Source organism: Streptomyces sp. NPDC005761 (genome assembly GCF_040630635.1).
Lineage (GTDB): Bacteria > Actinomycetota > Actinomycetes > Streptomycetales > Streptomycetaceae > Streptomyces.
In genome coordinates this window covers 1-53,427 of sequence record NZ_JBEXXX010000028.1, presented here as the reverse complement: position 1 = coordinate 53,427, position 53,427 = coordinate 1, and the positions used below count along the sequence as shown (strand labels likewise).

Genomic DNA, 53,427 nt, shown 5'->3' with positions numbered 1-53,427 from the left:
TTCCACGCTCCGGCGGTCATGCCGGCGGCGCGGCGTTCGGGCACGACGACGCCGTGGCCGCCGAAGGCGGAGACGGAGCGGACGATCGCGCCGAGGTTACGGGGGTCGGTGACGCCGTCGAGGGCGACGATGAGGGGGTCCTCGCCGTTGTCGTAGGCGGCGGCGGTGAGGTCCTGCGGGTCCGCGTACTCGTAGGGCGGGACCTGGAGGACGAGGCCCTGGTGGTTGAGGCCGTTCGTCATGCGGTCGAGCTCGGGGCGCGGGGCTTCCATCAGGTTGATGTTGCCGCGCTCGCCGGCGAGCTGGAGGGCCTCGCGGACGCGCTCGTCGTTGTCGATGTACTGCTGGACGTACAGGGTGGTGGCGGGCACGCCGTCGCGCAGGGCCTCGAAGACGGGGTTGCGGCCGACGACCATCTCGGAGGTGCCCTTGACGCCACCGCGCCGCGGGGCGGGGCGGCGGTTGGCGGCCTGCTTGGCCTTGGCGGTCGCGATGCGGTTCTTCTTGTGCTTCTTGCGCGCCTCGGCGGGCGGCGTCGGTCCCTTGCCTTCGAGAGCACGGCGTCGGTTACCGCCGCTGCCGACCTGCATGCCCTTCTTGTTGGACGTGCGGCGGTTCCTGCGCTGGCTGTTCCCGGCCATGACCTACCTGTTTCGTTGCTTCAGACGTGCGTACGTATAAGTGAAAGTGTGCCGCCCGGCGGGCCGGGCGGCACTCGGGAGGACTACTGGCGCGGGCCGAGTGTCCACCGTGGTCCGGTGGGGCTGTCCTCGATGACGAGCCCGGACTGGTTGAGCTGGTCGCGGATGGCGTCGGCTGAGGCCCAGTCCTTGCGCTCGCGTGCGGACTGGCGCTGGTCGAGTACGAGGCGTACGAGGGTGTCGACGACGCCGTGGAGGTCGTCGCCGCGGTCGCTCTCGCCGGCCCAGTGCTCGTCGAGCGGGTCGAGGCCGAGGACACCGAGCATCGCACGGACCTCGGCGAGGCGTGCGACGGCGGCTTCCTTGTCGTCGGCGGCGAGGGCGGAGTTTCCCTGGCGGACGGTGGTGTGGATGATCGCCAGCGCCTGCGGGACGCCCAGGTCGTCGTCCATCGCCTCGGCGAAGGCGGGCGGCACCTCGGTGGCGGGGGCGACGGTCTCGCCGGCCTTCTCGGTGACGCGCTGGACGAAGCCCTCGATGCGGGCGAACGCGGACTCGGCCTCGCGCAGGGCTTCCTCGCTGTACTCGATCATGGACCGGTAGTGCGGGGTGCCGAGGTAGTAGCGCAGCACGATGGGACGCCAGGCCTTGACCATCTCGCTGACGAGGACGGAGTTGCCGAGCGACTTGGACATCTTCTCGCCGGACATGGTGACCCAGCCGTTGTGCACCCAGTACGTGGCGAACTCGTCGCCGAAGGCCTTGGCCTGGGCGATCTCGTTCTCGTGGTGGGGGAAGATCAGGTCGATGCCGCCGCCGTGGATGTCGAAGGCGGTGCCGAGGTACTTGTGCGCCATGGCGGAGCATTCGAGGTGCCAGCCGGGGCGGCCGCGTCCCCAGGGCGTCTCCCAGCTGGGCTCGCCGGGCTTGGACGCCTTCCACATGGCGAAGTCGCGCTTGTCGCGCTTGCCGGTCTCGTTGTCGCCGGAGGGCTGGCGCAGGTCGTCGAGGTCCTGGTTGGAGAGTTCCAGGTAGCCGGGGAACGAGCGGACGTCGAAGTACACGTTGCCGTCGGCCGCGTAGGCGTGTCCACGCTCGATGAGGCCGCGCATCATCTCGATCATCTCGGTGATGTGGCCGGTGGCGCGGGGCTCGTACGTGGGCGGCAGGCAGCCGAGCGCGTCGTAGCCGTCGTTGAACGCGCGCTCGTTCTCGTAGCCGATGGCCCACCAGGGGCGGCCCTGTTCGGCCGACTTCTTGATGATCTTGTCGTCGATGTCGGTGACGTTCCGGACGAACGTCACGTCGTAGCCGCGGTAGGCGAACCAGCGGCGCATGATGTCGAAGTTCAGTCCGGACCTGATGTGCCCGATGTGCGGGGCGGCCTGGACGGTCGCGCCACAGAGGTAGATCGAGACACAGCCCGCTGTGAGCGGGGCGAAGTCACGGATCTGCCGGGCGCTGGTGTCGTACAGGCGAATAGTCACGCCTCAAGGGTAGTGGGCGCGCACCAGTGCCCCGCGACCCTTGGGGGGATTGCGTGGACAGTTGTTACGGCTCCGGGCGGGACGGAGCCGTGACCGGTGATCGCCGGGGGCCGTTCAGATGCGTCCGACGACCTTGCGGGGGGTGATCCGGACGACGACGCGGGGGTCGTCCTCGCCGGATGCGGGGTTGAAGTCGGCGTACTTCTTGCCGGTGTACTTCTGGGACAGCTCGTCGATGAGTTCCTGGCCGCCCTCGGTGGTGAGGGAGGCGGTGCCTCGGATCTCGGCGTAGGTGTAGGGGGCGTCGAAGGGCTGGACGACCACGGAGACGCGCGGGTCGCGGGCGAGGTTCTGTTCCTTGCGGCGGCCGGTGGTGGTGGAGATGAGGACGTCGTCGCCGTCCCGCTTCACCCAGACCGGGGACACCTGGGGGCTGCCGTCGGGCTGGATGGTGGCGACGGTGACGAAGACCGGGGTGTCGAGCAGCGCCTTGAGTTCTTCGGAGAGTGCGGCGGTCATGGCGGACGTCCTCCTGAGGGGGTGGGTGGTGCCCCTACACCTACCCCGTCCGTGTCCTTCCCTCTCCGCTTCGGGTGCGCGCCCACCGGAAGGGTCAGTGCCGGGTCGGGCTACGGGGGGCGTCCGCCTCGCACCGCCGCTGAGGTGAGGAGGGCGGGGGCGAGGACGGACCAGGGGGCGCGTTCGGCGTAGGGGAGGTTTTCGAAGAGCCTGCGCCCCCGTTCGGGTGAGGGGGGTTCGGCGCCGGGGCTCCGGACGGCTCAGCCGGTGCGGTAGACCAGGGCCGTCGCGATACCGGCGATGCCGTCGCCCCGCCCGGTGAAGCCGAGTCCGTCGGAGGTGGCGGCGGAGAGCGAGACCGGTGCGCCCACGGCGGCGGAGAGGACTTTCTGCGCCTCGTCCCGCCGCTTGCCGATCTTCGGCCGTACGCCGACGACCTGGACGGCCACGTTGCCGATCTCGAAGCCCTCGGACCGGACGATCCTCGCCGCCTCGGTCAGCAGCGTCACGCCCGCGGCGCCGGACCACTCGGGGCGGCCCGTGCCGAAGTGCTGCCCGAGGTCGCCGAGGCCCGCGGCCGAGAAGAGCGCGTTGCACGCGGCGTGCGCGACGACGTCGGCGTCGGAGTGGCCGGCGAGACCCGGGCCCTCGCCCTCCCACAGCAGGCCCGCGCACCACAGCTCGCGGCCCTCCTCGAAGGCGTGGATGTCGGTGCCGATGCCGACGAGCGGGATGACGGGGGCGCTGCGCCCGTCGGGTGTCTCAGAAGCCATCGTTCGCCCTCCTGCGTGCGAGAACCGCCTCGGCCAGGACCAGATCCAGCGGCCGGGTCACCTTGAACGCCTCCTCGTGGCCGGGAACGACCACGACGGGTGCCCCGAGCTGCTCGACCATGCCGGCGTCGTCGGTCGCACCCTCACCGCCGAAAGCGATCTCCTCGTGGGCGCGCACGAGGGTGTCGCGGTCGAAGCCCTGCGGGGTCTGCACCGCGCGCAGCCGGGCCCGTACCGGAGTGGAGAGCACCGGCTCGGGCTCCCCCGGCGCACCGGGCTCGACCTCCTTGACGGTGTCGGCGAGCGGCAGCGCGGGAACGACGGCGGGGGCCCCGTCCCGTACGGCCTCGACGACCGAGTCCACCGTGTCCACGGGGACGAGGGGGCGGGCCGCATCGTGGACGAGGACGGCACGGACATCGGCGGGCAGCGCGTCGAGTCCGAGCTTCACCGACTCCTGCCGGGTTCCGCCGCCGGGCACCACGAGGAAGTCGGTGCGCTCGGGCAGGGCGTGCTCGTCGAGCAGACGCCTCACCTCGGTCGCCCCGTCCGGCGGTGCGACGACCACGACCAGGGACACGTGGCGGGAGGCCGCCATGGCCCGTACGGCGTGGATGAGCATGGGCGTCCCGCCCAGCCCGCGGAGCGCCTTGGGGGCGCCCGGGCCGAGCCGTACGCCGCGGCCGGCCGCGGGAATCACGGCGGCGGTGCGGTAGGGACGCGATTGATCAGACATCGGTTGCACTCCGAAGCATCGGCATGTTTGTCTCCACGGCCGACGTGGGTATGGCCTCAAGCGAGCCGGGCGCTACGCCATGACTCGACCGGGACCCTTTCCGTGACCCCGGGCGAGACGGGCCCCGCCCCGGCCGCTCGGGATCGGCCTCACACGTCGACTTCACAAGATCGCGAGCAAAGTACCGGGGGATCGTCGATGAGGCCAACGCACCGGCGCATCGGGGAGAACATCCGGGTTTGCCGGGACATCCGGGGTCGGGGCATCCGAGTCCGCCGGGACGCCGTCCGCAGGCGTCCGTCGGCCGGTCGCTCGCCACCCGGGCGGTCATCATGTCGCATCCGGACATGCCGCAGCGCCCGACGACACACCGTTCATACGGCTGGTCAGCGGGCACCGCGGCACATTATTTACGACCGGTGCGATCCGGTTCAGGACGCGAGGACCTCGTCGAGGAGAGCCTCGGCCTTGTCCTCGTTCGTGTTCTCCGCGAGAGCGAGCTCACTCACCAGGATCTGGCGAGCCTTGGCGAGCATGCGCTTCTCACCTGCGGAGAGTCCACGCTCGCGCTCACGACGCCACAGGTCGCGAACTACTTCCGCGACCTTGATGACATCGCCGGATGCGAGCTTCTCGAGATTTGCCTTGTAGCGTCGGGACCAGTTCGTCGGCTCCTCGGCATACGGTGCGCGCAGCACCTCGAAGACCCGGTCCAGCCCTTCCTGCCCGACCACGTCACGCACACCTACGAACTCCGCATTGTCCGCCGGTACACGCACCGTCAAGTCGCCCTGGGCGACCTTGAGCACCAAGTAGGTCTTGTCCACGCCTTTGATCTGGCGAGTTTCGATAGCCTCGATCAGCGCGGCCCCGTGATGGGGATAGACCACGGTGTCGCCAACCTTGAACGTCATGTGACAGGTACCCCTTCCGTGGCTATCAAGAGTAACACGAGAACTGCTTCTCCTGAATGGCGTTTTCGCAGGTCAGGGCATATCTCGGGGCTTGACAACTGCAACACGGACGTGCTGCGGAAGGCTCGCGCAAGACGGTATTCGCAGGTCGGAGCGGCTGTGCGGGCGAGGTGAAACGTGGACGTCACACCCACCGGAACCCGCTCGGAAGTGACGAGACGTCCCGTTTTGCCGGGTTCCGGATGATGAACATTCCGTACTCCGTTCGGAGATCGATCACCCGTACGGCGGTTAGTGCCGACGGCAGTACCGGTGGCCAATGAAATTGATCAACGCCGCGTGCCGTGCGGATTATGCGCAATGAATGCGCCACGTCCTCTTGAGCAGCGGCTGAACGGGGACGCGAAGCGCGGGGTGAACGTGCGGCGGAATTGATCAAGCGCGTTTTGTGAACAGCGCGCGAATGATCTCGCCCACGACGGCCCGCGATCCCCGTGGCCGTCAGGGGCGGGTCGGGTGCGGGGCGTGGACGGCGGCTCGGTAACCTGGCCGCTGACAGACCCTTAGGGCGGCTTTACACCACTCGCCCGACCCCGTCCGTACGTCCGCTCGTTCAAGGAGTTGCCGCCGCCGTGAGCCGCAGCCTTCGACACGGCGCCCTCGCCGCCACTGCCATCGCGTTCTCGATCGCCGCGCTCTCCGCATGCGGGGCCGGCAAGAACGCGCAGACGCTCGAAGTCAGGCCTGACAACGCCGCCACGTCAGCCGGCGACATCAAGATCCAGAACGCCAACGTGATCACCCAGCCGGAGCCCGGCGCCGAGGGCCCGGCCGTGATCGCCGCCACGCTGTTCAACAGCGGCACCGAGGCGGAGACACTCGACGCCATCACCCTGCCGGGCGGCAGGGGCTCCGTGGAGCTGCACGCCGCCAAGGGTTCGGGGCCGGTCGTCGTACCGGCCGGCGGACGGGTGATCCTCGGCGGCAGGGGCAATGCCTCCGCCGTGATCGAGAACGGCCGCGAAGCCACGCAGAACGGCAACGTGCAGCCGCTGGTCTTCAAGTTGAGCTCGACCGGCGACATCCCGCTCGGCGCGTCCGTCGTGCCCTCCACCGGCTACTTCAAGGACTTCGGCCCCAGCGCGCTGCCGGAGACCCCGAAGAAGCCGGAGAAGTCGCCCGGGGCGACGCCGACCGGTTCCGCGTCGGAGACCCCGGGCGCCTCGTCCGGCAGCCCCTCCGAGCCGGCCTCGGAAGGCGACACGACCACGCCGAGCGACGCGGCGTCCGACTCCCAGCAGCCGGGCTGACCGCACCCCGCACGACACGCAGGTGTGGCTGAGGCGGCCCCCGGTCCGGGGGCCGCCTCAGCTACACCTGTCGCCCTGTCCGGGCCGGTCTACGGCTCGAACTTGTACCCGAGGCCCCGCACCGTCACGAGGAACCTCGGCGCCCCCGGGTCCGGCTCGATCTTGGCGCGCAGACGCTTCACGTGGACGTCGAGCGTCTTGGTGTCACCCACGTAGTCCGCGCCCCAGACCCGGTCGATCAGCTGCATCCGGGTCAGCACCCGGCCCGCGTTGCGCAGCAGCATCTCCAGCAGGTCGAACTCCTTCAGCGGCAGATCGACCTTGCCGCCGGAAACCGTGACGACGTGACGGTCCACGTCCATCCGCACCGGCCCGGCCTCCAGCGCGGCCGGAGTGACCTCCTCCGGCTCCCCTCGGCGGCGCAGCACCGCGCGGATGCGGGCGACGAGCTCGCGCGAGGAGAAGGGCTTGGTCACGTAGTCGTCAGCCCCTATTTCCAGGCCGACGACCTTGTCGATCTCGCTGTCCTTGGCGGTGACCATGATCACGGGAACGTTGGACCTGCTGCGCAGCTGCCGGCAGACCTCGGTGCCCGGCAGGCCGGGCAGCATCAGGTCGAGGAGCACGAGGTCGGCGCCGTTGCGCTCGAACTCGTCCAGGCCGTCGGGGCCGGTGGCCGCGATGGCGACCTCGAACCCTTCCTTGCGGAGCATGTAGGACAGGACGTCGCTGAAGGATTCCTCATCCTCGACGACAAGCACTCGGGTCACGGAAGAGCCTCCGGGGCAGGGAACGAATCAAAAGTGTCGGGTGCGGCGCCCGGGTAGGGCGCCTCGTCGCCGTTGACGATGAGGGAACCGCCCGGTGCGCGGTCCCGTTCCCGTACGGAGCCCGCTTCGGGCAGCCGCAGGGTGAAGGTGGAGCCCTGTCCCTCCGAGCTCCAGACAGTGACCTCCCCGCCGTGCGAGGCGGCCACGTGCTTGACGATGGCGAGGCCGAGGCCGGTGCCACCGGTGGCGCGGGAGCGGGCCGGGTCGACGCGGTAGAAGCGTTCGAAGACCCGCTCACGGTCCGTCTCCGAGATGCCGATGCCCTGGTCGGTCACGGCGATCTCGATCTCGTCCCCGCCGGGCACCACCACCCGGCGGGCGGCGATGCCCACACGGGTGCGGGCGGGGCTGTAGTTGACGGCGTTCTCGACGAGGTTGCCGAGGGCCGCGGCGAGCTGGCCGCGGTTGCCCCATATGCGGAGCTCGGCGGTGCCTCCCGCGGCCATGGTGATCTGCTTGGAGCCGGCCTGCTGCCGGCAGCGGTCGATGGCCTCGGCGACCAGCTCGTCCACCCGGACCGGCTCGGCGTCCTCCAACGGGTCGTCGTTCTGCACCCGGGAGAGGTCGATGAGCTCCTGTACGAGGTTGGTGAGCCGGGTCGCCTCGATCTGCATCCGGCCGGCGAACCGCTCCACCGCCTCCGGATCGTCGGAGGCGTCCATGACGGCCTCCGAGAGCAGGGACAGCGCGCCGGTCGGGGTCTTGAGCTCATGGCTGACGTTGGCGACGAAGTCGCGCCGGACCGCTTCGATGCGGCGGGCCTCGGTGAGGTCCTCGACCAGCAGCAGCACCAGCCGGGAGCCCAGCGGGGCGACCCGCGCGGAGACCGCGAGGGCCTCGCCCCGGCCCGTGCCGCGCCGGGGCAGGTCCAGCTCGACCTGGCGTATCTCCCCGTCGCGGCGTGTGTCCCTGGCCATGTTCAGCATCGGCTCGACGGCGAGGCGCCCTCCCCTGACCAGTCCCAGCGCGTACGCGGCGGAGCTGGCCTTGACGACGCTGTCGCTCTCGTCGAGCACGACCGCCGAGGAGCTGAGCACGGACAGGACCGTGTCGACCCCGGGGGGCAGGGGGGCACCGCTGTCGGGCCGCAGGGACGTACGCGTGGGCCTCTTCTGGTCGCGTTCGCTCCAGCGGAACGCCAGCATGGCGATCACACCGGTGCACACCCCGGCGATCGCTGCAGCTGCGGCGACCGCCGCGTTCACGTCCATGGCTCCAGGTTATGCGGCTCCGCGGACACTCTCCCAGCCGTACGAGTGCGTATCCGAACACTCGTCGCCCAGAGTTCACCGAGGGGCAAGCGCCGGTTCACTTGGCCGGTCGGAACCCGACGCGTACGGCCGTCACGGTGGCACCGTGGGGTTCGGAGCAGGCCCCCGGCCTCGGTACAGAACTGGAGAGGGACTTCCCATGCGTGACGCGTACCACGAGGAACTCGACTCGATCGGCGAGGGGCTGGTCGAGATGGCCCGGCTCGTCGGATCGGCGATCGGCCGGGCGACGACGTCCATGCTCGACGCCGATCTCAAGCTCGCGGAGACCGTGATCGCCGCGGACCAGAAGGTCGACGACCTCCAGCACGACCTGGAGGCCAGGGCCATCGCGCTGCTGGCCCGCCAGCAGCCGGTGGCGACCGATCTCAGGATCGTCGTCACCTCGCTGCGGATGAGCGCCGACCTGGAGCGCTCGGGTGACCTCGCCCAGCACGTCGCCAAGCTGGCCCGGCTGCGCTTCCCGCAGAAGGCGGTCCCGGAGGACCTGCACGCCACCATCCTGGAGATGGGCCAGCTCGCGCAGCGCCTGATGGCCAAGGCCGCCGAGGTGATCATCACCAAGGACGTCGACCTGGCGCTCCAGCTGGAGCAGGACGACGACGAGATGGACCTGCTGCACCGCACGCTGTTCCAGCACCTGATGGACGACCGCTGGAAGCACGGCATCGAGACGGCCGTCGACGTGACGCTGCTCGGCCGCTACTACGAGCGGTTCGCCGACCACGCCGTGTCGGTCGCCAAGCGTGTCGTCTACCTGGTGACGGGCGAGCACGCGGACGAGATCCAGCAGCCGACGCCGGTGGAGGGCGCGTAGCGGGGCAGGAAGGCGCACATGTGTTCCTGCGCATGTGCGCCGTTGATGCGCCTGCCCGGCTGGGCATGCAATGGGGTGGGGCGGCACGACCTTTCCGTACGCCCCGGTCGTGTGCCCAGGGCGGGTGTACGACCTTGTCGTACACCTTGAGGAGGAACCATGGCCGATTCCCCCACGACCGAACCCCAGCAGGAGACACCCGCCGACGTGGCGCACCAGGGCGTCCTCGGCGCCTGCGGATGCGGCTCGGGCTGCGGGTGCGGCTGCCAGTCCGGCGCGCCGTGCCAGTGCGGCGGCTGCTCCGGCTGACGGGCGCGCGCAGCGACGAGAACGCCCCGCGCGGACGGTTCCGCGCGGGGCTTCCCCGGGCTCCGGTCAGCCCGCCCGCACCACGGCGGGCTCGGGAGCGGTGCCCTGCTCGGCCGCGGCCGGTCCGCCCACGACCGCGGGGACCGTCGTCGTGCCCTCCTGCGGCAGGGTCCGCATCAGCAGCCAGTAGCCGAGCGCCGCCACGGTGCCCAGGACCGCGCACGTTCCCCACAGCCAGCCGGCGCCGAAGTGGTCGATCACCACGCCCGACATCAGCGGGGCGACGAGCGCGGCGGCCGACCACGACAGGGTGTACATGCCCTGGTAGCGGCCCCGGCCGTGGGCCGGTGAGAGCTGGACGACCAGACCGTTCTGCACGGGCGCGTTGACGATCTCGGCGACGGTCCAGACGCAGATGGTGAGTGCGTAGACCGCGACCGAGCCGGCGAAGGCCGTCAGCCCGAATCCGTACCCGGCGAGCACCGACGACACGATGAGCAGCCGGCGCGGGTCGCGGCTCTGGATGAACCGGGTGACCGGGATCTGCAGCACCACGATGAGGACGCCGTTGACGGCGACCGCCGTACCGAAGTCGGAGCTGCTGAATCCGTCGGCCCCCATGGCCACCGGCAGCCCCACGTACCCCTGCTGGAAGATCAGGGCGATCACGAACGACAGTCCGACGACGCCCATGAAGCGCCCGTCGCGCAGTACCGTGCCGAGCCGTACGTCGTCCTCGGCGCCGGCAGCGTCCCGGAGCGGGGACACGCCCTTCTGCGGCCGGGACTCAGGCACCTTCATGAAGACGACGACGGCACAGAACAGGGTCATCACCGCCTCGCCGACGAAACCGGCGAGATAGCTGTACTCGGCGATGAACCCGGCCCCGGCGGACGAGACCGCGAACCCCAGGTTGATCGCCCAGTAGTTGAGCGAGAACGCCCGCACCCGGTCCTTCGCGGGCACGATGTCGGCGATCATCGCCTGGACCGCGGGCCGGGAGGCGTTGCTGGCCATGCCGACGACGAAGGCGACGCCGGCGATCGCCACGGGATGGACCATGAAGCCGAGCACGGCCACCGAGACGGCGGTCGAGAGCTGCGCGACGAGCATCGTGGGACGCCGGCCGAAACGGTCCGTCATCACCCCGGCCCCGAGCGAGGAAACGACCCCGCCGAGCCCGTGCAGGGCGGCGACCAGACCGGCGTACGAGGCGGAGTAGCCCCGGTCCAGGGTCAAGTACAAGGCCATGAAGGTGGCGACGAACGCCCCGAGCCGGTTGACCAAGGTGCTGGTCCACAGCCACCAGAACTCCCTGGGGAGACCGGAGACGGTTTCACGGGTGGCCCGTCTGAGACCGGCGACAGACATACGGGTTCCCCCCGGGACGTACGGATGCGATGACGGGCGGTAAGAGGCCCGCCAACCGTCCGAACATTACAAATCCGGGATTCGGTCCTGCCACCCGATTGACGGCAGCCGTCAATCGGCGCCGCCCTGTCCGCCCTGTGGCCGGGCGCGCGCGGCCCGTACGGGTTCGATTACGCTCGGGCCCATGGCCGACGCACCGTACAAGCTGATCCTCCTCCGCCACGGCGAGAGCGAATGGAACGCGAAGAACCTGTTCACCGGATGGGTGGACGTCAACCTCACCGAGAAGGGCGAGAAGGAGGCGGTCCGCGGCGGTGAGCTGCTCAAGGACGCCGGCCTGCTCCCCGATGTACTGCACACCTCGCTCCAGAAGCGCGCCATCCGCACCGCCCAGCTCTCGCTGGAGGCCGCGGACCGCCACTGGATCCCCGTCCACCGCTCCTGGCGCCTGAACGAGCGCCACTACGGCGCCCTGCAGGGCAAGGACAAGGCGCAGACGCTCGCCGAGTTCGGCGAGGAGCAGTTCATGCTCTGGCGCCGCTCGTACGACACCCCGCCGCCGGCCCTCGAGGACGGCACCGAGTTCTCGCAGAGCGACGACGCGCGCTACGCGACGATCCCGCCGGAGCTGCGCCCGCGCACGGAGTGCCTGAAGGACGTCGTCGTCCGCATGCTGCCGTACTGGTACGACGGCATCGTCCCGGACCTGCTGGCCGGCCGCACGGTCCTGGTCGCCGCGCACGGCAACAGCCTCCGGGCCCTGGTCAAGCACCTCGACGGCGTCTCGGACGCCGACATCGCGGGCCTGAACATCCCCACGGGCATCCCGCTCGCGTACGAACTGGACGAGAACTTCCGCCCGTTGAAGCCGGGCGGCACGTACCTCGACGCGGACGCCGCGAAGGCTGCCATCGAGGCCGTGAAGAACCAGGGCAAGAAGTAGCAGCCCCAGCGATCAGGCCCCCTGCCCCGCGCCCATGGCGCGGGGCAGGGGGCCGTCGTTCGTTCACGGCCGTCCGACGTCGTCATGGCGGGTTCGGCCGTGGCTGCACCCGTGGTCCGTCGGGCGGGCTCAGGGGTGCATGACGATCTTGCCCACGTGTCCCCTGCGGGCGAGTTCTTCCTGTGCCCGAGCGGCCTGGTCCAGCGGGAAGGTCGCGGCGATGACGGGCTGGACCTCCGCCCGGCGAGCCAGGTCCATGAGGAGGTCGAAGTGCCTGGGAGTGTGCATCGCGGACCCGATGACCTGGGCGTTGTGCAGATAGAGACGGCGCACATCGAAGGTCACGCCGTAGCCGCCGAGTGCGCCGGCGACGACCCACCGGCCCCCTTCGCGGAGCAGCGGCAGCCCTTCGCCCACCAGCTCGCCGGCCACCACGTCGAGTGCGACGTCGATGCCCTCGGGGGCGGCGGAGCGGATCTGCTCCGCGATGTCTCCCGCGCGGTCGACGACGGCGTGCGCGCCCGCTTCGCGGACCGCGTCGATCTTGGGTCCGCTGCTGATGGCGACCACCCGTGCGCCGCGTGCGCGGGCGATCTGCACCAGCGCGAGGCCTACGCCGCCGGATGCTCCCGAGACCAGGGCGGTTTCGCCCTTCCGCAGCCGGCCTCGTTCGATCATGCCCAGCGCGGTGCCGTAGGCAGTCGGCAACGTCGCGAGCTGGTCGTCCGAGAGCGCGGACTCCGTCACGTCGTGCACACGCGCTCCCGGTGCTGTCACGTACTCGGCGTATCCGCCGTCGCGTTCGCTCCCCATCAGGCCCACCGGGTTGGCGTCCGGCCCTTCACTGTCGTAGATCGCGGGGTCGACGACCACTCGGCGTCCGAGGAGGCTCCCCTCCACCCCGGCCCCGACGGCCACGACCCGGCCGGCCACGTCGGCGCCCTGGATGCGCGGGAAGTCGATCGGGCCGCGCCAGCCCGACCGCGCCTCCGGATCTCCCGGACGGCCGTAGGCGCCCTCGCGGGTCCACAGGTCGGTGTTGTTCAGCGCTACCGCGGTGACCTGGACCAGCACCTCGCCCGCCTGCGGGGCGGGGACGGCGACCTCTGCCAGCTCGAGGACCTCGGGTCCCCCGTGCCCTGTGATCCGCGCTGCTCGCATGTACGGGGACGCACTCATCGCCGGAACCTCCTGACAGGTATACTGATCGGTGAACATTTCCCACCGTACACCGATCAGTGAAGGAGCCCGCAGTGCAGGAAGCTCGGCCTTTGACGCCGGCCGGCCGGCGCATCGCGGCGGCAGCGGAGGAGCTGTTCTACAACCGGGGGATCACGGCGGTCGGCGTAGACCTGATCGCCGAGCACTCGGGGGTGACCAAGCGGACCCTGTACAACCAGTTCGGTTCGAAGGACCACCTCGTGGCGGCCTACCTCTCGGAACGGGACCGGCGCTGGCGGTCACTCGTCCTCGCCGCCGTCGACGCCGCCGCCACTCCCGCCGAGGCCGTCACCGCACCGTTCGAGGCGCTCAGGACCTGGAGCGGGACCAACAGCCGCGGATGCGCCTTCATCAACGCACTCGCCGAGCTCCCCGACCCCGCGCATCCCGCCCACCGGGTCGCCGCGAACCAGAAGGTCTGGCTGCTGCACCTGTTCGAGGAACTCGCAGGCGCCGCGGGCTGCCCGCACCCGGCCACCCTCGCCACCCAGCTCCTCACGCTGCACGAAGGCGCCCTCGCCACGCAGCCGCTCCCGCTCGACACCCTCGCCGCAAGCACCGACCTGGCACGGACCCTGGTTCGCGTCGGCACACCACCCCGCCGGCAGAGCGATTTCGGCGCGGGGTGACGTCGTCCGGGCGGGGCGCCCGCGACAGCGAGGCGGCGGATCGCCCTCGTCGAGCGTGACCCTCCTCCCAGACGCCGCCCACCTCATGCCGCCGCCGGGCGTCGGCGTCGACCTCGCCATGCTCGACGCCAGTGGACTCGCGCTCCCACTCGTCGGTTCCGCCACCATCGACGACGCCGTGCGCGGCTACGGGAGGACGATGCTCCCGCGCTCGGCCGAGATGGCCCGGACCCTCGAAGGAGGCACCCGGTCCATGCTGGACGCCCCCGGACCCGAACGAGCAGCGGGCCGGTCCTGTCCTCAGCAGCCCTGACCGCATTCTCCCCGCGCTTCGAGCCGTTCGGCCCGGAGCGGCCCTGGCATCTGTGCCCACGTGGCACGCCGCTTGGTTCATGAGCGAGGGCACACGGGCCACTCCGCTCCGCGCTCCGCTACATTCAGCCCTCATGCCCGAACAGACGGCCGGTCAAGGCTCACTCATCGATACCCTCGTCGACCACAACGGCCGTGCCACGCTGCCGTACCAACAGGCCCACCGGGGCGAGGTTTTCGGGACGGCGTTCTGGTTCAACGACCTGCTGGCCGAAGACGCCGAAGGGAGCGAGACGTACCGGCAGTACCTCGTGACCGCGGGAGCCGCGACCCGCTACGACCTGGCCGAGATACGGCTGCGGCCCCAGCTCTCCGACTCCGTCATGAGCAGCAACGGCTTGATGATGCTGCGGTTCCAGGAGGGCTGGATCCCCCTCGGCGACTCCGGTGTCTCGGTGCTCCCCGCCGACGTGCTGCACGCCCTCGCGCGCCGGAAGGGGTGGGCCTGGGCGACCGACGAGGTCACGGACGGGGTGGCCGCGAAGGCCGAGGACGTCGCCCGGCTGGACGGGACTCCGGTGCGGGCCTACGTACTGGGCCACGACGTGGGGCCGGACCGCACCCAGAGGGACCAGGTGGTGGTCGTCGGAGAGGTGGCCCGGAGCGGCGACGGGCGCGGGGTGGTGTGGGCCGGTCCCGTGCCCCGGGGCTGCGTGGGGGCGCCGGTCTTCGTCTGGTTCCCCCTGGACGAGCTCCGGTTCAAACTCGTCTGCCTCGGCGTCCTGTTGCCGGGCGAGGGCGACGGGGAGGCGGCATGGCATCCGGTCGCCACCTTCGACCGCATCCGGTCCGCCGTCCGCGACCTGCCCGAGCAGCCCTCCGCCGCTGCCGCCCCCGCGCCGCCGCGCCGGTGGTGGCACCGGCGCGAGTGACACACCTCACCCGTCGTCTACCCTGTGGCGCAAGCGGGGAGAGCGGGGAGAGCAACCATGAGTGAGCCCCTGAAGACGTTTGTCGGCGGCGCCGAGGTCGAGGTGCCCAACAGCATCCCGGCCATCCGCGACGCCCTGCCCGAGGCGAGACGCGAGGAGTTCGACCGCGCCATCAACGCGGCCGGGGTGCACGAGATCCAGGCCGTGATGCGGCACTGGATGCTGGAGGCCGTACCCGATCCGGAGGCCGAACGGATCCTGGACCGGCTGGCGCGGGACGAGGCCGAGAGGCGGAGCGTCGCTTGAGCCTCCGGATCTCCTACGCGCCGCCCGCCGACGACACCCTGGCCAAGATGCGGGACGGCGACACCTTCCGGGACGAGATGGTGCGCACGCTGGGGCGTGACCCGTACGGGCACGGCTCGTCCGCGGTCAAGGGTGAGCACGATCGCCGCGAGGCAACCGTCGCCGGGGCGATCGTGCTCTACTACGTCTCCGGATCGGTCCTGACCGTCACCGTGGTACGGCTCGTCCCGCTGCCCTGACCCGGACTCAGGCGAGCTTGGCGGCCTGGGCGTCGATGACGGCGGTCGGCAGCTCGAAGTCGCCGCCGGCGCCGGACGCGCCCAGGTTGAGCGAGGTCAGCGAGGCGAGCGTGGCGCCCTGGCGGATCTGGATGAGCTTCATCGCGCTCTTCTCGCCCTCGGCCTCGATCGTCACCGTCCAGGCGACGGCTTCCTCGCCGCCCTTGACCGGGACCTCCGCGATCTTGGTGATCTTCTGCTTCGATCCGGCCGCGGTGAGGGTGAAGCCGGAGGCGCAGTCGGTCGCGGCGGTGCGCAGACCGCCCAGCGCCTCCGCGGCGCCCTTGCCGTCGTACGAGGCGAGCGTGCTGAGCGTCGTCGTGATGTCGAAGGCCGCCTTGAACGCCTCCGCCGGGTCGTCGCTTTCCTTGTCGCCGCCCTTCTTCGGCTCGCTGATGACCTTGCGCTGCGTGGACGCGGCGGGCGTACCGGCCTTGGCGCCCATCAGGGTGTCGGCGAAGACGTCACAGGCGGCCTTGTCGACGGTGACGGCGTCGCCGGTGATGGCGTCGGCGGGACCGGCCTTGGCGACCTTGTGCCCCTTCACGTCGCCCTGGGCCAGCGACACCTTCTCCAGTTCGGCCGCGGTCAGCGCCTTGGCCGCGGAGTCCGCGGGCTTGGCGGAGGCGGAGTCGCCGGCCTTGCCGTTGTCCTTGTCCGCGGTGTCCGAACCGCAGGCCGCGGTGAGCAGGGCCAGGGACATCACGGTGGCGGCAACGGCGGTACGGCGTATGGCAGTGGGTCGCATGGCCCGTCCTTCTGTCTCAAGGTGTTCCGCCCGCACGAGAGCGGCCGGCGCCGGGTTCGGCGCGGCGGTGAGGAATCGTGGGGTTTGCCAACTCTATGAGCAAGCTGTGGTTTGGCAATCCGTCAAAGCGGGCATCGCCCGTGATCGTGACGACGTCGTGATCACCTCGTGAAGGCTCTGAACTGGGCATTTGCCACAGATAGCAGCATCACGTCACGGGGTGGCCGCTCGAAGGGGGCCCACTGATGGCTATCGATTCGGCTCTGTCCACCGTGCTGGGTTCCGTGGGCGTGCCGCCGGAGCTGGTCGCCTCCTGCGACCCGCTGGCCGGAGGCACGTACAACGCCGTGACCCGGATCGGTCTCACCGACGGCCGGCAGTGGGTGGTGAAGACACCGCCACCGGGCGGCACCCATCTCGCGTACGAGCGCGATCTGCTGGTCAACGAGGTCGCCTTCTACACTGCGGCGGCCGGGCTCCCCGAGGAGAACGCCGTCCCAGCCCTCGTGCACAGCGGCCTCGATCCGGCGGCTCCCGGGGGCGCGTACCTGATCATGACGGAGCGTCCCGGCCGCCCCTGGCACGAGGTCGCGGGCGCCCTGGCCGACGCCGAGGGGCGCCTGCTGCGCGCGGAGCTCGGACGGATCGTCGGCCGCCTGCACACAGCGCCCGGACCGGGCGGTTTCGGCTACCCGTCCGCGGCGCTCGGCCCGTTGGCCCCCACCTGGCGCGGCGCCTTCACGGCGATGACCGACGCCGTGCTGAACGATGCGGAGGCGTACGGGGCGCGGCTGCCGCGTACACCGGCGGAGATCCGCCACCGGCTCGCCGCCGCCGCGGACGTCCTGGACGACGTCACCCGGCCCGCCCTGGTCCACTTCGACCTGTGGCAGGGCAACATCCTCGTCGCGGGGGAGCCGGGGGCGCGGCGGATCGGCGGGGTCATCGACGGTGAGCGGATGTTCTGGGGCGATCCGGCCGCCGACTTCGTCTCGCTCGCCCTGTTCGGGGACATCGAGGAGGACGCGGACTTCCTGGCCGGTTACGGGGAGTCGGCGCCGGGCGGGCCGCCGGAGTTCGACGGTTCGCTGCGGACGCGGCTCGCGCTGTACCGCGCGTACCTCTACCTGATCATGCTGGTGGAGACCGTGCCCCGGAAGGTGTCCGGGGAGCAGCTGGAGTGGACGTGGAACGAGGTGGCGCCGCGGCTCGAAGCGGCGCTCGGCGAGCTGGAGGCGGCGCCGCGGGCACGGGGGTGACCGCGGCGCCGGGACCCCCGTGCCGATCGTTCGGATCAGGCCGGATCAGGGACCCCGCGAGCCCGGCGTGATCCGGACGGGGACGCCTGGCTCCGGCGTACGAGGGCCCGTTGGGCGTCGTGCAGGTTGCGCGGGCGGACGGCTTCCGGGGTTCCGTACGCCTCCAGACGGGTGTGCAGGTCACCGGTGAAGTCGGGGACGTCGGTCTGGTCGAACTCCCTGACCTCGCTGACCCCGACCGTCGCGCTGTACGGGGCGAGGGCGTCGATCCGCATCAGGCCGGCCCGGCCGTTGGTGACGCGGATGTTCCAGTGCGTGAAGCGGGCGCCGAACAGCGGTCCGGCGCTCGCATCGCCGCCGTGGCGACCGTTGTTGTTCACGGTGATGTCGGTGCGGACGTTGGCGAACGGCATCCCGCGGTGGGAGTCGAAGGTGCCCATCTCCATCACGCCGCGCGACCAGACGTTGTGGCTGGACAGTCCCTCGACGTTGATGCCGTGCAGCTGGGTCCCGGCGGGCGCCGGCACGGTGCGCTGCTCGATGGTGAAGTCCTCGATCAGGTTGTCGTGGCTGCCCTCGCGGCAGTAGTACGGGTGGTGCGAGCCGCGCCCCGCGACCTTCGTGCGGCGCAGGGTGCAGGCGGAGGCGCCGATGAGGCCGAAGCCGTTGTCGACGTGGCGGACGGTGATGTCGTCGGCCCAGCAGTCGTACGCGCACTGGAAGGCGACACCGTTGTAGCCCTTGTCGAGCAGGTGCGGCGACTGCGGCGTCTCCACCGCTTCGAGGGTGAGTCCTTCGACGCCGGAGCCGGTGAGCGGGGTGGCGAGGGTGGTGAGGCGCGGGTCCCATTCGGGGCGGACGTCGACCGGGAGGGGCCTCTCCAGGGTGACTCGGCTGCCGTGCACGGCGGTGATGCGGACCGGCCATTCGTAGGGGACGTACGAGGTCAGCTTGGTCTTGTCGTCCCAGTAGTACGTCTCCGGGCCGGCGCCGCCGCCGGCCATGTGCTCCAGCAGGGTGTGCGCGGTGTCGTCGGCGAGGCGGAGCAGGACGAGGGCGCCGCGCTTCAGCTCGCGGGCGTCGTCGACCGTGATCGTACGGTCGCCGAGGCGGGCGGGGGCGACGGTGGTGAGGGTCTGCCACTCGTCCCGCTTGTTGCCGGTCCATCCTTCGAAGGGCCAGGCCTTCGCCTTGATGGCGTCGGTGAGCGAGGTCCAACGGGCTTCGGGGCAGAGCCAGATGAGGCCGCCGGCCCAGGACCAGCTGGACTTGTCGCCGCCGTACCGGCTGCCGTACGCGCCGATGAGCTCGGTGAGGTTCTTCGTGGCGCGCAGCGTGGTGCGGCCGCTGCCCGCGCCCCGCACCACGACGTTGCTGTGGCCGATGCGGATGATGTCGTCGATGCGGTACGTGCCCTCGGGGATGAGGACCGTGCCACCGCCGCGCTCTCCGGCAGCGGCGATGGCACGGTTGATCGCGGGGGCGGCGTCGGCGGAGCTGCCGGGCCGGGCGCCGTAGTGCAGGACGTCGGCGGTGAATCCGTGGCCGCCTCGTCGGCGGGGCAGGGGGGATCCGGCGCGGTAGCCGGCCCGGCCGATGAACGGGATCTGCGGGTGCGTGTAGGGCGTCGCGGCGAACTCCCGCCAGAGCGGGGTGGTCCGTCCGGTCGCGGCAAGGGCTGTTCCACTGCCGAGCGTTCCGGTGGCCGCGGCGGCTGCGACGGCCACCGCGCTGCCGAGCACTGCTCGCCTGCTGATGTTCCCGTCGGCCGTCTTCGCCGCCTGGGTCGACTTGGTCGCCATGAGCCCGATCCGCCTTCCACGATTTTCACGGATGTGAACGATGTTCATATCTGCGTCGGCCGTGAGCATGCCACGAGCCCCGGGCGCGGCGAAAGACTCGCGCACCGGGGAAATCTCAGGCAGGCAAACGCCGGGCAGCAGGCGTCAGTTGGCAGGGCGCTGAGTCAGGTGTGTGAACGCTTCCAGGTTCCGCGTGGACTCGCCGCGCGCCACCCGCCACGCGTACTCCTTGCGGATCGCGCTCGCGAAACCGAGTTCGAGCAAGGGGTTGAACGCGCCGTCCGCGGCCTCCAGGACCACACCCAGCAGCCGGTCCAGCTCCTCGGGCGTCACCACGGAGAGCGGCAGCTTGCCGACGAGGTAGACGTCACCGAGCGAGTCGACCGCGTAACTCACGCCGAAGAGACGGAGGTTGCGCTCCAGCAGCCAGCGGTGCACCGCGGCGTCGTTCTCGTCGGGGTGGCGGATGACGAAGGCGTTGAGGGACAGCGCGTGCGCCCCGACGATGAGCGAGCAGGTGGTGGCGAGCTTGCGGGTCCCGGGCAGCTGGACGACGTAGTTGCCGGGCGCGGGGCTCTCCCAGTCGAGTCCGGCGTCCTCCAGCGTCGCCTCGATGACCTGTGCGACCTGTGTGACCTGCGGCATCGCCGCTTTCTCGGGTACGTCAGCCATGGATCGAGCGTACGCCCGTCCGGCAGCGGCGCCCGTACGGCGTCCTCAGCCGTGGTGCGAGCGCACCCGGCGCCGGTGGTCCTGAACCGCCCCGGTGTACACGTCCGCGGTCGCCGCCGCAGCGGTGTCCCACCCGAAGTGCTGCGCGTGCGCGGCGGCCGCGCCGCCCATCCGGTCGACGAGCTCCGGCGCGGCCGCGAAGCGCTCCAGCGCCTCCGCGTACGCCGCCGGGTCGTGCCCGGGGATCAGGAAGCCGCTGACCCCGTCCCGTACCGCCACCGGCAGACCGCCCACGGCCGCCGCGACGACCGGGGTGCCGGCCGCCTGGGCCTCTATGGCGACCAGGCCGAAGGACTCGCTGTACGAGGGCATGACCAGCACGGACGCGGCCCGGAACCAGTCGGCGAGCTGGTCCTGCCCGACCGGCGGGTGGAACCGCACGACATCCGCGATGCCCAGGCGGGCGGCCAGCTTCTGCAGACCCTCCGGCTTGGCCAGCCCGCTGCCGCTGGGACCGCCCACGACCGGCACGAGGATCCGGGACCGCAGCGAGGGGTCCCGGTCCAGCAGCGCGGCCACGGCGCGCAGCAGCACGTCCGGAGCCTTCAGCGGCTGGATGCGGCCGGCGAAGAGCGGGATCAGCGCGTCCTGCGGCAGCCCCAGGCGCGCGCGGGCCGCGGCGCGGCCGTCGGCAGGGCGGAAACGGTCCAGGTTGACGCCGGGGTGGACGACGGCGACGGAGCCCGGATCGGCCGCGTAGAAGCGGACGAGCTCGTCCGCCTCCTCGGCGGTGTTGGCGATCAGCCGGTCGGAGGCGCGCACGATCTGGGTCTCACCGATGACGCGGGCGGCGGGCTCGGGGGTGTCACCCTCGGCGAGCGCCGCGTTCTTGACCTTGGCCATGGTGTGCATGGCGTGGACGAGCGGGACGCCCCAGCGCTGCGCGGCGAGCCAGCCCACCTGGCCGGAGAGCCAGTAGTGGGAGTGCACCAGGTCGTAGTAGCCGGGTCGCTGACCGGCCCACGCCTGCATCACGCCGTGCGTGAAGGCGCAGAGCTGGGCGGGCAGCTCCTCCTTGGCCAGACCCTCGTACGGCCCCGCGTCGACATGGCGGACCAGGACGCCGGGCGCCATCTCGACGACCGGCGGCAGCGCACCGGTGGTGGAGCGGGTGAAGATCTCGACCTCTATGTTGATCGCGGCCAGGCGCTTGGCCAGCTCCACGATGTACACGTTCATGCCGCCCGCGTCGCCCGTTCCCGGCTGGTGCAGCGGGGAGGTGTGAACGGAGAGCATCGCGATCCGTCGCGGCCTGCGGTGGCCGCCGGGGAAGGAGCCGGTGAAACCTGCGGGGAACCTGAGACGCGGTGCGACGCGGCTGCTGCCGAGCCGGGAGACGTACTGACTCACGTCGTCCGGTCCTCCTCGCTCAGGGCACTGCTACCGACTCCGCTCACGGCATGGCACCGAAGGGGCACACGGTCCCTTCGAAGGGCTGGAACAGCGGAACTCCTCCTTTCATTTCCGCTTTGCCAAATCATTACGGTGCGGCCCCGGTCCCCGCGCCGCGCCGGCCGCCGGGTCCGGACGAGTCGTTACGCTCTGTGTCATGCGCCCGATCGGCACCGCGACCCGCGGGACCACCAACCCGAACCGGCTGCGCCGCATGGACCGCTGGATCGCCGCCACGCACGGCCCCGCCCTGCGCCGCGCCGACGCCCCCGTGGCGGTCGACCTCGGGTACGGCGCCGCCCCGTGGACCGCCGTCGAACTGCTGGCGCGCCTGCGCACCGCCGAGCCCCGCACATCCGTGGTCGGCATCGAGATCTCACCGGAGCGCGTCGAGGCAGCACGGCCGTACGAGCGCGAGGGCCTCACCTTCCGGCACGGCGGCTTCGAGATCCCGCTGCCGGAGCGGCCCGCGCTCATCCGGGCGGCGAACGTGCTGCGCCAGTACGACGAGGGCGAGGTCGCGGCCGTCTGGAAGCGGCTGTGCGAGCGGCTCGCGCCGGGCGGCCTGCTGGTGGAGGGCACCTGCGACGAGATCGGGCGCCGCCACGTCTGGGTGGCGCTGGGCCCGGAGGGACCCCGCACGGTCACCTTCGCGACCCGGCTCGGCTCCCTCGACCGCCCGTCCGACCTCGCTGAACGGCTGCCCAAGGCACTGATCCACCGCAATGTGCCGGGCGAGCCCGTCCACGCCTTCCTGCGCGACTTCGACCGGGCCTGGGCGGCGGCCGCGCCGTACGCCTCGCTGGGTGCCCGGCAGCGCTGGATCACGGCCGTGCGGGCCCTGTCCGGCGACTGGCCGCTGACGGACGGAGTACGCCGGTGGCGCCAGGGTGAAGTAACGGTGAACTGGGCGGCGCTGAGGCCGGAGCGGTAGCCCGGCACGCGGCGAACAGGGTGAACTCCCCCGGCACCGGGAACGCAGGCGCGGCACCGTTCGTCCCTGAACAGGGAGGCCTGATCCACGGGGCCGGACGCCGGGGGGCCGGGGAGCCACGGGCCTGCGGAGATGTGTCTGCCTCTGTTGCTTTTCGGTAGGGCATGGCACGATCTCGTCGGCGCCATAAGTTACTGACGGTAAATCAGATCCGCAGGGATCAGCTCGGAGGGGGAGCTTCGTGTACCGACGCCACTGTGCCGCTGCCGCGGTCACTCTGGTCTGCGCGATGGCCGTCCTGGCCTCGCCGGCCCAGGCCTTCGCGGCACCCGCACCCCCCTCGCCCGCCGCGGACCGGCCGGAGAAGACCCTCGAAGAGGTGCGCCAGGAGATCGACGGCCTCTACCGGGCCGCCGGATCGGCCACGGACGCGTACAACCTCGCCGAGGAGAAGGCGAAGAAGCAGTCGGGCGAGATCGTGAAGCTGGCCCAGGCCATAGTCGAGGGCCAGGCGAAGATCGCCGAGCTCAAGAGCAGGGCTGGCGCCCAGGCCCGCGACGAGTACCGCAACGCCGGACTGCCACCGGGCGCCCGGCTCATGCTCAGCGGCGACCCCCAGCTCTTCCTGGACGGAGTCAGCCGAGCCCGCCAGGGCCAGAAGGCCACCAAGGGGCTCCTGGGTGAACTGAACAGGACCCAGGAGGACTTGCAGACGTACACGCAGGACGCGAGCACCAACTGGACGAAGCTCGAGGCCAATCGCGTCAAGCAGGCCAAGGCCAAGAAGAAGATCAACGAGCAGATCGAGGCGGCCAGGAAGCTGGAGTCCCAGCTGGAGAAGAAGGAGCGCGCCCGACTTCTCGAACTGGAGCAGGAGGCGGAGTACAAGTCGCAGACCGCATGGCTGAGCTCCGGCGCCCTGAAGGAGATCAACCGCGAGGCGAGCGCGAGCGGCAGGAAGGCGGTGGCCTTCGCGACCGACCGGATCGGCCTGCCGTACGTGTGGGGGGCCGAGGGCCCCAAGTCGTACGACTGCTCCGGACTGACCTCCCAGGCGTGGGCGGCGGCCGGACGGCCGATCCCGCGCACCTCACAGGAGCAGTGGCGGCAACTGCCGCACATCGCGGTCAAGGACATGCGCCCGGGCGACCTGATCATCTACCACAGCGACGCCAGCCACGTCGGGATGTACATCGGCGACGGCGCGATCGTGCACGCCCCGCGCCCGGGCCGCAACGTCACGCTCGCCGGGGCGGGCTCGATGGAAATCCTCGGAGTCGTCCGCCCGGACAAGTAGCCGCTCCCCCACCGCGGTCACCGGCGTGAGCCGGGACACGTGGGCCCCGGCGCCCGGCGTGACCTTTGTCATGCCGCCCAGGGCGCCTGGGAACCGCACATCACGCCGGATCCGTGACCTGACGCGGCTTATGGCGGTGCATATGCCGGAGGCCGAGTGCCGTGCGCCATTCCGTTCCCGCATCCGGTACCGCTATCGTCCCCGTCTGGCGGGTCGTCGATCGTCGTTCCGCCGTGCCCTCGGGGGGAGGGAAGGAAACCCGAACCGATGCCCGTACCCGTACCGCAGCAGCGTGCCGTTCCCGCTGCGGAGACCAGCAACGGCACCGACCTCACCCTGCTGGTGATCGAGGACGACCCGGCGGGCACCTTCAGCGTCCCCGAGCTCTCCGCCGCGGCCGGCGCCCGGGTCCGTATCCGCGCCGCCCGCAACCTGACCGAGGCGGGACGGCTCCTGACCGACGACGTGGACTGCATCCTGCTCGACCTGGCACTGCCTTCCGGGGCCGAGACGCGCGGCGACCGGGACGCGGAGGCCGACGGTCTCGCCACGCTCAAGTACGTACTGCGGATCGCGCCCCGGCACGCCGTGCTCGCCCTCACGGCCGAGGACGACGCGGAGCTGGCCGCCGAGGCCGTACGCGTGGGGGCGCAGGACTACCTGTTCCGGGGCGAGCTCGACGGCAGGCTGCTCAGCCGCGCCATCCGCTACGCCGTCGAACGCAAACGCGCCGACGTCGCCCAGCACCAGCTCACCGAGTCCCGGCTGCGCGCCCAGGAGAACGCCCGTCTGGAGCGCGGTCTCCTGCCCACCCCGCTGCTCGACGGCTCCGATCTGCACTTCGCGGCCCGCTACCGCCCCGGCCGCAGTCGCGCGCTGCTCGGCGGCGACTTCTACGACACGGTCCGCACACCTGACGGCACGGTGCACGCGATGATCGGCGACGTCTGCGGCCACGGCCCGGACGAAGCGGCCCTCGGCGTCGAACTGCGCATTGCCTGGCGTGCGTTGACACTGGCGGGGCTCTGTGGCGACGAACTGCTCTCCACGCTCCAGCAGGTCCTGGAACACGAACGGGAGAGCGAGGAGATCTTCGCGACGCTCTGCACCGTCGACATCGCCCCCGACGGCCGCCGCGCGGGCCTGTGCCTGGCGGGCCACCCCGCACCGCTGATCGCCCGCCAGGGGCGGGCCGCACACCTGCTTCCGTACGAGGACGGCGGCCCGGCACTCGGCCTGCTGCCGCGCGCCCGCTGGCCGCGCCGGCAGGTGGAACTGGGCGGCTCCTGGAGCCTGATGATGTACACGGACGGGCTGATCGAGGGCCGCGTCGGCAACGGCACGCAGCGCCTCGGCCAGGACGGCATGGTCGCGATGATCAATCGCCAGCTGTCCGAGGGACTGGCCGGCGAGGACCTCCTGGAGGCGGCGGTCACGCACGTCCGCGAACTGAACGGCGGCGAGCTGACCGACGACGTCGCGGTCCTGCTGCTCGACCGCGACCAGGAAACCGCCCGCGACGCCTCCCGTCACCGGGCGCAGAACGGCGACCGGGGCCGGAGCATCCCGCGCCCCCGCCCCGGACAGGTGTCACCCTCAGGCGTTCAACGCCCGCCGTTGTAGGGCCCGTACGGCCCGTCGCTGCTGGATCCGCCCCGCCGGCGCCCACCGCCCGAAACGGCCTTGAGCGCGGGCCGTACGTCCACGAAGAACACGATGGTCGCGATCAGCCCGGCAATCTGCACGAAGATCATCAGTCCCCAGACGTTCACCACCACCGCGATGCCGAGAATGATCAGCCAGAAGGACTTCTTCTGCTTGTCCGCGGCACGGTAGGCGTCCTCGCGGGCGATCGCGGCCATGGCGAAGGCCACCACGGCCAGGACGGTCATGGCCAGGGAGATCAGCCCGAGGAATGAGTTGAAGCCTTCGACCAACATGTCGTGCACCGCCTAGTGAGTGGATGAGCGCTCGCGGCCAAGGTACCGGGACAACGGCCGGGGCACGTGGAAGGTGCCCCGGCCGCCGCCCCGGCACACCCGCCGGGCACCGCGCCGCTACTTGGCGGTGGGCGGCGTGGTCTTCTTCGCGGCGGGCTTGCGCGCGGGCGCCTTCTTGGCGGGCGCGGGCGACGGCTTGGCCTCGGCCTTGACGGTCCTGGGCGCGGGCTTCGCGGCCGGCGCCTGCTTGACGGCGGGCTTCGGCGCGGGCTTGGCCGTCTCCGGCTTCGACTCCTTGCGCGGCTCGACGACGACGGCGATCTCGACGATCTCCTCGGCGGTCTCACCACGCCACGTCCGCACGCTCTGCTCGCCGCGCTCGGCCACCTTCTCGTACGTCTCCCGGGCCCTGACCGCGTACTCCGCGGCCACGCCCACGCCGCGCAGCGCCAGGTCCTGGGCGCTCTCGCCCAGCTTCTTCAGGTCGGTGTCGAACGCCCCGATCACCTCGGTGACCTTGGCCTGAAGGGTGGCCTGCGCCTCCTTGGCCTGCCCGGCCACCTTCTCCTGCACGGCCTTGGGGTCGGCGTTGCGCACCGCCTCGATGCGCTCCGGCGCCTCGGCCCGCAGCTGCTCGATCAGGGCCGGAACCTTCCGGGCCTGCCGCACGGCGAGATCGGCCGTACCGGCGGCGAAGTAGAGGGGGGTCGGGTCGGTGAGGGTCTTGCGCAGGTCATCGGTGATGGCCATGACTGTGGTCCTCCCGGATCATCAGACTCAGAATGAGGGTTTTGAAGGCTTTGAACCTGTATCGGCAGCACTGCCGTCGGCACTGAGGGGCGCATCCGCACCGGCCGCACGCCCCTCACCGTCCGCGGGGTCCACGGGCTCGTCCTCGAACCCGTTCTCCTTGCGGAAGGAGGCGTAGATCTGCAGCAGCACACTCTTCTGCCGCTCGTTGATCGACGGATCGGCCAGAATCACCGCCCGCGTCTCCAACTCCTCCCGCTCCCGCTCGTCCAGGATCCCGGCCCGTACGTACAGGGTCTCGGCAGAGATCCGCAGCGCCTTGGCGACCTGCTGGAGGACCTCGGCACTGGGCTTGCGCAGCCCGCGCTCGATCTGGCTGAGATAGGGATTGGACACCCCGGCGGCATCGGCGAGCTGCCGCAGCGACAGCTGCGCGGTACGGCGCTGCTCGCGGAGGTACTCGCCGAGATTGCCGACGTTGAGTGAGGCCATACCCCGATAGTGGACCCGCGCTGCTAACTTTTGCAAGCAGGTGCTTGCAAAAGTGTTCCGTACCACTCGGACGGGTCATGACGGCCCGCCCCCGGCGGGCCGCCCCCTCCCGTCCCTGGTCGGGGAGAGCACCGGCTGGGCCGGACGGAGCCCGTGGTCGACCTCCACCTTGGGGGAGCCCGCAGCATCGGTCGTGCCGGGCGTCACGCCCGGCACGAGGAGGAGAACGGGGCCGCACGCCCTTGGGGCCGTACCAGGGAAAACCCGTTGCCGGGTGACGGCGGGGCACTGCTAGTCTCCCGGAGGCCGTGCAGCAGAACGAGGAGGTGGTACCCGTGAACACAGCAGCGACATGGGTGCTCCTCTCCGGGGTCATGGTCGGGCGATAGGCCGTCCGGGAGCGCCGTCCAGCACTCCCGAAAGGCACGACCATGCGGTTCACCTCCGAACAGCACCTCGACGACGGCGTCCTCGAACGCGCATGCACCCTCGGCGAGATCCCCGGTTTCCTGTGGACGCCGGCGTCGGCGTCCCCCTCCGCACCCGCGCCGCTGATCCTGCTCGGCCACCCTCCTCTCGGCCTGCGCAGGATGTACCCGCGGCTCGTGGCCCGGGCCCGGAGCAGCGCGGCGGAAGGCTTCGCCACGGCCACCATCGAACTCCCCGGAAGCGGCGACAGGCCCCGTTGGCCCGCCGTCGAGCAGGCCCGCGCCGACCTGCGCCGGGCGATGGAGGCCGGCGGGCCGGTGAGCGACGAGATCGTCGACGCCCTCGTCCTGCCGCTGGTCGACAGGGCGGTCCCGGAATGGCAGGCCGCCCTGGACGCTCTCCTCGCGCTGCCCGGGATCGACGGCCCGGTCGGGTACTCGGGGGGAGTGATCTCCGTCGGTGTCCGGCTGGCGGTGGCCGAGCCGCGCGTCTCGGCCGCCGTTCTGTTCGCCGGGAGCCTCGTGCCCCGCGCCGTCTTCGAGGAGGCCCGTCGGGTCACCATTCCCCTGCACGTCCTGCTGCAGTGGGACGACGAGGGGAACGACCGTCAGGCGGCCCTCGACCTGTTCGACGCCTTCGGCTCCCGGGAGAAGACCCTGAACGCCAACATGGGCGGGCACACGGGCGTGCCGCAGTTCGCGGGGGAAGCCGCGGACCGGTTCTTCACCCGGCACCTGCGCTGAGGCCGGGCCGGCGGGCCGGCGGCTGCGGAAGGTAGGCGCAGCCGGCCAGGACGCGCCGCTCGTCGAGGAGGCCGGGGCCTCCTCGACGAGCGGTGACCGGCAGACCCGTCCGTACGTGGACTGTCCGTGGCGCTCGAGTCGTGCCCGCCGCTCGGGTCCAGGTGACCTCGAGGGCGCGGTCCGCCCGGACTGGACGGCGTCGCCGCCGGACCGGTCAGGCCGGCCGCGTACTGCGGAACGCCCGCCTGTAGCTGTCCGGCGGGACGCCGACGATCTTCTTGAACTGGCGCCGCAGCGTCGTCGCCGTTCCCATGCCGGTGGCGACGGCGACCGCCTCGATGCTCTCGTCCGTGGCCTCCAGCAGCTCCTGGGCGCGGCGCACGCGCTGGATCAGGAGCCACTGGATCGGCGTCTGCCCGATCACCGAACGGAACTGCCGCCCGAGGTGCCGCGGGCTCGTGTTCGCCTTCCGCGCCATGTCGGTCACGGACAGCGGCTGGTCGAGCCGCTGCTGGACCCAGGCGAGCAGTTGGGCGAGCGCGTGATCGCCGGACGCCTGTACCGGAGTGGCCGCGAACTGGGCCTGGCCGCCCGGCCGGTGCGGCTGCATGACGAGGCGGCGGGCGACCGAGTTGGCGACGGACGCGCCGTGGTCGCGGTGGATCAGGTGAAGGCAGAGGTCCACCGCGGCGGCCTTGCCCGCGGACGTGAGCACGCTGCCGTTGTCGGTGTACAGGACGTCCGGATCGACCTCGGCCAGCGGGTGGCGGGCGCTCAGCTCGGCGGCGTGGGCCCAGTGGGTGGTGGCCCGCCGGCCGTCCAGCAGACCCGCGGCGCCGAGCACGAACGCCCCGGTGCACAGCGAGGCGACCCGCGCGCCCGCCTTGTGCGCCGCGCGGACGGCCTCGACCAGCTCCGTCGGCGGCGGGACGTCGATGTCGGCGCACGCCGGAACGATCACGGTGTCGGCGGTCGCCACGCGGTCCAGCCCGTAATCGGGCTCGACCCTGAACGGACCGACCCGCACCGGACCCGGCCCGCAGAGCTGGACGTCGTACCAGCCGTTCGTCGCCTCACGCGGCGGGTTGCCGAAGATCTCGTACGCCACCCCCAGTTCGAAGTGGAGCAGATCACCGGCGGCCAGCAGCGCGACAGTTGGCATGTCCGAAAGTGTACGCATGCTGTCGGTCCGGACCATCACGGTCGGACCTCATCCGCGCCGAGACTGGAGCCCTCACCACATCGAGAGCGGGGAATCATGAACACAGCGTCTGCGGTAGTGGTTTACGGGGCGACGGGGCACACGGGCCGGTTCATCGTCGCCGAGCTGCGGCGGCGCGGGTTCACCCCGGTCGTCTCCGGCCGGAACGCGGAACGGCTGGAGGCAATGGCGGCCGAGTGGGGCGATGTGGAGGTGCGGCCGGCGGGCGTGGACGACGCGGACGCCCTGGACCGGGCCCTCGCCGGCGCGGCAGCGGTCATCAACTGCGCAGGCCCCTTCGCGGTGACGGCCGGCCCGGTCGTCGAGGGGGCCCTGCGGGCGGGGATTCCGTACGTCGACGTCGCGGCGGAGATCGAGGCGAACGCCGCGATGTTCACCGACCACGCGGAGGCGGCCTCGCGGTCGGGCATCCCCGTGGTGCCGGCGATGGCCTTCTACGGCGGGCTGGGCGATCTGCTGGTCACCGCGGCGCTGGGCGACGCGACGGCCGCGGACTCCGTGGACGTGGCGTACGGGCTGAGCAGTTGGCGGCCGACGGCGGGCACCCGGGAGGCGGGCCAGGTCTCCCACGACCGCCGGGCGGGCAGGCGGGTGCGCTTCGCGGACGGCGCGCTGCGGTACCACGAGGACGAGGTGTCGCAGGAGGAGTGGCTCTTCCCCGAACCGCTGGGACGGCGGGCCGTGATCGCGGAGTTCACCATGGCCGACGTCGTCACCGTGCCGAGCCATGTGAAGGTGCCGACCGTCCGCACCCACATGTCCGTCGAGGCAGCCGGAGACCTGGCGGGCAAGGACACGCCGGCGCCGGAGGCGGTCGACGCGCTGGGGCGCTCGGACCAGACGTTCGTCGTCGACGTCCTGGTCCGCGCGGACGGCATCGAGCGCCGCGCCACGGCGCACGGCCAGGACATCTACGCGGTCACCGCGCCCCTCGCGGTGGAGGCCGTCGCACGCATCCTGACCGGCCGCACCCGGACCACGGGCGTGGCCTCCGCCGGGGCGATGTTCGACGCGGCGGACTTCCTGCGCGCGCTGGCCCCGTACGTGACGGTCGAGTTGCCGTCCTGACCCCGCTCCGTACCGCCTCGCCCGGCTCAGACCCTGCGGGCGCGCGCGGCGAGGGCCACCGCCGCTGCCATCATCAGGCCCCGGCCGTGACCAGCCGGGGCGGCCCGGCGAGGTCGAACCCTGCGGACGCCCCCGCAGCCGGATCATCGGCCGCTCACGCCAGGCGGGCCGCAGGCGGGCCCGCCACCGGATTTCGTGCCGGGGCCGCACCCGCGGTCGTACCCTCGACCGCATGGATGTGCTGCTGCCGTTCCTGGTGTCCGCCGGCGCCCTCGCCGCGGTCATGGGCTGCTTCGCCCGGCTGGCGACACGGGTCCGCAGGCGCGGCCTCGCCGGATCGGCGATGCGGGCCGCGATGGCGTCGTACGACGAGGCGTTCCGGGTGACGGCCCACGAGTCGTACTACGAGATCCAGGCGCAGGTGGAGCGGCAGGCGTCCATGGCCTCCCCCGGTGATCCGTGGCGGCCGGAGCGCGACCGGGCCGGCGGACGGCCGGTGGTGAGGGGCACGCGCAGCCGCGCCACCCGCCGCCGACGTCGCTGGTGGGCGCTCGGCCGCTGAACCCCGGCCCGCCCCCTCACCACCCGCCGACCGCCGCACTCGCCGCCCGCAGCGCGTCTCCGCCCCTCCCCATGAGCAGGTCCGTGCTGTCCGCCCATTGGTCGACGGTCCCGGTCAGCGGAAGGCCGCGCAGGCCCGGTTCGGTGACCGAGGCAGCCAGCGGGCGGGCGAAGCGTTCCGCGTGCAGGACGAGGTACGGACGGCCGTGGTAGGGGCGGGGTGTCGGGTCCACCGGATCGACCAGGCCGGTCGCGTTCTGGCGGATCGCCACCGCCTCGTACGCGGCGCACAGGAACCGTTCCCGCTCCGGGTAGTCCGTCGACGCCAGCGCTCCGTTCAGGGCCGGCGCCAACGACTCGGCCGCGTCCAGCCGGGCGAATGCGCTGCCCAGCCATTTGCTGTACGGGGGAAAGCGCCGCTCCAACAGCAGGCTCAGCCGCATGAGGTCCCGGACCAGCCGGGCCGTGACGACGGCCGATCCGAGTGTGTCCCCGGTCTCGGCGCAGCGTCCGACGAAGGCCTCCTCCTGGGAGATCCGCTGCCACTGGCAGGCCAGCACGTGGCGCCACATCTGGTCCGGGTAGCGGGCCAGTCGTGCCCGTGCGGTGGTGAGGAGCCCGGGACCGTCGTGGAACACCGCGCCGCCGGTGATCCCGGCGAGCCTCTGCTGCGGCATGGCGAGCCAGTCCCTCACGCCCGGTTCGGTGGTGGTGGCATCGAGGCCCACCTCCCGGGTCAGCCAGGCACCGGTGTCGTGCGTGAACACGCGGTGATCGACGGGCCCGTCGGTCACCGCCATGTGCCCGACCGGGTCGAGCGGGTCGTCCGCCGGGCGGAAGTGGGTGGGCCAGCCACGGATCTCCTTCGGGAGCCGGTCCGCCAGCAGCCGCCGGATCGTCTCGCCGTGTGCCGCCGCGTCGTCCGGCCCGAGGAAGAGGTCCAGGCGCGGGCCCCAGTCGTGATCGGTGGACCGTGCCGTGTCGAAACCGAGCACCTCCGAACCCGGGCCGATCCGCGCGGCGGCGTACGGCAGGCCGGGGAGGACCTCGTCGAGGACGGGCCGCACCGCCTCCTCGTACAGGATCCGGGAGAGTTCCAGACCGGGCAGGAACGCGGGCTCGGCAGGTGTCATACGGCCACTGTGCGGGCGGTGGCAGCGGTCGGCCACTGATTATCCGGGGGCCCGCTCCCGAACCCGTCTGCTTGCAGACGATCCACCACAGACCGAATTGTTACGCTGGCGGACATGACCGCCATGGCACCCACCCGCACCGCACCGGACCTCTCGTACCTCCTGGACCACACCAGTCACGTCCTGCGGACCCAGATGTCGGCGGCCCTCGCCGAGATCGGACTCACCGCGCGCATGCATTGCGTGCTGGTCCACGCCCTGGAGGAGGAGCGCACCCAGATCCAGCTCGCCGAGATCGGCGACATGGACAAGACCACGATGGTGGTGACCGTCGACGCCCTGGAGAGCGCGGGCCTGGCCGAGCGCCGGCCCTCCAGCCGGGACCGGCGGGCCCGGATCATCGCCGTCACGGAGCAGGGCGCCGCGCTCGCCGCACGGAGCCAGGAGATCGTCGACCGGGTGCACAAGGAGGCACTGAGCAGCCTGCCCCGGACCGACCGGGAGACCCTGCTGCGCGCCCTGAACCAGCTGGCGGGCGAGCATCTGGCCACCCCGGCCGAGAATCCCAGGACTGTCCGCCGGGCGCGCCAGAGCCAGAAGTAGCCCCCCACGCCCGGCTCGCGGGCGGAGTCATCCGCAGAAAATAGAACCGAAAGAAATAGTCCGCAACAAAACCATCTGCTACGTTCTCTCTTGTCGCACCCGACGACGGGAGAACCTGATGTCTGCCACCGCGCCCACCGTTCCCGCCCCCGCATCCCCAGCCACCCGCTCGCGTGGTCTCGCCCTCGGGGTGATCGCCACCGGTCTGCTGATGACCGTTCTCGACGGCTCGATCGTGACGGTGGCGATGCCCGCCATACAGAACGACCTCGGGTTCACGCCCGCCGGCCTCAGCTGGGTCGTCAACGCGTACCTGATCGCCTTCGGCGGTCTGCTGCTGCTCTCCGGGCGGCTCGGCGACCTCCTCGGACGCAGGCGGATGTTCCTGACCGGCACGGCCGTCTTCACCGCCGCCTCCGTCCTGGCGGGGGTGGCGGGCTCCCCCGCCCTCCTCGTCACCGCCCGCTTCCTCCAGGGCGCCGGCAGCGCCATGGCAGCCGCCGTGGGACTGGGCATCCTCGTCACCCTCTTCACCGAGAGCCGCGAACGGGCCCGTGCCATCGCCGTGTTCAGCTTCACCGGCGCGGCGGGGGCCTCGCTGGGACAGGTACTCGGCGGGGTCCTCACGGACGCGCTCGGCTGGCACTGGATCTTCTTCATCAACCTGCCGATCGGCCTCGCGGTACTCCTCGTCGCCGTGCGCGCACTGCCCGCCGACCGCGGGCCCGGCCTCGCAGCGGGGGCCGACGGTGTCGGCGCGCTCCTGGTCACCGCGGGCGTGATGCTGGGCATCTACTCCGTCGTCGAGGTCGAGTCGTACGGATGGCTGTCGGCGCACACGATCGGCCTGGGCTCCCTCGCGCTGGTCCTGCTTTCCCTGTTCGTCGTCCGGCAGGCCACGGCCGCCACCCCGCTCCTGCCCCTGCGCATCCTCCGGTCGCGCAGTGTCGCCGGGGCCAACCTGGTCCAGGTCCTCATGGTCGCCGCGCTGTTCTCGTTCCAGATCCTGGTCGCGCTGTATCTGCAGCGCGTCCTCGGGTACGGCGCCACCGCCACCGGGCTCGCCATGCTGCCGGCGGCCGCGGTCATCGGCGCGGTGTCGCTCGGGATCTCCGCCCGGCTGAGCGCGCGGTTCGGCGACCGCAACGTCCTGCTCCTGGGGCTGGTCCTGCTGATCGGGGTGCTCGGCCTCCTCGCCCGGCTCCCCGTCCACGCGCACTACGCCACCGATCTGCTTCCCGTGATGCTCCTGGCCGCCGGATTCGGCCTCGCGCTCCCGGCGTTGACCACGCTCGGCATGTCGGGGGCGGGCGAGCGCGACGCCGGGCTCGCCTCCGGGCTCTTCAACACCACACAGCAGATCGGCATGGCCATGGGCGTCGCCGTCCTGTCCACGCTGGCCGCCTCCCGCACGGACATGCTGCTCGCCGCGGGCCGCACCAGGGCCGAGGCACTGACCGGCGGCTACCACCTGGCCTTCGCAGTCGGCGCCGGCCTGCTCGTCGCCGCCTTCCTCGTCGCACTCGCGGTGCTCGGGCGGCCGGGCCGTGCGCCCGCGACCGCCACCGCCCCTCCCGCCTGACCGCACCCCCATCCACCCGCACCGCACCCGAAGGACGGACCCATGACCAAGCACCCCACCACCTCCCCCACTCCTGCCGTCCCCGCCGAGAACGAGCCCGCTCCCGGCGCCGGCCCCGCCCCGCGCACGCTCACCGAAGGGGAGCTCTCCCGGCTGCTCGCGGACCAGCAGTTCGGAGTCCTCGCAAGCGTGCGGAGTACCGGTCACCCCCACCTGACGACGGTGCTGTACTCCTGGGACGCCGACGCGCGCGTGGTACGCGTCTCCAGCACCGCCGACCGCCTCAAGCCACGTCAGCTGCGTACCGATCCGCACGCGGCGCTGCACGTACAGGGCCCGGACGCGTTCTCGTTCGCGGTGGCCGAGGGCGAGGCGGAGGTGTCCGCACCGACCGCGGTGCCCGGTGACGCGGTCGGCCGCGAACTCCTGTCCATGACACCCGGCTTCGAGGATCCGGCCGCGGAAGCCGCCTTCCTGGCCCAGCTGGTCGCGGAACGGCGCGTGGTGATCCGGATCCGGGTCTCCCGGCTGTACGGAACGGCGCTGGACATCCCCGCAGCGGACTGAGCGCACGCGGCGGGGGCACACCGGGGCCATGTGCGTGCCGGGCGGAGGCTCTAGGATCCGGCCCATGGCTACCGACCCCGGCTACACCTGCTCCCGCTGCGGCGAACACCACACGGAACTCCCGATGGGGTACTCCACCATGGCGCCCGACGTCTGGGACGCGAGCCTGGAGAGCGACCCCGACAGCATGCTGTCGACGGACCAGTGCATCGTCCGGCACGAGCACTACTTCATCAAGGGCCTGATCGAGATACCCGTGATCGGCAGCCCTGAGCCGTTCTCCTGGGGCGTCTGGGTCTCCTTGAGCCGGGAGAACTTCGGCCGCGCCCTCGATGTGTGGGAGACGCCGGGCCGGGAGTCCGAGAAGCCGTACTTCGGCTGGCTCACCACCGAGTTGGGGCTCTACTCCCCCCGTACGACCAATCTCAAGACCAATGCGCACACCCGCCCGATCGGCCGGCGCCCGCTCATCGAACTGGAGCCCACCGATCACCCGCTGGCCGTGGAACAGCGCACCGGAATCACACTCGGCCGGGTCCGCGAGATAGCCGAGGCGGTGCAACACGCCGAGGACGGCCGCTAACGGCCCTCCCGGTGCGGGGCCCCGTCGCCCCCGCCCCCCAGTCCCGACCGCAGTTGCACGAAACCCTGCTCGGCGGCCTCGACCGCGTCCCCGTAGACCTGGTCCGCGCTCCGGCCCTCGCTGATCCGCCGCCAGTTCTCCAGGGAGAGGATGCGCAGGACCGCGATGATCTGGCCCGCGGCCAGCCGGTCCGTCACCTGGTCGCCCAGGGCACGGGCGAGAGCGGCCTCGGAGCGGCTCTGGTACCCGTAGAGCCTGGCCACCAGGGACGGCGTCCCGTAGAGCAGCCGGTGGAACGCCAGCACCTGCGGCACGTCACAGAGGCCCGTGACCGGGTCGCGCCGCTCCAGGCCGTCCAGGTAGTGGCGCCGCAGGGCGTCGAGCGGGGACTCGCCCTCCGCCCGCCCGGCGACCACCCGCGCGGACTCGTCCACGTGGTCGCCGAAGCGGTGGAGGACCAGGTCCTCCTTGGCCGGGAAGTAGCGGAACAACGTCGGCTTGGAGATGTCCGCGGCGGCCGCGATCTCCGCCACCGAGACCTTGTCGAAGCCTCTCTCCAGGAACAACGAGATCGCGGCGTCGGAGACCGCCTGGTAGGTCAGCTGCTTCTTCCGCTCCCGCAGGCTCATCGCCGGGCGGGAGGAAGCCGACGACGCCGCGTCCCCATCCTCTGCCGCGTCCGTCGCGTCGGCTGCCGTCCGGGGGCCGGGCTTCTCTCCGCTCATGACCATGAGCGTAACGCCTCCGACCTCAAGCGGACTTGACGTCAGACGGCGTCCGGGCCCGTTCCGGAGGGTTCGGTTCCGCGCTCCCGCGCGCGTGCGGCGATCAGTACGCCGACCCCGTCCAGCACCCGTTCGAGGCCGAACGTGAACTCACGGTCGGGTTCGTCCGGCGCCCACATCCCCTCGATCGCCATCAGCCGGGAGAGCGCGGGGTGGCGCACGGGGTCGACCAGCCGGCCCAGGGTGCGGGCGTAGCCGTCCATGACCTCCTGCGCCGGCACGCCGCGGGCCTCGACCGCGGCGTCGAGATCACCCATCAACAGCGCCTCGTTCCGCACGAAACCACTGACCAGAAGGATGACGGAGATCTCCTCACCCGCGTCCAGACCGGCGCCCGCGAGCGCCTGGAGGCCCTGTTCCCACCAGGCGACCGAGTTCGGGCTCGCGGGCGGCCCCGCGATGGGGATGCGGAGCATCCACAGGTTGGCGTGGAAGACCCGGCTCTGCGCCCGGGCCCACTGCGACAACGCCTCCCGCCAGCCGGCCTTCTCCTCCAGGGCGGGCAGCGGGGGCGGCGGGCCCAGGGCCGCCTCCTGCATCAGCACGTAGAGCTCGTCCTTGGCGGCCACGTACCGGTAGAGCGACATCGTGGAGACCCCGAGGTCCTTGGCGACCCGTCCCATGGACACCCCACCGAGCCCCTCGGACGCCGCCACCGCCACGGCGGCATCCACGATGCGCTCCAGACTCAGCCCGGGCTTGGGCCCTTTCACCGGGCGCGCCCGCAGCCCCCAGGCCGCCTCGATGCTGGCCGGCAGGCCCGTACCGCCGGGTGAACCGTTCTCCTGCGTCACCTGAACCCACCTTCCCTTGACGGCCATCCTAGTTATGCGTAACCCTTACACAGTCACGCGTATCTCATACACAGAACGGGGTGCTCCATGCCGCCACCCGCCATGATCGAGGCCCGTGGCCTCACCAAGTCGTACGGAAGATCCGCGCCGCCCGTCCTGGACGGCATCGACCTGCGGGTCGAGCGCTCCACCGTCTTCGCCCTGCTCGGCCCCAACGGAGCGGGCAAGACCACCGCCGTACGCATCCTGGCCACGCTCACCACCGCCGACAGCGGCACGGCCCGCGTCGCCGGGTACGACGTCGTGGCCGAGCGGAGCCGGGTACGCCGCGCGATCAGCCTCACCGGGCAGTACGCCGCCGTGGACGAGGCCCAGACCGGCGAGGAGAACCTGCGCATGATGGCCAGGCTGTCCGGCCGTTCCCGGCCGCACGCGCGCCGCCGGGCCGCCGAACTCCTCGAACGCTTCGGCCTCGCCGACGCTGCCCGCCGCCCCGTCCGTACCTACTCCGGCGGCATGCGGCGCAGGCTCGACCTGGCGGCCGGGCTCGTCGGCACACAACCGGAGGTGTTCTTCCTGGACGAGCCCACGACCGGCCTCGATCCGCGCAGCCGGCAGGAACTCTGGCAGGTCGTACGCGAACTCGCCGCCGAGGGGGCCACCGTCCTGCTGACCACGCAGTACCTGGAGGAGGCCGACCGGCTGGCCGATCACATCGGCGTCCTCGACCGGGGCCGGATGGTCGCCGAGGGCACCGCGGACTCATTGAAGTCACGCGTCTCGGGGCACCGCCTCGACGTGGTCCTGAGCGACCACGCGAGCTACCTCCGGCTCACCCACCGGGCCGTGCACCACGCGCCCGCCGCCCTCACCCTCGGACTGCCGACGGACGGCTCGGCGGCCCATGTCCGCGCGCTGCTCGACGAGATCGACCCGGACGGTACGGCGGTGGAACGGTTCACCCTGCACAGCGCCACGCTCGACGACGTCTTCATGGCCCTGACCGCGACGGACGGGGCCCGGGCCGCCCATGTCTGAAGCGCTCGACCCCACCGGCCCGGCCCGCTACCTGTCCGAGGCCTTCGCGCCTCTCGCCCGCGCCGGCACCATGGCCGGCCGCTCACTGCGCATCAGCCGGCGCAACACCGACGCGCTCATCACCTCGCTGATGCTGCCGGTCATGCTGATGCTGATCTTCGTCTACTTCTTCGGCGGCGCCATCGACACCCGCGTCCCGCACTCCACGTACGTCACCTATGTGGTCCCCGGCGTCCTGCTCCTGTGCGCGGGCTTCGGCTCCGCGAATACGGCGGTGGCCGTGAGCGAGGACATGAAGAGCGGCATCATCGACCGCTTCCGCTCCCTGGACATCGGCGGCACGTCCATCCTCGCCGGCCATGTCGCCGCCAGCACGGCCCGGAACCTTGTCTCCACCACCGTGGTCCTGGGCGTCGCCCTTCTGATCGGCTTCCGCCCCGGCGCCACCCCCACCGGCTGGCTCACCGCCCTGGCCGTCCTCCTCGCCTACATCATCGCGCTGTCCTGGCTGTCCGCGGCGATCGGCCTGCTCGCCAGGACCCCGGAGGCCGCGGGCGGATTCACCTTCCTGATGTCCTTCCTGCCCTACCCGAGCAGCGCCTTCGTCCCGGTCGACTCCATGCCCACCTGGCTCCACGGCTTCGCCGAGCACCAGCCGATCACCCCGGCCATCGAGTCCCTGCGCGCACTCCTCCTGCACCAGCCGGCCGGCCACACCCCCTGGACCGCCCTCACCTGGGCCACCGGACTGCTGCTGGTCGCGACCGGGCTGTCGGGGGTGCTCTTCAGGGTGCGGACGCGGTGACCGCGGGCGGGCGCGCAGCCACCGGTCGTGGGCGGCGGCCACCACACGGGCCGTCGGCACACCGGCAACGCGGCGGGTGCGTGCCGGACGCCGCGCGGCAGGTGAGGGCTTGGCGACAGGCCTAGAACACATCCGGGCACCAGGCCCGCCGCCCCGCCCGCAGCACCCCGTCCGCCCGGGCCGCCGCACCCGGGGTCAGTTCCTCGATGCGGCCCAGTGCCGCCAGCCGCAGGGGCGACTCGTCGCCGAGGTAGAGCGTCCCCAACTCGCGTACGTCCATGGCCAGATCGGCCGACCGCGTGGTCGGGGTGCACGTCGCACCGTCCGGCGAGGCGTCCAGGTGGAAGCGGCCCGCCGAGAGGCCCGCCGGGTCGTGGATGTCCAGTACCAGCGAGCCGGGCACCGCGTAGGTACGGGCCTCCAGTGCGCGGACGATGTCCAGGACCCGCACCCACATGAAGTCCGCGTGCGTCACCACGCGGGCCGCGCGCGGGTCCGGGAGGAGGAGGGGGAGCAGGTCGTCGGGGGCACGGTGGCCGGTGCGGATCGTGGCGATCCAGTCGACCGAGCAGAGGAAGTGCCACAGCGCCCGCTCCGCCGCCGGGGTCACCGCGATCATGCTGCGTACCGTCGCCCGGTTCAGCGGCTGCTTGGCGTCGCCCCAGTGGTCGTCGGCGCGGTAGACCAGCAGGCCGTCGACGGTGCCGTCGGGCCCGCGGTGGACGGCGTGGAAGGGCTCGGTCCAGGAGTCGTGCGGGAAGAGCACCTCACCGGTGTTCAGGTCCCACCAGCGTGCGCCGCGGCTCACCGCCCCGTGCTGCCGGGCCCGTAGCCGGTCGTGCAGGGCGGGACCCAGCTTGCGTACCTCCGAGGCGTCCACCAGGTCGATCCGGCCGCCGTCCACGGCCGACGGGACCCGACCGTGCGGGTCGAGGCCCGTCCGGGGGACGTCGACCTCCCATTCGGTGGTCCAGGCCGCCGGGCCGAATCCGTAACGTCCGTAGATCGGATACTCGGCGGCGATCAGCGTGGCCGCCACGTCGCCGCGCTCCTTCGCCGCCGCGAGGTCCGTGGCCATCATCCGCGAGAGCAGTCCGCGGCGCCGGTGGGTGGGCGACACCGTGACGTTGGTGACGGCGTCCGTCGGCACCGTCGCGCCGCCGACGACCGTCAGTTCCTGCGCGAACGAACGGAACGTCGCCACGCACCGCCCGTCGTCGAACACACCCTGCGTACGGGCCAGGTCCAGGTACGGCAGCCTGCCCGCCACCTCCTCGTCCGACGGTGTCGGCGCGCGGAGGAAGCCGGTGTTCAGGGCGCGCAGCCAGTCATGGAGATCGGATTCGGCGACGGGGCGGACATCGAGGCTGGTCATGCACCCCACGCTAGACACGGGGTCCGGGGATGTCGCCGGCTTTTCGTGCGACGGTCAGAAGGCCGCCCGGATCTCCCCCACCTCCGCGCTGCCGCCCATCAGCGGCGCCCGGCCGATCCGCGACACCACCGGGGCGTCGACGCCGAGCAGGTCCAGCGCACGGGCCAGCACCGGGCCGAGCGCCCTGGTCGAACCGTCGTCGATCTTGAAGGCCAGCGCCCGGCCGTCCGCCAGCGCCACCGCCTGGACCGCCTCCGCACCCATCTTGGACAGCGTGCCCGGCACCTCCCGCATCAGCCAGGTGTCGGGCCGCCGGGTGCCGGCCACGTACTCGGGGTGGGCGCGCATCGCGTCCGCCACCCGGCGCTCGGCCGTTCCCTGCTCCGCCGTGACGAACGTGCGGAACGCCCGCGCGAGGCCCACCAGGGAGAGCGCCATCAGCGGCGCCCCGCAACCGTCCGTGCCGACCGCGGCGACCGGCTCGCCCGCCGCCTCCTCGACCACCCGGTGGACCAGCTGCTGGAGCGGGTGAGCCGGGTCGAGGTACGTGGCCGTGTCCCAGCCGTTGTGCAGGCACACCGCGAGCATCGCCGCGTGCTTGCCCGAGCAGTTCATCGTGATCCGCTCCCGGACGTGGCCGGCGGCGAGATACGTCTCCGCCTCCACCGGGTCCAGCGGAAGGTCGGGCGGGGTCTGCAGATCGTCGGGCGACAGCCCGTGCTCGGTGAGCATCTTGCGTACGAGATCGAGGTGGAAGCCCTCGCCGGAATGACTCGCGGCGGCCAGCGCCAGCCGCTCCCCCGAAAGGTCGAGACCGGCCCGGAGCACCGCAGCGGCCTGCATCGGCTTGTTGGAGGAACGGGGGAAGACCGGGGCCGACGGATCGCCCAGGGAGCGTTCCACGCTGCCGTCCGCGGCCAGCACGACCAAGGAGCCCCGATGGTGCCCCTCGACGAAGCCGGACCGGACGACCTCGGCCAGCACGGGCAGGCCGGGGACAGGGTCGGATATGGCGGACGGGGCTGCGCTGGAGGTCATGGTGGCCTTCCGGGGACGGGCGAGACCCGCCCTCGGAAGGATCGCTTCAGGCGAGCAGGTCGTCTACTTGTGCTTCCCCGTCACGGTACCTGCGGGCGATCTCCGCGCTGCAATCGTCCGCGGTGCGCTGGAGCCGGGAGCGGCGCCGGGAGACCTGCTGCTCGTAGCGGACCAGGCGTCCCATCGCGGCGTGCAGCTCTTCGTCCGTCCGGGCGTCGAGGTCGGAGAGTTCGACCTCGGCGAGCGTCTCCGCCGCCAGCTGCCGGTACTCGTCGCTGCGCGGCGTGCTCAGCGTGACGTGGCGTGCTGAGGAGCGGTGCAGCGACGGGCTGTCCGCGAGGATCTCCGGGAGCCGGTCCACCACCGGGGACTCGGGGTCCCGCCGCCGGGCCAGCTCGGCCCGCAGGATGTCGATCCGCCCCTGGACGAGCCGCCGCACATAGCTGAGATCGGCCTCGTCCCGCTGGGAATCCCGCCGCAGCCCGCGCAGTTCCGGAAGCCGCAGAGCACCGAGGTCGAGCGGGGCCGAGCCCCCGGCCCCGTCCTCCGAGCCGTGCCCGGTCCGCTGCACGGGTGGGCGCATGGTGCTCGTACTCGTACTGGTCTTGCTGTCGACACCGGGGCGCGCGACCGGCACCGCACCCGGGGACTGCCCGGTTCCATGCATGCTCATGCTTGTGTCCATCCCCTCGACCGGTGCGTCGGCACACCGCCTCCGTGCATGGTGCCACTCCGAAGGGCCCCGTGGAGTTGCTCTGTACCCGTTCAGCCCAAGATAGGTTGGTCTGTATGCGTGCAGTGGTACAGAGGGTGGATGGTGCGAGCGTCACGGTGGCCGATGCCGGGGACGCGGGCGGCGGATCGGCGGTCGTCGGCGAAATAGTCGGCGAGGGCCTGTGTGTGCTGGTGGGAGTCACCCACGGCGACACCCCGGAGAAGGCGGCCCAGCTCGCCCGGAAGCTGTGGTCGGTCCGCATCCTCGAGGGTGAGAAGTCCTGCTCCGACGTGTATGCACCACTTCTGGTGATTTCACAGTTCACTCTCTACGGGGATGCCCGGAAGGGCCGCCGGCCCACGTGGAACGCGGCGGCACCCGGCGAGATCGCCGAGCCGCTGGTCGACGAGGTCGTGGCGCAGTTGCGGGCCCTGGGTGCACAGGTGGAGACGGGCCGGTTCGGGGCGGACATGCGGGTCTCGCTCACGAACCACGGCCCGTTCACCCTCGTTGTCGAGGTCTGAGCGGCGGGCGGACTTCAGGCCCTACGGTTCGACGACCGTCTCCTGGGCCGCCGCCGTGTCGCCCGCCAGCAGCTCCGCGTCCACCGCCACGTTCCGCTTCACCAGGGCCAGGGCGATCGGCCCCAGCTCGTGATGGCGGGCGGAAGTGGTGATGAAGCCGAGCTGACGGCCCTCGGCCCCGTCCGAGGCGAGCCGCACCGGCGTGCCGTGAGCGGGCAGCAGCACCTCGCTGCCGTCCAGGTGCAGGAAGACCAGCCGCCGCGGCGGCTTGCCGAGGTTCTGTACCCGGGCCACGGTCTCCTGGCCCCGGTAGCACCCCTTCTGGAGGTGGACGGCGCCGGGAATCCAGCCCAGCTCGTGCGGGATGGTGCGGTGGTCGGTCTCGAACCCGAGCCGCGGACGGTGGCCCTCGACGCGCAGCGCCTCGTACGCCAGCACACCCGCCGCAGGGCCGTGCGCCGCCGCGAACGCCTCAAGGCCCTCGCGGGGCAGGAACAGGTCGCGGCCGTAGGGCGTCTCCCGCACCGCGGCGCCCTCGGGGACCTCGGCGATGGAGCCGGCCGGCAGGTACACGACCGCGAAGTCCTCGGTGCGGTCCGCGACCTCCACACGGTAGAAGAACTTCATCGACTCCAGGTAGGCGATCAACTCGCCCTGCGTGCCCGGCTCGACGTGCATCCACACGGTCTCGCCGTCGTCGACGAGGTACAGGGCGTGCTCGATGTGCCCGTTCGCCGTGAGGACCAGCGCCTCGGTGGCCTGGCCCGGGGCGAGATCGCTGACGTGCTGGGTGAGCAGGAGGTGCAACCAGGCCAGCCGGTCGCTCCCGGTGACGGTCACGACTCCGCGGTGCGAGAGGTCGACGAGGCCGGAGCCGTCGGCGAGGGCACGCTGCTCGCGGAACAGGTCACCGTAGTGCGCGGCGACGCCTTCGTCGCGGCCCTCGGCGGGGACGGCGCCGGGCAGGGACAGCAGGGGGCTCTTCATGCGACCAGCGTACGACCCGGTCCGGCACGACGAACCGGGCACCGGCTCCTGAGACGGCACTACGAACCGGATACCGGCTCCTGCGACGCACCGGCAGCCCCGGCGGCCGCCTTCTCCGTGCAGTCGGCGCACCGGCCGAAGATCGCGAAGTGCTTCATGTCCGTCTCGAAGCCGAACGCGCCGCGCAGCTTCTCGGTGAACTCGGCGACGACGTCGACGTCGGCCTCGATCACGTTCGTACAGTCCCGGCAGACCAGATGGATGTGGTGGTGGCGGTCGGCCAGGTGATACGTCGGAGCACCGTGGCCCAGATGGGCGTGGCTGACCAGATCCAGCTCCTCCAGGAGCTCCAGGGTCCGGTACACGGTGGAGATGTTCACGCCGGACGCGGTCCGGCGCACCTCGGACAGGATGTCGTCGGGCGTCGCGTGTTCCAGCGTGTCCACGGCTTCCAGGACAAGCTGCCGCTGCGGCGTCAGCCGGTAGCCGCGCTGCCGGAGATCGGTCTTCCAGTCGGTGCTCACCACAGGCTCCAGTGTAGGTCCGGGCGAGTCCGCGGCCCGGGGTGTCCGCGGAAATGACCTCGGGCTACTCGAAGAGGGCTCGTGGGCTACTTGAAGAAGGCGATTCCGTCGTCCGGCAGGTCACCGAGGCTCTTCGCCATAGCCGCGACCTCTTCCGGGGTGACGACCTTCTTCAGGTGCGCCGACATGTACGGCCGCAGCTCGACCTCGGGCGTGGCCTTCTCGCCCACCCACATGAGGTCGCTCTTCACGTAGCCGTAGAGCCGCTTGCCACCGCTGTACGGGCCGGAGGCCGCCGTCCGGGCCACCGCGTCGGTGACCAGGTCGATCTGCGGCTTCTGGTGGCCGAGCTCGCCGTACCAGATCTCGATGACGCCCTGGTCGCGGACCATGACGACCTCGACCTTGCGGTCCTTGTCGATGCGCCAGTAGCCGGACTCGGACTCCAGCGGCCGGACCTTCTCGCCCTCGGCGTCGAGCACCCAGGAGTGCGAGGTGTACTCCAGGAAGTCCCGGCCGTCGTGGCTGAAGGAGACCTCCTGGCCGAAGTTGCACTTCTCGGCGCCGGGGAAGTCGGACACACCCGCGCCCGCCCAGTTGCCCAGGAGGAAGGCCAGCGGGACGAGGTCCGGGTGGAGGTCGGACGGGATCTCGATCATGAACGGCTCAATCGATCTGTGAGGCGGAAGGCGGAGGCGGGGGCGGGGCCGACAGGTCCGGAGGGGACTAGCGCTGACCCTGGTACAGCTTCTTCACGGTCACGCCGGCGAAGGCGAGGACGCCGACGCAGACCAGGACCAGCAGGGCGGAGAAGAATGCCTCAAGCACGGGGGCTCCTTGAACGAGCGGTATGGCGGCAGTACAGGGCCGGGCCCCAGCCTAATGGGTGGGGCACCGGCCCGCCGTTTCGGGGCGTGCCGCGGGGCGGGTCAGCCCAGCAGCTGGTTCTGCAGGATGACCGTCTGGTGGAAGGGGACGCGCGGCGTTCCGCCGCTGCCCAAACAGGACGGGACGATCAGGGCGAGGGAGTCGCCGGCAGCCGGATGGAGATTCTGTTGTCGGTGCCCACCACTGACCCGCCAGCCATCGACGAGGTTGTGCGGCCGGGGATTACAGTTCGGCATATGCCGAAGAAGCTCGTGATCAAGGTGACCGCAGGTGCCGACTCCGCCGAGCGGTGTTCCCAGGCGTTCACCGTCGCGGCGGTCGCCGTCGCCAGCGGCGTGGAGGTCTCTCTCTGGCTGACCGGGGAATCCGCCTGGTTCGCACTGCCGGGGCGTGCCGCCGAGTTCGAACTCCCGCACGCGGCGCCGCTGCCGGATCTGATCGAGTCGATTCAGGCAGGCGGGCAGATCACGCTCTGCACCCAGTGTGCGGCCCGCCGCGACATCACCGAGCAGGACGTCCTGGAGGGCGTACGGATCGCGGGCGCGCAGGTCTTCGTCAGCGAGATCATGGTGGACGGCGTCCAGGCCCTCGTCTACTGATGACCGGAGCCGCGCCCGTCCGTCACTGACGGCGCTTCTTGCCGTCGAGCTCGTCCCACCACGCGTCGCTCTCCGGATCGCCGGTCGGACCCGCGGGCCCCGCAGGTCCCGGGCGTCCGCCCTTGTCGGTCCGCGGCGGCGTCCGTGGCCGGGAACCCGGGGCGGGCTCGTCCCACCAGCGGTCCTCCGGCCCCTTCCGGTTGGCGACCATCGCGGCGACGGGCGGGATCACCATCGCGACCACGCACATCGCGATGGCGGCGGGCATCGACCAGAGCCTCACGAAGGCCCAGGCGGAGACGAAGAGGACGAGGCAGATCCCCATCATCACGAAGTAGGCGCGCCGGCGTCGGCGGTACATGAATCCAGCGTAGGCCCGATCGGCCCACCCGGCCGGTCGTGGACGGCACCGGTTTCCCTGCCCGGACAGCCTGCCCGGACGGCACAGCTCCCGCCCGTACCGCAACGTTCCCGCCCGGACGGCACGAAGGACCGCACCCCGTACAGGAAGCGTCCAACCCCCTGGGGTGCGGCCCTCCGGCCGGTCATCGGCAGAGCCGTGACAGTGCTGCTAGACGGCGATGGCCACCTCGGAGAGGCCGCCCGTCTGTGCCACGACCGTGCGGTCGGCGCTGCCGCCGGGGACGAGGGCGCGGAGCGTCCAGGTGCCCTCGGCCGCGTAGAAGCGGAACTGTCCGGTGGCCGAGGTCGGGACCTCGGCGGTGAACTCGCCGGTCGAGTCCAGCAGGCGGACGTAGCCGGTGACGGGCTCGCCGTCGCGGGTCACGCTGCCCTGGATGGTGGTCTCACCGGGCTTGATCGTCGAAGCGTCGGGGCCGCCGGCCTTTGCTCCACACATGGTGTTCTGTCCTTCTGGTCGGGGGTCGTGCCGGTACAGGTCGCGCGGAGTTACTTGTTGGCGCCGAGCTCGATCGGCACGCCCACGAGGGAGCCGTACTCGGTCCACGAACCGTCGTAGTTCTTGACGTTCTCCTGGCCGAGCAGTTGGTGCAGCACGAACCAGGTGAGCGCGGAGCGCTCACCGATGCGGCAGTAGGCGATGGTGTCCTTCGACAGGTCGACCTGCTCGGCCTCGTAGAGGGCCTTGAGCTCGTCGTCCGACTTGAAGGTGCCGTCGTCGTTGGCGTTCTTCGACCACGGGATGTTGCGGGCGCTCGGCACGTGGCCGGGGCGCTGCGACTGCTCCTGCGGGAGGTGGGCCGGGGCGAGCAGCTTGCCGCTGAACTCGTCGGGCGAGCGCACGTCGACCAGGTTCTGGCTGCCGATGGCCTTCACGACGTCGTCGCGGTAGGCGCGGATCGACTCGTCCTGCGGCTGGGCCTTGTACTGCGCGGCCGGGCGGGACGGGATCTGGTCGCCGTCGACCAGGTCGCGGGAGTCGAGCTCCCACTTCTTGCGGCCGCCGTCGAGCAGGCGGACGTCCTGGTGGCCGTAGAGCTTGAAGTACCAGAACGCGTACGACGCGAACCAGTTGTTGTTGCCGCCGTAGAGGACGACCGTGGTGTCGTTGCCGATGCCCTTCTTCGACAGCAGCTCCTCGAAGCCGGCCTGGTCGATGAAGTCGCGGCGGACCGGGTCCTGGAGGTCCTTGGTCCAGTCGATCCGGATCGCGTTCTTGATGTGGTTCTTCTCGTACGCGGAGGTGTCCTCGTCGACCTCGACGATGGCGACCTTCGGGTCGTCGATGTGGGCCTCGACCCAGTCGGCGTCTACCAGGACGTCACTGCGGCTCATTCTGTTCTCCTCCGGGGCAGTCTGCGGCGGGACGATGCGAGTGGTGCGCGGTGGTGCGTGGGATCCGGATGTACGCGGCGCGGGTTCGGCGCGTGCTCGGGGGCCACGCGGGATGGCCCCGACGACGGTCGAAGGGCCGGGAATGCGGGAAATCCGACGGATCCCGCTCAGACAGTGCGACAGAGCATGGCGGCGACGCGGCACAGGTCCACTGCCCGCCGCTTCGTGAGATCCGCCTGTCCCCGCTGCGGGAGACCGCTAATAGAGCACTGCATGGGACCGATCGTAGGGACGTACGGGCGGACATGTCACCGTTGTGTCGCATATTGAGACACGATCGTCCGCAGGGTGAGACACCGATGGGGGTACGGAGGCCGTCGGACGGTCCCGCGACCCGCGGAACCCGCCGGGCATCTGCGGAACGGACTTCACCGTCTCAATATGTGGCGCCGCGGCCCGCGCCGGGGCATACCTCGGCCCGGAGGCCCTCTACCCGGCTGCGAGGGGGGTTATCCGGCGAGGCGCACGTCGGTGCCCGTCACGGAGATCTCCAGTCCGTCGGCGGTCGGCTGGATCTTCTCCAGCTTCAGGCCGTTCGGCAGTCTGCCGACCTCGCGCTCGAAGTCGGTCTTCTCGCGTACGGCCTCTTCGATGCCGGGGATGCCCTCGCCCGGCACCTTGTCCGCGTGCACCCGCACGGTGTGGCCGTCGACCAGGGTGACGGTGGACAGGACACTGCGCGAGACCGTCCGGTTGAGCACGCCGATGGTGACCGTCCCGGTCACCTTCACCTTGCCGTTGCCGCCGTACTCGACGGCGACACCGTCGGCGGCGGCATCGGTCAGGTCCTTGTACGAGATGACGGCCGTCCCCGTGGCGCGGGCGGCGGTGGCGCCGGAGAACCCGTCGGTCAGCCGCACCTGGCGCAGTACGGCTTCCATGCTGCTGATCCGGAGCACGCGGCCGCCTGCGGTCGCCTCGATTCCGGAGACCTTCACGTCGACCTCGTCGAGCTCCGATCCGGCGACCTGGGTCAGGAAGGGGAAGCCCTTGATGGAGACGTCCGTGGACCCCGTCCGCGCCCCCGAGACCACCACCCGGTCCGCCGCCTCCGACTCGGCGAAGTAGACCGCCGCACGGTCCACGGCGATGAACACCCCGGCCAGAACCACCACGACGATCAGCAGTATTCGCAGTGCACGCATGCCTGTCCTCCCCCGCGCCACATCCATCCGGACCCTCGGCGCCCGCGAGCCTACTGCGGCCGCACGTCACGCCCCGGGTGATCGACGAGCGAAAGCCCCCCGACGGTTCCCCGCGGAGGGCTTCGGCATACCGGGTGGCGCGGCGCGGGCTACGCGATCACGCGCCCCAGCAGATAGACGGCCGGGGCGGCCGCGGTGAGCGGCAGGGCCACGCCCGCGGTCATGTGCACGAAGCGTGACGGGTAGTCATAGCTGGCCACCCGCAGCCCGATCAGCGCACAGCCGCCGGCCGCGAGGCCCAGCAGCGCACCCTTGGCCCCCAGGTCGGTGAGAGCGCCCCCCACCGCACCGGCACCCGCGGCAACGACGAGCGCGGCCACGACCGAGGCCGGCCCGGGCAGCGGCAGCGCCCGCACCAGCACCGCGGCGGCGACGGCCATGCCGCCGGCCGTCACGGCGTCCGGGACGGCCGCCAGATGCCCGGCCGCGAGGACCGCGAGCGCCGCCGAGGCGACCGTGGCCATCAGGCCCTGCATCCGCTCGTCGGCCCCGGCCCGGCTGCGCAGCTGGAGCACGACGGTGAGCAGCACCCACACGCCGAGAGTGCCGAGGATGGCGGCCGGGCCGTTGTCCCGGCCCGCCGCGAGCAGCGCCACGTCGGCGACGAAACCGCCTGCGAAGGCGAGCGCGATGCCCTGCCGGGCGGGCCACATACCGTTCAGCCGGAACCATCCCGCCGCGGTCACCGCCTGGAGCAGCACCAGCGGGACGGCCAGGGCGTACTGCCCGACGGCCGCGCCGAGCGCGAGCAGCAGGCCGAGCCCCGCGGTGATCGCGGCCGGCTGCATCCCGGGCGCGATGATCGGCGAGCGGCCCTCGGCACGGGCCCGCTGGGCATCGGTGATGCGGCTGTTGCCCAGGGTGGTCGGCGCGCTGTAGCCGTCGTCGCCCTGCGCGGGGGCCGCGGCCGGGGCGGGAGCGGCCTGGGCCTCGGGGGGCAGCGGATACGAGCCGGACGCGCCCTGCGGCGGCGCCATGTACGCGGTGTCGTCGGCGGCGGCCTGAGCGGGAGCCGCGTGCTGTGCGGGCTGGATCGTCGGCTGGTACTGGGTGTCCCAGGTCTGGCCCTCCCAGGTCTGGGCGACCCCCTGCTCCCCGGCCGGCCAGCCGGCCCCGGGCTGCGCCTGGGCGGCCTGCGCACCCTGCTGCGGGTACGGGGCGGCCTGCTGCGGGTCGTACGCACCCGGCGCCCCGTACGGTGCCGCATCGCTCCCGTAGGGCGCCTGCTGCCCGTACGAGGGGTCCGCGTATGCCTGGCCGGCGTAGCCCTGGTCCGCGTAGCCCTGCGCGGGGTACGCCTGACCGCCGTACGGCGCGTCACGGTTCGCCGGGTCACCGTACGGCTGCTGCTGCGGCTCCTGTCCGTACGGATACTGCGGCTGCTGTGGCTGCTGTGGCTGCTGCGGGTACGGCTGCTGCTGATCGCTGCTGCTCATGTTCTGCGGTTCACCCTCCTGCGAACGGCGGGAGCACCTCGACCGTGCCGCCCTCGGCAAGGCGTACGGTCTCATGGCTCCGGGTCCCGACGGGGTCACCGTCGATGAGGAACGAACACCTTTGCAGTACGCGGCTCAGCTCGCCGGGGTGCCGCGCACGCACCGCGTCGAGCGCCTCTTCGAGCGTCGCAGCGGTGTACGGCTCCTCCGCGGTCCCGGCCGCGGCCTTGGCAGCTGCCCAGTAACGGATCGTTCCCGCGGGCATGGCGGCACTCCTCTCGTCTCGCGTCAGCTCACGCGTCGGCTGTCCATCATGGTTCACCGCGTCATCGCCCAGTCCGCGATGCGGGTGAGCAAGGTCTCGTCCGCCGCGTTCTCCGCGTGCCCCATCCCGGGCTCCAGCCACAGGTCGGCGGCACCGCCCGCCGCGTCGGCGAGCATCCGCGGATGATCGAGCGGGAAGTACGCGTCCCGGTCGCCGTGCACGATCAGGAGCGGGGCCGGGGCGATCCGGCCGGCGGCCTCGACCGGGGAGAGCGGGACCGGGTCCCAGTCGCCGCGGTCGATCCGGGTGCGGAAGCCGTACCGCCCGACGAGCCGGCCGGTGGGGCGGGTGACCATCCAGTGCAGTCGGCGCATCGGGGCCGTCCCCCGGTAGTACCAGCGCGCCGGGGCGCTCACGGACACCACCACGTCTGCATGCGCCTCCCCACGCGCTTCCGTGCGCCCCCCGGGCTCCCCCTCCGCTCCGGGGGCCGTATACAGCGCCCCGTGCCGAAGCACCACAGAACCCCCCATCGAGAACCCGGCCGTAACGATCCGGGTGTGCCCGAGCGACCTCGCCCAGGCCACCGCGGCCGCCAGATCCAGCACCTCGCGGTCGCCCACCGTGGACCGTCCTCCGGAGCCTCCGTGCCCCCGGAAGGAGAACGTGACCACCGCCGCACGCTGCGAAAACACCTGAGCGGCGCGGCGCACCGCGGGGCGGTCCGCCGAACCGGTGAATCCGTGCGCGACGACGATCGCGGTACCGGTGCCGCCGGTCCCGGCGCCGGCGGCGTCATCTCCCGTCCACGGGTCGTACACCGCCTCGATCAGGACCCCGTCATCGGCCCGCAACGTGGTCCGCAGCGGACCACGCGTGAGCAAGGAAACAGAGGAACTCCGAAATCGCCCCTCGGACACAGAAGTCATGTGGGCTATTCTGCTGGGAAGAGGATCCGGGCAAAGCAGCCCCCGGGTCCTTTTGTGCTTTCCGCGCGTTGTTACGACGACGTTTCGGCAAGCTCAGCGGTCCCGGGCGCGGGCCGCACTTGCATGGCCCGTACGGCCGAACGTCGTACGAACCACGCACGAACAAGCGTACGAAGCAGTGCCGCATACTCCCCCGGGTCCGACCCGGGAGTGCCCCTCTCGCAGGGAACGAGGAGGACCGACGTAATGGGCGAGCCAACCGTGCACGATCATCGACCGACGACCCAGGCAGGTGGGCGGCGATGAGTTCACTGCTGCTCCTGACGAATGCCCTCCAGCCGTCGACGGAGGTGCTTCCCGCCCTCGGCCTCCTGCTGCACAGCGTGCGGGTGGCTCCCGCCGAAGGCCCCGCCCTCGTCGACACCCCCGGTGCCGACGTCATCCTCGTCGACGGACGGCGCGACCTGCCGCAGGTCCGCTCGCTCTGTCAGCTGCTGCGGTCCACCGGACCCGGCTGTCCGCTGATCCTCGTCGTCACGGAGGGCGGCCTCGCGGCCGTCACCGCGGACTGGGGCATCGACGACGTACTGCTGGACACGGCGGGCCCCGCCGAGGTCGAGGCGCGGCTGCGGCTGGCCACCGGCCGGCAGCAGATCACCGCCGACGACTCCCCGATGGAGATCCGCAACGGCGACCTCTCGGTGGACGAGGCGACGTACAGCGCGAAGCTCAAGGGCCGGGTCCTGGACCTGACCTTCAAGGAATTCGAACTGCTCAAGTACCTGGCGCAGCACCCGGGCCGGGTCTTCACCCGTGCCCAGCTGCTCCAGGAGGTCTGGGGCTACGACTACTTCGGCGGTACGCGGACGGTCGACGTCCACGTACGGCGGCTGCGCGCCAAGCTCGGCCCCGAGCACGAGTCGCTCATCGGCACCGTCCGCAACGTGGGCTACCGCTTCGTCGCGCCGGAGAAGGTGGAGCGCGCCGCTGCCGAGGAGGCCAAGGCGGCGGCCGCGAAGGCGACCGCCGAAACCCTCACCCGTTCGGAGCAGTCGGAGGTAGCCGAGGTCACGGAAGAAGCCCCGGTCCGGCCTGCCGGGAAGTAGTTCCATCCGCGTAGACTGCCGCGCGTGGCCAAGGTGACGCGGGACGATGTGGCGAGACTGGCGGGGACGTCGACCGCAGTGGTCAGTTACGTCATCAACAACGGACCCCGGCCGGTCGCACCGGCCACGCGCGAGCGGGTACTCGCCGCGATCAAGGAGCTGGGCTACCGGCCCGACCGGGTCGCCCAGGCCATGGCCTCGCGGCGGACCGATCTCATAGGAATGATCGTGCCGGACGCGCGGCAGCCGTTCTTCGCGGAGATGGCGCACGCGGTCGAACAGGCCGCGGCGGAACGCGGAAAAATGGTGCTGGTCGGCAACTCCGACTACCGCGACGAGCGCGAGGTCCACTATCTGCGGGCCTTCCTCGGCATGCGGGTCTCCGGACTGATCCTGGTCAGCCAGGGCCCCAGCGAGCGCGCGGCGGCGGAGATAGAGGCGTGGGACGCCCGGGTCGTGCTGCTCCACGAGCGACCCGAGGCGATCGACGACGTCGCGGTCGTCACGGACGACGTCGGCGGCGCCCAGCTCGCCACCCGCCACCTGCTGGAGCACGGCAACGAGTACGTGGCGTGCCTCGGCGGCATGGAGTCGACCCCCGCGGTCGGCGACCCGGTCGCCGACCATGTCGAGGGCTGGCGCCGGGCGATGCACGAGTCGGGCCGCTCGACCGAGGGCCGGCTGTTCCAGGCCCCGTACAACCGGTACGACGCCTACCAGGTGGCGCTGGGGCTCCTCGCGGGCCCGGACCGCCCGCCGGCGATCTTCTGCACGACGGACGACCAGGCCATCGGGGTTCTGCGGGCCGCGCGCGAGCTGCGGATCGACGTGCCCGGTGAGCTCGCGGTGGCGGGCTTCGACGACGTGAAGGAAGCCGGTCTGACGGATCCGCCGCTGACGACGGTCTTCTCCGACCGCCCGGCCATGGCACGGGCCGCGGTCGACCTGGTGCTGGACGACTCGCTGCGGGTGTCGGGCTCGCGACGGGAGCGGCTGAAGCAGTTCCCCTCGGCGCTGGTGGTCCGCCGCTCGTGCGGCTGCGGGGAGCCGCCGACGGTCCGGGCGCTGTCCTAGGGCGTGTTTCGAAAGTCCCGCCTGTCCGGCGACGCCTGGCACGCACGCTCGCCGCGTTGTCGGGATCACCCCGATACGCCCAGTATCGG

The 53,427-nt window shown here is 71.6% G+C and carries 60 protein-coding genes and 1 pseudogene (1 of these 61 only partly in view); 26 read left to right on the top strand and 35 right to left on the bottom strand.

What is annotated here, in order from left to right; genetic code table 11:
• The 6 genes from rlmB to ABZ434_RS23915 form a co-directional block, all read right to left on the bottom strand.
• On the bottom strand, nt 1-641 hold the 5' portion of the coding sequence (rlmB, locus tag ABZ434_RS23940) for a 23S rRNA (guanosine(2251)-2'-O)-methyltransferase RlmB (RefSeq protein ID WP_359140402.1). Its footprint begins 316 nt before the window's first position; only the first 641 of its 957 coding nucleotides appear in the window; its start codon is at nt 639-641; its stop codon lies beyond the left edge, outside the window.
• Nucleotides 642-724: 83 nt separating this feature from the next.
• Nucleotides 725-2,128, bottom strand: a complete 1,404-nt coding sequence (gene cysS, locus ABZ434_RS23935; protein ID WP_359140400.1) for a cysteine--tRNA ligase — start codon at nt 2,126-2,128, stop codon at nt 725-727.
• A 114-nt stretch (nt 2,129-2,242) separates the two neighbouring features.
• Nucleotides 2,243-2,647 carry a PPOX class F420-dependent oxidoreductase gene (locus tag ABZ434_RS23930; protein ID WP_359140395.1) on the bottom strand — a complete coding sequence of 135 codons (405 nt, stop codon included), beginning with the start codon at nt 2,645-2,647 and terminating at the stop codon, nt 2,243-2,245.
• 260 nt (nt 2,648-2,907) lie between these two features.
• Nucleotides 2,908-3,420: a 2-C-methyl-D-erythritol 2,4-cyclodiphosphate synthase gene (gene ispF / locus ABZ434_RS23925; protein ID WP_359140391.1), complete on the bottom strand. Its 513-nt coding sequence runs from the start codon at nt 3,418-3,420 to the stop codon at nt 2,908-2,910.
• Nucleotides 3,410-4,156 (bottom strand): 2-C-methyl-D-erythritol 4-phosphate cytidylyltransferase, encoded by a 747-nt coding sequence (gene ispD, locus ABZ434_RS23920; RefSeq protein ID WP_359140388.1) that lies wholly within the window; start codon nt 4,154-4,156, stop codon nt 3,410-3,412. Before ispD ends, ispF begins: the two co-directional genes overlap by 11 nt.
• Before the next feature lie 431 nt (nt 4,157-4,587).
• Nucleotides 4,588-5,070 carry a CarD family transcriptional regulator gene (locus tag ABZ434_RS23915; protein ID WP_006380568.1) on the bottom strand — a complete coding sequence of 161 codons (483 nt, stop codon included), beginning with the start codon at nt 5,068-5,070 and terminating at the stop codon, nt 4,588-4,590.
• Between the two features lie 632 nt (nt 5,071-5,702).
• Between ABZ434_RS23915 and ABZ434_RS23910 the strand changes: the two genes are divergently transcribed.
• The gene (locus ABZ434_RS23910; protein WP_359140385.1) at nt 5,703-6,380 is read left to right on the top strand and encodes a DUF461 domain-containing protein; all 678 of its coding nucleotides are present in this window, start codon (nt 5,703-5,705) and stop codon (nt 6,378-6,380) included.
• An 89-nt stretch (nt 6,381-6,469) separates the two neighbouring features.
• On the opposite strand, the gene ABZ434_RS23905 is transcribed toward ABZ434_RS23910, so the two are convergent.
• Both ABZ434_RS23905 and ABZ434_RS23900 read right to left on the bottom strand, forming a co-directional pair.
• Nucleotides 6,470-7,150, bottom strand: coding sequence for a response regulator transcription factor (locus ABZ434_RS23905; protein WP_136201434.1), 681 nt, complete (start codon nt 7,148-7,150; stop codon nt 6,470-6,472).
• Nucleotides 7,147-8,421 carry an ATP-binding protein gene (locus ABZ434_RS23900; protein ID WP_359140381.1) on the bottom strand — a complete coding sequence of 425 codons (1,275 nt, stop codon included), beginning with the start codon at nt 8,419-8,421 and terminating at the stop codon, nt 7,147-7,149. The genes ABZ434_RS23905 and ABZ434_RS23900 overlap by 4 nt, the downstream gene beginning before the upstream one ends.
• A 199-nt stretch (nt 8,422-8,620) precedes the next feature.
• Here ABZ434_RS23900 and phoU point away from each other — a divergent pair, with 199 nt between their 5' ends.
• Together phoU and ABZ434_RS23890 are read left to right on the top strand one after the other, a co-directional pair.
• Nucleotides 8,621-9,298 carry a phosphate signaling complex protein PhoU gene (gene phoU, locus ABZ434_RS23895; protein ID WP_359086945.1) on the top strand — a complete coding sequence of 226 codons (678 nt, stop codon included), beginning with the start codon at nt 8,621-8,623 and terminating at the stop codon, nt 9,296-9,298.
• A 159-nt stretch (nt 9,299-9,457) separates the two neighbouring features.
• The gene (locus ABZ434_RS23890) at nt 9,458-9,607 is read left to right on the top strand and encodes a hypothetical protein (protein WP_359140378.1); all 150 of its coding nucleotides are present in this window, start codon (nt 9,458-9,460) and stop codon (nt 9,605-9,607) included.
• A 66-nt stretch (nt 9,608-9,673) separates the two neighbouring features.
• Here the strand turns inward: ABZ434_RS23890 and ABZ434_RS23885 are convergent, their stop codons facing one another.
• Nucleotides 9,674-10,978 (bottom strand): MFS transporter, encoded by a 1,305-nt coding sequence (locus ABZ434_RS23885; RefSeq protein WP_359140375.1) that lies wholly within the window; start codon nt 10,976-10,978, stop codon nt 9,674-9,676.
• Between the two features lie 184 nt (nt 10,979-11,162).
• Here ABZ434_RS23885 and ABZ434_RS23880 point away from each other — a divergent pair, with 184 nt between their 5' ends.
• The gene (locus ABZ434_RS23880) at nt 11,163-11,921 is read left to right on the top strand and encodes a phosphoglyceromutase (RefSeq protein ID WP_359140372.1); all 759 of its coding nucleotides are present in this window, start codon (nt 11,163-11,165) and stop codon (nt 11,919-11,921) included.
• 129 nt (nt 11,922-12,050) lie between these two features.
• Here the strand turns inward: ABZ434_RS23880 and ABZ434_RS23875 are convergent, their stop codons facing one another.
• Nucleotides 12,051-13,100, bottom strand: a complete 1,050-nt coding sequence (locus ABZ434_RS23875; RefSeq protein WP_359140369.1) for a zinc-binding dehydrogenase — start codon at nt 13,098-13,100, stop codon at nt 12,051-12,053.
• 74 nt (nt 13,101-13,174) lie between these two features.
• On the opposite strand from ABZ434_RS23875, the gene ABZ434_RS23870 reads away from it, so the two are divergent.
• From ABZ434_RS23870 to ABZ434_RS23850, 5 genes and pseudogenes are all read left to right on the top strand, one after another.
• On the top strand, nt 13,175-13,771 hold the full coding sequence (locus ABZ434_RS23870; protein WP_359140366.1) for a TetR family transcriptional regulator: 597 nt from the start codon (nt 13,175-13,177) through the stop codon (nt 13,769-13,771).
• A 46-nt stretch (nt 13,772-13,817) separates the two neighbouring features.
• Nucleotides 13,818-14,084, top strand: a pseudogene (locus ABZ434_RS23865) (FAD-dependent monooxygenase); the annotation flags it as partial.
• A 133-nt stretch (nt 14,085-14,217) separates the two neighbouring features.
• Nucleotides 14,218-15,015 carry a hypothetical protein gene (locus ABZ434_RS23860; protein ID WP_359140363.1) on the top strand — a complete coding sequence of 266 codons (798 nt, stop codon included), beginning with the start codon at nt 14,218-14,220 and terminating at the stop codon, nt 15,013-15,015.
• A 57-nt stretch (nt 15,016-15,072) separates the two neighbouring features.
• On the top strand, nt 15,073-15,321 hold the full coding sequence (locus tag ABZ434_RS23855; RefSeq protein ID WP_359140361.1) for a hypothetical protein: 249 nt from the start codon (nt 15,073-15,075) through the stop codon (nt 15,319-15,321).
• Nucleotides 15,318-15,560: a hypothetical protein gene (locus ABZ434_RS23850; protein ID WP_359140358.1), complete on the top strand. Its 243-nt coding sequence runs from the start codon at nt 15,318-15,320 to the stop codon at nt 15,558-15,560. Before ABZ434_RS23855 ends, ABZ434_RS23850 begins: the two co-directional genes overlap by 4 nt.
• 7 nt (nt 15,561-15,567) lie before the next feature.
• Here ABZ434_RS23850 and ABZ434_RS23845 read toward each other — a convergent pair whose 3' ends face one another.
• Entirely contained in the window at nt 15,568-16,347 is a 780-nt protein-coding gene (locus ABZ434_RS23845; protein ID WP_359140355.1) for a hypothetical protein, read from the bottom strand.
• 245 nt (nt 16,348-16,592) lie between these two features.
• Here ABZ434_RS23845 and ABZ434_RS23840 point away from each other — a divergent pair, with 245 nt between their 5' ends.
• The gene (locus ABZ434_RS23840) at nt 16,593-17,606 is read left to right on the top strand and encodes an aminoglycoside phosphotransferase family protein (RefSeq protein WP_359140352.1); all 1,014 of its coding nucleotides are present in this window, start codon (nt 16,593-16,595) and stop codon (nt 17,604-17,606) included.
• A gap of 35 nt (nt 17,607-17,641) precedes the next feature.
• On the opposite strand, the gene ABZ434_RS23835 is transcribed toward ABZ434_RS23840, so the two are convergent.
• From ABZ434_RS23835 to mshA, 3 genes are all read right to left on the bottom strand, one after another.
• Entirely contained in the window at nt 17,642-19,408 is a 1,767-nt protein-coding gene (locus ABZ434_RS23835) for a glycosyl hydrolase family 28-related protein (protein WP_359140349.1), read from the bottom strand.
• A gap of 144 nt (nt 19,409-19,552) precedes the next feature.
• Nucleotides 19,553-20,080 (bottom strand): YbjN domain-containing protein, encoded by a 528-nt coding sequence (locus ABZ434_RS23830; RefSeq protein ID WP_359140346.1) that lies wholly within the window; start codon nt 20,078-20,080, stop codon nt 19,553-19,555.
• Nucleotides 20,081-20,125: 45 nt separating this feature from the next.
• A complete protein-coding gene (gene mshA, locus ABZ434_RS23825) occupies nt 20,126-21,490 on the bottom strand; it encodes a D-inositol-3-phosphate glycosyltransferase (RefSeq protein WP_359140343.1) in 1,365 nt (454 codons plus the stop codon).
• Nucleotides 21,491-21,689: 199 nt separating this feature from the next.
• Between mshA and ABZ434_RS23820 the strand changes: the two genes are divergently transcribed.
• The 3 genes from ABZ434_RS23820 (at nt 21,690) to ABZ434_RS23810 (ending at nt 25,386) form a co-directional block, all read left to right on the top strand.
• A complete protein-coding gene (locus tag ABZ434_RS23820) occupies nt 21,690-22,466 on the top strand; it encodes a class I SAM-dependent methyltransferase (RefSeq protein ID WP_359140340.1) in 777 nt (258 codons plus the stop codon).
• A gap of 241 nt (nt 22,467-22,707) precedes the next feature.
• The gene (locus ABZ434_RS23815; protein ID WP_359140337.1) at nt 22,708-23,763 is read left to right on the top strand and encodes an NlpC/P60 family protein; all 1,056 of its coding nucleotides are present in this window, start codon (nt 22,708-22,710) and stop codon (nt 23,761-23,763) included.
• A 267-nt stretch (nt 23,764-24,030) separates the two neighbouring features.
• On the top strand, nt 24,031-25,386 hold the full coding sequence (locus ABZ434_RS23810; RefSeq protein ID WP_359140334.1) for a SpoIIE family protein phosphatase: 1,356 nt from the start codon (nt 24,031-24,033) through the stop codon (nt 25,384-25,386).
• Here the strand turns inward: ABZ434_RS23810 and ABZ434_RS23805 are convergent.
• The 3 genes from ABZ434_RS23805 to ABZ434_RS23795 form a co-directional block, all read right to left on the bottom strand.
• Nucleotides 25,368-25,703 carry a DUF2516 family protein gene (locus ABZ434_RS23805; protein ID WP_359140331.1) on the bottom strand — a complete coding sequence of 112 codons (336 nt, stop codon included), beginning with the start codon at nt 25,701-25,703 and terminating at the stop codon, nt 25,368-25,370. The two genes, ABZ434_RS23810 and ABZ434_RS23805, sit on opposite strands and share 19 nt — an antisense overlap.
• Before the next feature lie 117 nt (nt 25,704-25,820).
• Nucleotides 25,821-26,453: a hypothetical protein gene (locus tag ABZ434_RS23800; RefSeq protein WP_359140329.1), complete on the bottom strand. Its 633-nt coding sequence runs from the start codon at nt 26,451-26,453 to the stop codon at nt 25,821-25,823.
• Nucleotides 26,454-26,480: 27 nt separating this feature from the next.
• Nucleotides 26,481-26,945, bottom strand: a complete 465-nt coding sequence (locus ABZ434_RS23795; RefSeq protein WP_359140326.1) for a helix-turn-helix transcriptional regulator — start codon at nt 26,943-26,945, stop codon at nt 26,481-26,483.
• Between the two features lie 431 nt (nt 26,946-27,376).
• Here ABZ434_RS23795 and ABZ434_RS23790 point away from each other — a divergent pair, with 431 nt between their 5' ends.
• Nucleotides 27,377-28,117 (top strand): alpha/beta hydrolase, encoded by a 741-nt coding sequence (locus tag ABZ434_RS23790; RefSeq protein ID WP_359140324.1) that lies wholly within the window; start codon nt 27,377-27,379, stop codon nt 28,115-28,117.
• Nucleotides 28,118-28,331: 214 nt separating this feature from the next.
• Here the strand turns inward: ABZ434_RS23790 and ABZ434_RS23785 are convergent, their stop codons facing one another.
• Complete coding sequence (locus ABZ434_RS23785) at nt 28,332-29,279, bottom strand: helix-turn-helix domain-containing protein (protein ID WP_359140321.1); 948 nt, start codon at nt 29,277-29,279, stop codon at nt 28,332-28,334.
• Nucleotides 29,280-29,375: 96 nt separating this feature from the next.
• On the opposite strand from ABZ434_RS23785, the gene ABZ434_RS23780 reads away from it, so the two are divergent.
• Nucleotides 29,376-30,407, top strand: coding sequence for a saccharopine dehydrogenase NADP-binding domain-containing protein (locus tag ABZ434_RS23780; RefSeq protein ID WP_359140318.1), 1,032 nt, complete (start codon nt 29,376-29,378; stop codon nt 30,405-30,407).
• 232 nt (nt 30,408-30,639) lie between these two features.
• A complete protein-coding gene (locus tag ABZ434_RS23775) occupies nt 30,640-30,969 on the top strand; it encodes a hypothetical protein (RefSeq protein ID WP_359140315.1) in 330 nt (109 codons plus the stop codon).
• 16 nt (nt 30,970-30,985) lie between these two features.
• On the opposite strand, the gene ABZ434_RS23770 is transcribed toward ABZ434_RS23775, so the two are convergent.
• The gene (locus tag ABZ434_RS23770) at nt 30,986-32,101 is read right to left on the bottom strand and encodes a DUF4037 domain-containing protein (protein WP_359140312.1); all 1,116 of its coding nucleotides are present in this window, start codon (nt 32,099-32,101) and stop codon (nt 30,986-30,988) included.
• Nucleotides 32,102-32,215: 114 nt separating this feature from the next.
• Here ABZ434_RS23770 and ABZ434_RS23765 point away from each other — a divergent pair, with 114 nt between their 5' ends.
• The 4 genes from ABZ434_RS23765 to ABZ434_RS23750 all read left to right on the top strand — a co-directional run bounded on the left by ABZ434_RS23765 (nt 32,216) and on the right by ABZ434_RS23750 (nt 35,436).
• The gene (locus tag ABZ434_RS23765) at nt 32,216-32,704 is read left to right on the top strand and encodes a MarR family winged helix-turn-helix transcriptional regulator (RefSeq protein ID WP_359140310.1); all 489 of its coding nucleotides are present in this window, start codon (nt 32,216-32,218) and stop codon (nt 32,702-32,704) included.
• 118 nt (nt 32,705-32,822) lie between these two features.
• The gene (locus tag ABZ434_RS23760) at nt 32,823-34,286 is read left to right on the top strand and encodes a DHA2 family efflux MFS transporter permease subunit (RefSeq protein WP_359140307.1); all 1,464 of its coding nucleotides are present in this window, start codon (nt 32,823-32,825) and stop codon (nt 34,284-34,286) included.
• Between the two features lie 42 nt (nt 34,287-34,328).
• Entirely contained in the window at nt 34,329-34,853 is a 525-nt protein-coding gene (locus tag ABZ434_RS23755) for a pyridoxamine 5'-phosphate oxidase family protein (protein ID WP_359140304.1), read from the top strand.
• Nucleotides 34,854-34,977: 124 nt separating this feature from the next.
• Nucleotides 34,978-35,436 (top strand): DUF2199 domain-containing protein, encoded by a 459-nt coding sequence (locus tag ABZ434_RS23750; protein WP_359140519.1) that lies wholly within the window; start codon nt 34,978-34,980, stop codon nt 35,434-35,436.
• On the opposite strand, the gene ABZ434_RS23745 is transcribed toward ABZ434_RS23750, so the two are convergent.
• A complete protein-coding gene (locus ABZ434_RS23745) occupies nt 35,433-36,065 on the bottom strand; it encodes a TetR family transcriptional regulator (RefSeq protein WP_359140516.1) in 633 nt (210 codons plus the stop codon). The two genes, ABZ434_RS23750 and ABZ434_RS23745, sit on opposite strands and share 4 nt — an antisense overlap.
• A 137-nt stretch (nt 36,066-36,202) precedes the next feature.
• Nucleotides 36,203-37,015: a TetR/AcrR family transcriptional regulator C-terminal domain-containing protein gene (locus tag ABZ434_RS23740; RefSeq protein ID WP_359140301.1), complete on the bottom strand. Its 813-nt coding sequence runs from the start codon at nt 37,013-37,015 to the stop codon at nt 36,203-36,205.
• Between the two features lie 87 nt (nt 37,016-37,102).
• Here ABZ434_RS23740 and ABZ434_RS23735 point away from each other — a divergent pair, with 87 nt between their 5' ends.
• Both ABZ434_RS23735 and ABZ434_RS23730 read left to right on the top strand, forming a co-directional pair.
• A complete protein-coding gene (locus ABZ434_RS23735; RefSeq protein ID WP_359140298.1) occupies nt 37,103-38,053 on the top strand; it encodes an ATP-binding cassette domain-containing protein in 951 nt (316 codons plus the stop codon).
• Nucleotides 38,054-38,123: 70 nt separating this feature from the next.
• Nucleotides 38,124-38,858 (top strand): ABC transporter permease, encoded by a 735-nt coding sequence (locus tag ABZ434_RS23730; protein ID WP_359140513.1) that lies wholly within the window; start codon nt 38,124-38,126, stop codon nt 38,856-38,858.
• A gap of 121 nt (nt 38,859-38,979) precedes the next feature.
• On the opposite strand, the gene ABZ434_RS23725 is transcribed toward ABZ434_RS23730, so the two are convergent.
• The 3 genes from ABZ434_RS23725 to ABZ434_RS23715 are packed head-to-tail and all read right to left on the bottom strand — an operon-like array spanning nt 38,980 to nt 41,944.
• A complete protein-coding gene (locus tag ABZ434_RS23725) occupies nt 38,980-40,233 on the bottom strand; it encodes a GNAT family N-acetyltransferase (RefSeq protein WP_359140295.1) in 1,254 nt (417 codons plus the stop codon).
• A gap of 54 nt (nt 40,234-40,287) precedes the next feature.
• Nucleotides 40,288-41,271: an asparaginase gene (locus tag ABZ434_RS23720; RefSeq protein WP_359140292.1), complete on the bottom strand. Its 984-nt coding sequence runs from the start codon at nt 41,269-41,271 to the stop codon at nt 40,288-40,290.
• Nucleotides 41,272-41,317: 46 nt separating this feature from the next.
• Complete coding sequence (locus ABZ434_RS23715) at nt 41,318-41,944, bottom strand: ABC transporter substrate-binding protein (protein ID WP_359140289.1); 627 nt, start codon at nt 41,942-41,944, stop codon at nt 41,318-41,320.
• Nucleotides 41,945-42,060: 116 nt separating this feature from the next.
• On the opposite strand from ABZ434_RS23715, the gene dtd reads away from it, so the two are divergent.
• Nucleotides 42,061-42,510 carry a D-aminoacyl-tRNA deacylase gene (gene dtd / locus ABZ434_RS23710; RefSeq protein ID WP_359140286.1) on the top strand — a complete coding sequence of 150 codons (450 nt, stop codon included), beginning with the start codon at nt 42,061-42,063 and terminating at the stop codon, nt 42,508-42,510.
• Between the two features lie 21 nt (nt 42,511-42,531).
• Here dtd and ABZ434_RS23705 read toward each other — a convergent pair whose 3' ends face one another.
• The 3 genes from ABZ434_RS23705 to ABZ434_RS23695 all read right to left on the bottom strand — a co-directional run bounded on the left by ABZ434_RS23705 (nt 42,532) and on the right by ABZ434_RS23695 (nt 44,680).
• On the bottom strand, nt 42,532-43,497 hold the full coding sequence (locus tag ABZ434_RS23705; RefSeq protein WP_359140283.1) for a folate-binding protein: 966 nt from the start codon (nt 43,495-43,497) through the stop codon (nt 42,532-42,534).
• A 59-nt stretch (nt 43,498-43,556) separates the two neighbouring features.
• Nucleotides 43,557-44,024, bottom strand: a complete 468-nt coding sequence (locus tag ABZ434_RS23700) for a Fur family transcriptional regulator (protein WP_359140280.1) — start codon at nt 44,022-44,024, stop codon at nt 43,557-43,559.
• An 83-nt stretch (nt 44,025-44,107) separates the two neighbouring features.
• On the bottom strand, nt 44,108-44,680 hold the full coding sequence (locus tag ABZ434_RS23695; RefSeq protein ID WP_359140277.1) for an FABP family protein: 573 nt from the start codon (nt 44,678-44,680) through the stop codon (nt 44,108-44,110).
• Nucleotides 44,681-45,145: 465 nt separating this feature from the next.
• On the opposite strand from ABZ434_RS23695, the gene ABZ434_RS23690 reads away from it, so the two are divergent.
• The gene (locus ABZ434_RS23690; RefSeq protein ID WP_359085480.1) at nt 45,146-45,508 is read left to right on the top strand and encodes a DsrE family protein; all 363 of its coding nucleotides are present in this window, start codon (nt 45,146-45,148) and stop codon (nt 45,506-45,508) included.
• Nucleotides 45,509-45,530: 22 nt separating this feature from the next.
• Here the strand turns inward: ABZ434_RS23690 and ABZ434_RS23685 are convergent, their stop codons facing one another.
• From ABZ434_RS23685 to ABZ434_RS23650, 8 genes are all read right to left on the bottom strand, one after another.
• Nucleotides 45,531-45,869 carry a DUF3099 domain-containing protein gene (locus tag ABZ434_RS23685; protein WP_359140274.1) on the bottom strand — a complete coding sequence of 113 codons (339 nt, stop codon included), beginning with the start codon at nt 45,867-45,869 and terminating at the stop codon, nt 45,531-45,533.
• 210 nt (nt 45,870-46,079) lie between these two features.
• Nucleotides 46,080-46,367 carry a DUF1416 domain-containing protein gene (locus ABZ434_RS23680; protein ID WP_018490348.1) on the bottom strand — a complete coding sequence of 96 codons (288 nt, stop codon included), beginning with the start codon at nt 46,365-46,367 and terminating at the stop codon, nt 46,080-46,082.
• Nucleotides 46,368-46,417: 50 nt separating this feature from the next.
• A complete protein-coding gene (locus tag ABZ434_RS23675; protein WP_219567647.1) occupies nt 46,418-47,263 on the bottom strand; it encodes a sulfurtransferase in 846 nt (281 codons plus the stop codon).
• Between the two features lie 167 nt (nt 47,264-47,430).
• Nucleotides 47,431-47,538 (bottom strand): putative leader peptide, encoded by a 108-nt coding sequence (locus ABZ434_RS23670; RefSeq protein WP_353961645.1) that lies wholly within the window; start codon nt 47,536-47,538, stop codon nt 47,431-47,433.
• A gap of 234 nt (nt 47,539-47,772) precedes the next feature.
• Nucleotides 47,773-48,468: a DUF2993 domain-containing protein gene (locus ABZ434_RS23665; RefSeq protein WP_359140268.1), complete on the bottom strand. Its 696-nt coding sequence runs from the start codon at nt 48,466-48,468 to the stop codon at nt 47,773-47,775.
• A 149-nt stretch (nt 48,469-48,617) separates the two neighbouring features.
• The gene (locus ABZ434_RS23660; protein WP_359140266.1) at nt 48,618-49,964 is read right to left on the bottom strand and encodes a hypothetical protein; all 1,347 of its coding nucleotides are present in this window, start codon (nt 49,962-49,964) and stop codon (nt 48,618-48,620) included.
• A gap of 10 nt (nt 49,965-49,974) precedes the next feature.
• A complete protein-coding gene (locus ABZ434_RS23655) occupies nt 49,975-50,229 on the bottom strand; it encodes a MoaD/ThiS family protein (protein ID WP_328895376.1) in 255 nt (84 codons plus the stop codon).
• A gap of 53 nt (nt 50,230-50,282) precedes the next feature.
• Complete coding sequence (locus ABZ434_RS23650) at nt 50,283-51,158, bottom strand: alpha/beta fold hydrolase (protein WP_359140262.1); 876 nt, start codon at nt 51,156-51,158, stop codon at nt 50,283-50,285.
• Between the two features lie 302 nt (nt 51,159-51,460).
• Here ABZ434_RS23650 and ABZ434_RS23645 point away from each other — a divergent pair, with 302 nt between their 5' ends.
• Together ABZ434_RS23645 and ABZ434_RS23640 are read left to right on the top strand one after the other, a co-directional pair.
• The gene (locus ABZ434_RS23645) at nt 51,461-52,264 is read left to right on the top strand and encodes a response regulator transcription factor (RefSeq protein WP_359140260.1); all 804 of its coding nucleotides are present in this window, start codon (nt 51,461-51,463) and stop codon (nt 52,262-52,264) included.
• 24 nt (nt 52,265-52,288) lie between these two features.
• On the top strand, nt 52,289-53,338 hold the full coding sequence (locus tag ABZ434_RS23640; protein ID WP_359140257.1) for a LacI family DNA-binding transcriptional regulator: 1,050 nt from the start codon (nt 52,289-52,291) through the stop codon (nt 53,336-53,338).
• Nucleotides 53,339-53,427: the final 89 nt, after the last annotated feature.

Coding starts and splice junctions, on each gene's coding strand:
- ABZ434_RS23930 (WP_359140395.1), bottom strand. CDS start 2,647: ATGACCGCCGCACTCTCCGAAGAACTCAAGGCGCTGCTCGACACCCCG.
- ispF (WP_359140391.1), bottom strand. CDS start 3,420: ATGGCTTCTGAGACACCCGACGGGCGCAGCGCCCCCGTCATCCCGCTC.
- ispD (WP_359140388.1), bottom strand. CDS start 4,156: ATGTCTGATCAATCGCGTCCCTACCGCACCGCCGCCGTGATTCCCGCG.
- ABZ434_RS23915 (WP_006380568.1), bottom strand. CDS start 5,070: ATGACGTTCAAGGTTGGCGACACCGTGGTCTATCCCCATCACGGGGCC.
- ABZ434_RS23900 (WP_359140381.1), bottom strand. CDS start 8,421: ATGGACGTGAACGCGGCGGTCGCCGCAGCTGCAGCGATCGCCGGGGTG.
- phoU (WP_359086945.1), top strand. CDS start 8,621: ATGCGTGACGCGTACCACGAGGAACTCGACTCGATCGGCGAGGGGCTG.
- ABZ434_RS23890 (WP_359140378.1), top strand. CDS start 9,458: ATGGCCGATTCCCCCACGACCGAACCCCAGCAGGAGACACCCGCCGAC.
- ABZ434_RS23885 (WP_359140375.1), bottom strand. CDS start 10,978: ATGTCTGTCGCCGGTCTCAGACGGGCCACCCGTGAAACCGTCTCCGGT.
- ABZ434_RS23880 (WP_359140372.1), top strand. CDS start 11,163: ATGGCCGACGCACCGTACAAGCTGATCCTCCTCCGCCACGGCGAGAGC.
- ABZ434_RS23875 (WP_359140369.1), bottom strand. CDS start 13,100: ATGAGTGCGTCCCCGTACATGCGAGCAGCGCGGATCACAGGGCACGGG.
- ABZ434_RS23860 (WP_359140363.1), top strand. CDS start 14,218: ATGCCCGAACAGACGGCCGGTCAAGGCTCACTCATCGATACCCTCGTC.
- ABZ434_RS23855 (WP_359140361.1), top strand. CDS start 15,073: ATGAGTGAGCCCCTGAAGACGTTTGTCGGCGGCGCCGAGGTCGAGGTG.
- ABZ434_RS23845 (WP_359140355.1), bottom strand. CDS start 16,347: ATGCGACCCACTGCCATACGCCGTACCGCCGTTGCCGCCACCGTGATG.
- ABZ434_RS23840 (WP_359140352.1), top strand. CDS start 16,593: ATGGCTATCGATTCGGCTCTGTCCACCGTGCTGGGTTCCGTGGGCGTG.
- ABZ434_RS23835 (WP_359140349.1), bottom strand. CDS start 19,408: ATGGCGACCAAGTCGACCCAGGCGGCGAAGACGGCCGACGGGAACATC.
- ABZ434_RS23830 (WP_359140346.1), bottom strand. CDS start 20,080: ATGGCTGACGTACCCGAGAAAGCGGCGATGCCGCAGGTCACACAGGTC.
- ABZ434_RS23820 (WP_359140340.1), top strand. CDS start 21,690: ATGCGCCCGATCGGCACCGCGACCCGCGGGACCACCAACCCGAACCGG.
- ABZ434_RS23810 (WP_359140334.1), top strand. CDS start 24,031: ATGCCCGTACCCGTACCGCAGCAGCGTGCCGTTCCCGCTGCGGAGACC.
- ABZ434_RS23805 (WP_359140331.1), bottom strand. CDS start 25,703: ATGTTGGTCGAAGGCTTCAACTCATTCCTCGGGCTGATCTCCCTGGCC.
- ABZ434_RS23800 (WP_359140329.1), bottom strand. CDS start 26,453: ATGGCCATCACCGATGACCTGCGCAAGACCCTCACCGACCCGACCCCC.
- ABZ434_RS23795 (WP_359140326.1), bottom strand. CDS start 26,945: ATGGCCTCACTCAACGTCGGCAATCTCGGCGAGTACCTCCGCGAGCAG.
- ABZ434_RS23790 (WP_359140324.1), top strand. CDS start 27,377: ATGCGGTTCACCTCCGAACAGCACCTCGACGACGGCGTCCTCGAACGC.
- ABZ434_RS23785 (WP_359140321.1), bottom strand. CDS start 29,279: ATGCCAACTGTCGCGCTGCTGGCCGCCGGTGATCTGCTCCACTTCGAA.
- ABZ434_RS23780 (WP_359140318.1), top strand. CDS start 29,376: ATGAACACAGCGTCTGCGGTAGTGGTTTACGGGGCGACGGGGCACACG.
- ABZ434_RS23775 (WP_359140315.1), top strand. CDS start 30,640: ATGGATGTGCTGCTGCCGTTCCTGGTGTCCGCCGGCGCCCTCGCCGCG.
- ABZ434_RS23770 (WP_359140312.1), bottom strand. CDS start 32,101: ATGACACCTGCCGAGCCCGCGTTCCTGCCCGGTCTGGAACTCTCCCGG.
- ABZ434_RS23765 (WP_359140310.1), top strand. CDS start 32,216: ATGACCGCCATGGCACCCACCCGCACCGCACCGGACCTCTCGTACCTC.
- ABZ434_RS23760 (WP_359140307.1), top strand. CDS start 32,823: ATGTCTGCCACCGCGCCCACCGTTCCCGCCCCCGCATCCCCAGCCACC.
- ABZ434_RS23755 (WP_359140304.1), top strand. CDS start 34,329: ATGACCAAGCACCCCACCACCTCCCCCACTCCTGCCGTCCCCGCCGAG.
- ABZ434_RS23750 (WP_359140519.1), top strand. CDS start 34,978: ATGGGGTACTCCACCATGGCGCCCGACGTCTGGGACGCGAGCCTGGAG.
- ABZ434_RS23745 (WP_359140516.1), bottom strand. CDS start 36,065: ATGAGCCTGCGGGAGCGGAAGAAGCAGCTGACCTACCAGGCGGTCTCC.
- ABZ434_RS23735 (WP_359140298.1), top strand. CDS start 37,103: ATGCCGCCACCCGCCATGATCGAGGCCCGTGGCCTCACCAAGTCGTAC.
- ABZ434_RS23730 (WP_359140513.1), top strand. CDS start 38,124: ATGGCCGGCCGCTCACTGCGCATCAGCCGGCGCAACACCGACGCGCTC.
- ABZ434_RS23725 (WP_359140295.1), bottom strand. CDS start 40,233: ATGACCAGCCTCGATGTCCGCCCCGTCGCCGAATCCGATCTCCATGAC.
- ABZ434_RS23720 (WP_359140292.1), bottom strand. CDS start 41,271: ATGACCTCCAGCGCAGCCCCGTCCGCCATATCCGACCCTGTCCCCGGC.
- ABZ434_RS23715 (WP_359140289.1), bottom strand. CDS start 41,944: ATGAGCATGCATGGAACCGGGCAGTCCCCGGGTGCGGTGCCGGTCGCG.
- dtd (WP_359140286.1), top strand. CDS start 42,061: ATGCGTGCAGTGGTACAGAGGGTGGATGGTGCGAGCGTCACGGTGGCC.
- ABZ434_RS23705 (WP_359140283.1), bottom strand. CDS start 43,497: ATGAAGAGCCCCCTGCTGTCCCTGCCCGGCGCCGTCCCCGCCGAGGGC.
- ABZ434_RS23695 (WP_359140277.1), bottom strand. CDS start 44,680: ATGATCGAGATCCCGTCCGACCTCCACCCGGACCTCGTCCCGCTGGCC.
- ABZ434_RS23690 (WP_359085480.1), top strand. CDS start 45,146: ATGCCGAAGAAGCTCGTGATCAAGGTGACCGCAGGTGCCGACTCCGCC.
- ABZ434_RS23685 (WP_359140274.1), bottom strand. CDS start 45,869: ATGTACCGCCGACGCCGGCGCGCCTACTTCGTGATGATGGGGATCTGC.
- ABZ434_RS23680 (WP_018490348.1), bottom strand. CDS start 46,367: ATGTGTGGAGCAAAGGCCGGCGGCCCCGACGCTTCGACGATCAAGCCC.
- ABZ434_RS23675 (WP_219567647.1), bottom strand. CDS start 47,263: ATGAGCCGCAGTGACGTCCTGGTAGACGCCGACTGGGTCGAGGCCCAC.
- ABZ434_RS23670 (WP_353961645.1), bottom strand. CDS start 47,538: ATGCAGTGCTCTATTAGCGGTCTCCCGCAGCGGGGACAGGCGGATCTC.
- ABZ434_RS23665 (WP_359140268.1), bottom strand. CDS start 48,468: ATGCGTGCACTGCGAATACTGCTGATCGTCGTGGTGGTTCTGGCCGGG.
- ABZ434_RS23660 (WP_359140266.1), bottom strand. CDS start 49,964: ATGAGCAGCAGCGATCAGCAGCAGCCGTACCCGCAGCAGCCACAGCAG.
- ABZ434_RS23655 (WP_328895376.1), bottom strand. CDS start 50,229: ATGCCCGCGGGAACGATCCGTTACTGGGCAGCTGCCAAGGCCGCGGCC.
- ABZ434_RS23650 (WP_359140262.1), bottom strand. CDS start 51,158: ATGACTTCTGTGTCCGAGGGGCGATTTCGGAGTTCCTCTGTTTCCTTG.
- ABZ434_RS23645 (WP_359140260.1), top strand. CDS start 51,461: ATGAGTTCACTGCTGCTCCTGACGAATGCCCTCCAGCCGTCGACGGAG.